A 57,671-nucleotide genomic window follows, 5' to 3' on the forward strand; every position below is an offset into this window, starting at 1 on the left:
TGTCCGAACAATTTCCCCTTTGGATGGAATACGCATCTCTGTGATTTTCAGCTTTTCTCTCCCGGCCAGGGCCACCGTATCCCGCAGGCGCAGCGTTCCGCTGTATAACCGTAGATAGACACGCCGCTGGCCGCAATCGGTGTACTCAACCTTGAAAACGCTGCCGCATAGGGCGGCGCCCCCCTGTTCCCCAATCGGTTGGAACAGCCCTGTCACCGCATCCATCAACGGTTGAATGCCAAGGCCATTTTTGGCGCTGCCATGATAGACTGGGAACAGGGAGGCGTCTTGAACCCGCTGCTGTTCCTCCCGCGCAAGTTTTTCCCGGCTGATTGGTTCTCCTGCGATATACTTTTCCAATAATTCATCGTTATTTTCGATGACCGCATCCCATGCTTCTATGTCGGTATTTTCCTCCAGGACTATTTCCGGGGACAGCGACACCGTCTGCTTGATGATAATATCGGCGGAGAGCTTATCCCGAACAGACTGATATACGCTCTCCAAATCAATGCCAACCTGGTCGATCTTGTTGATAAAGATAATGGTGGGGATGTTCAATTTCCGTAGGGCATGGAACAGAACACGGGTCTGGGCCTGCACGCCATCTTTAGCGGAGATCACCAAGATGGCCCCATCTAAAACAGCCAAAGAGCGGTACACCTCCGCCAAAAAATCCATGTGGCCGGGCGTATCCACAATGTTAACTTTACATCTGTGCCACTGGAAGGAAGTGACTGCCGCTTGAATGGTAATCCCACGCTGCCGCTCCAAAAACATGGTGTCCGTCCTCGTTGTCCCTTTTTCGACGCTCCCCGGTTCTGAAATGGCTCCGCTGGCATATAGCAGGCTCTCCGTCAAGGTCGTCTTTCCAGCGTCTACATGGGCAAGAATTCCAATATTGATTATTTTCATGTGATTGTCCTCCCTTTACAGCCCCAAAGGGCATAAAAATCCCCAGCAGTAAAATACTTTTACCACTGGGGATCATGACTTCGGATACATAGAAACGCATTCAGCTAACATGAGCCGTTATCCGTCACGATATTTGATAAAAAGGCAAAAGCATTCTTAAATTGGGTACAAAAACCAAGCCCCTGCAAGGGGCAATTATTTTTGTGCCCATTATCAAATTTTATTTAAGAATACCTTGCCGCATGTTGAATAGACTCCTCAAATCAGGATGACAGCAGTATAGCATAGCACACTCTAAAATGCAAGAAGTTTTTACCCGCTGTCCCAAATAAATCAGGAGGGCATTCACCGGGACACCCTCCGATTTGGGGCCTCATGCGCAAATAATTTCTGTGTCCACGATTTCCGCCGCACACGCCCGAATATTGTTAGTCCCTCTGCAACTCATACCACAGACCGTTGCCCTCGTCAAAGATGTACTTTTCCATGAAATTACCTCCATTTTTTGTGATTATCGTGCGCCTACCCTTATTTTTGACCTTGCACCCCATTTCTGCTCCTTTTCGACCTGTTCCTGCTGGTAAGCTGCCTCCAGTATCCTGTCCGCCTGTTCCGGGCCAATGGCCCGTCTGACCCGCTCATAGTCCCTGACTTGCCCTTTCAAGCCGTCCCTCTCGGCACAAACCTCATAAATCCTGGCTGACAGGGAGCCGTTCTTACTGACCTCACGATCATAGGCGCTCTGCAACCGCTCAAACTTGCTCTTGAGGTCGAAGTAGGCCCGGTAGACGGAGCGCAGCACCTTGACGATCTTCTCCCAAAGGGGCTTGGCCTTTTTCTCCCGGTAGGACTTGGCCGATTCCAGCGGCCCCGCCTCCGGCAGCGTCCGCTCCGGGTCGTCGGAGAAGTCCGCCGCCAGTTTCTCCATGCCCTTGAGCAAGGGCGCTACATCGTCCAGCTTAGCCCTGGCCTGGGCCGCTTTCTTCTCAGCTGATGCTGCCTCCTTATTCTTTTTGTCGGCCTCAACCTGGGCCAGCGCCGACACCTCTTGAAGCTGTGCAAGCCGTTCCTGCTCACGCTCCGTCTTGAACTGCGTAACAGTCAAATGTTCTTCGGAACTACCACGTTCCCCACGCTCTACATCGTCATAGCCAGCGGAGCGCATATGCTCAAAGAAATCATCTTGCAGGACACTGTACGACTTTCGTAGAACGGGTTTGCCCTTAGCTGTGCGTAACGGCTCCCCGGTAGTTTCGTCCAGAATGGGCTTGGACGCCCACTTCTTGCTCATGCTCACCTGCATGATCGTTTCCTTGACCTTGCCCACCAGGGACTTGTCCTTGCACCGCTTTGTCCAGCGTATCTCCTTCTCCACTACCGGGATATAAACCACATGGAGGTGGTAGTGGTACACGTCCTCCCCCAGCGCCTCGGACATGGCCCGGTTGCGCTCGTCAGCGTGCATGACCGCCGACAAAATATACTGCTCTCCGCCCACGATTTTGATTGCGGCTTTATAGGCTTCGGTGTAAAATTGTTTTGCGAAGTCATACCCGCCGTGATTGTAGAAGTAAGCGGAGTTTACATCAAAGACCAACTCACCGTATCGAAAGGCATCCTCCTTGATGCCACGGGTGGAGATCACGCCGTCGGCCTCCATTTGAGCAAACATCTCCCGATACCCGGCAGACGGGGTTTTGAAATGGACATTGAGCGGCGTCCGCTCCAGTACAATGTCCTGATTGACATAGGAATCCTTCTCACGCTCGTTGTGCTGCTGGGTGTTACCGATCTTGGTTTCGGTCAGCCTCATATTTCTTGCGTTGGTACGGTCAATACCGTCGCCTCTCGCCATAGGCAAAAATCCTCCTGTTTCAGATGTTGGGTTGTTGAAAGAGGACGGGGGTTCGGGGGAGGCACTTCCTGCAGGAAGTGTAATAACCCACTATGACACTTTCATCCCTTCGGTCTGCAAAGTGTCGTGGGCTCTCCGAGGGGGTGTGGGGGCTTTGCCCCCGGCAACTGCGGTTGCCTCCCCCAGCAGGGCCGCCCTTTGAAAAGGGCACCCTGCACCCCGCCTAAACTTTGCTGCTCCCCGTGACAGCCGTGACGACCGTGACGATGTTTCAGACACCGCCGCCACTCTCAAAAAAGCCGTCACAGCCGTCACGGTCGTCACGCCTGGGACGGTTCCAGCGTCAGGCTGATACTTCTCCCGGCGTGGCTCCTGCTGTTCTCATAGCGGATGTGGTAGTCTATCAGCAGCTTCCCGGCCCGGACGTTTAGCCGCATCGCCAGGGCGTTGGGCTTCATGTCGGTCTGGAGCGCCGCTACCAGCTCGGTGGCCGTACCACCCCAGGTCGGCTTCTCCGCCGTCACAAGGGCGGCTATGGCCTCCAGCACCGGGTCGGGCGGCTCTGTCCATGCCTCCGTTTCCGTACGCTCCAGCGTCCATATCAGCCGTTCCTTGTCCCTGGTAAGATAGAATCGCTGGTCTTGCTGGTCACGCCCGGCCACGTCCAGAACGGCGCTGCCGTCTGTCCGCTTCTCCTTTTGAAGAAGAAAGGCCCCGTCCGCCGCTCCCAGCAGACCGTTGGTGCCGGAGATCATATCGAATTTGTCATCTGCCTGTTGCTTTCGAGTGTGGTGTACCAGCAGGAGGCAGACGCCGCAATCATCGGCAAGGCGTTTCAGCTTACCCACCACCTCGTAATCGTTGGCGTAGCTGTACTTATCCCCACCAGCCTCCCGGATTTTCTGGAGGGTGTCAATGATAATCAGCTTGGTGTTCGGGTGTTCCCGGACGAACTTCTTTAGCTGTTCCTCCAGGCCAACGCCAAGCTGTTTGGCGTAGACCGCAAAGAGCAGATTGTCGGTGCCCTCTGTGCCGAACATTCGGTATAGCCGCCCCTGCAAGCGGCGGTGGTCGTCCTCCAACGCCAGATAGAGGACAGTCCCCTTGTGGACAGGGTAGCCCCACAGGGGGAGGCCCATGCTGACATGGTAGGCAAGCTGGGCCATCAGGAACGACTTGCCCACCTTGGGCGCTCCCGCAAAGAGGTACGTCCCAGGGTAGAGCAGACCGTCTATTACGGGCGGTCTGCTCTGGTAGATGTTCTGGTAAAGGTCGTTCATGGAAACTGTGTGGAGGTAGGCTGGGTCGTTCATGCGCCGCATATCCCGGAGCATTTCCTCTAAATCTTTCTCTTGGGGGTTGTTTTCAGCCGTTTCCTCTGCTATACTTTGGGTAGTTGTTTGAGAATTGGGCTGTTCCCCGTCTGCGCCAACAGACGGAACCGGGACAGTCCTTTTCGTTTCTCTGGAATCCATCAATCTATCAATCCTCCTTCATGCCGCCCAGCGTCACTGAGATAAGGTCAATGGTGGCGAGAAGTTCATCCCCCACGTCGCCCCCGGCCTCAATGCGCCGCAGTTCCCCCAGGACGGCGGCGAGTTGGTCACGCAGGGCCTTGTAGACCCTGGGATTGCCCTGCACCACCACGGCCCGGTCTAAGAGCCGCCGGGTGATGTAGTCCTGCTTCGTCAGGCCAGAGAGCCGCACAGCGGCGTCAATCTGCTTGTTTTCCTCCGGGGATACCCGGAAGGCCACGGTCTTGTTCCTCCAGCGGTTGTGAGTGTCCAAATTCTTAGCTGACATTACGCTCCCATCCTTTCAAAGTCCAATTTGTCTGCCATTTCCGTCTGCTTGGACGGAAACAGGTGGGCATAGCGATAGGTGATCTCGATACTCTCATGCCCCACACGGTCAGCAATCGCCACAGCGGAGAAGCCCATGTCAATCAGAAGTGAGATGTGCGAATGCCGGAGGTCGTGGATTCTGATACGCTTGACCCCTGCCGACTTCGCCCCTCTGTCCATCTCATGGTGGAGATAGCTTTTCGTGATGGTGAAAATGCGCTCCTTCTTCTTGATACCGTAGAGCATCCCCAGGTAATCCTTCATCTCGTCACAGAGGAAGTTGGGCATTTTAATGGTGCGGTTGCTTTTCTTCGTCTTTGGCGTGGTAATGACGTCCTTGCCGTGGAGCCGCTGATAGGACTTGCTGATTTTCACCGTCCCGGCCTCAAAGTCAAAGTCTGCCGGGGTCAGGGCCAGCAGTTCCCCCTCCCGAATACCACACCAGTAGAGCATTTCAAAGGCGTAGTAGGAAACGGGCTTGTCCATCATGGCATCTGCAAACTTCTGGTACTCCGCTTTCGTCCAGAACAGCATTTCCTTCCGTTCCTCTGACCCCATGTTCCCAGCCTTGGCGGCGGGATTGGAGCGCAGCTCATAGAAGCGGACAGCGTGATTGAAGATGGCGCTAAGCTGGTTGTGCAGGGTTTTGAGGTAGGTAGCCGAGTAGGGCTTGCGCTTCTCGTCCCGGTAGGCCAGCAACTCGTTCTGCCATGCGATCACGTCCTTGGTGGTGATCTCGCTAATCTTCCGCTTGCCAAAGTAGGGCAGAATTTTCTTCTGGATGATGTTCTCCTTGGTCAGCCAGGTGTTCTCCTTGAGCCGGGGTTTCATATCCTTGGTGTAAAGCTCGGTAAAGGCTTCAAAGGTCATATCCAGGTCGCCGGAGGTCTGCATCTGGAAACTGCGCTCCCACTCCTGGGCCTCCCGTTTGGTGGCAAAGCCACGCTTGCACTTCTGTTTGCGCTCCCCCGTCCAGTCCTGATACCGCACCATGACGTACCATGTTCCTCTTGCTTCGTCCTTAAAGACTGGCATTTAGTTCCCTTCCTTTCTGGCCCCGTAGAGCCGTTCGTTGAAATACTGGCGGTTGACCCGCCCTGCGATGGTGATGAAGCCCTTGTCCTTCAATTCTTCGTTGAGCTGCCGGATGAGTTTATAGGCGTAGGGCTTCGATACACCCAGCTCGTCCGCAACTTCTTCCGCCCGGATGAATCTGTTCTCCATATGGATTCCTCCTTTCTTTTGATTTAACGCTATTTGCTTAACGTAGTCCTATTATACTAACTCTATTCCGTTATGTCAAGACCTTCCAACGAGAAAATATAAACAAATTTATTTATTTTTCTCTTGACTGGTCTAAACATATCTGTTATACTTCAAGTGTCCCCATTACATAGATTGGAGTTGGCAGTTATGGCGATTGGTGAACGTATTCGTTTCTTCCGCAACATGAAGGGCATCACACAGAAGTATCTTGGCATGGTGGTGGGTTTCCCGGAACGCTCCGCCGATGTGCGTATGGCACAGTATGAAACCGGGAGCCGCACCCCCAAGGCCGACCTGACAAAGACCCTGGCTGACTTCTTTGATATTTCCCCTGATGCCCTGACCGTCCCTGACATAGATACCGACATCGGCCTGATGCACACCCTCTTTGCTTTGGAGGATATTCGGGGGCTGACTATTGGGGAGATTGACGGCGAGGTTTGTCTGCGTCTGGACAAATCCAAAGGCAAGACCTATGCCAATATGCTTGATATGCTGTCCGCCTGGGCGGAGCAGGCCAAGAAGCTGGAGGCCGGGGAGATCACCAGGGAGGACTATGACCGCTGGCGGTACAACTACCCCAAGTACGACACCACCCTGCGGTGGGCAAAAGTTCCCTCACAGGAATTGAGTGATTTCCTGGTGGATGCACTCAAAGATAGCCCCGATACTGATGAATAGACAGCAAAAGCCCTTACCGACGTTGCCATCGGTAAGGGCTTTCTAATATGGTTGTCCTCACTTATAAGCCGCAAAAGAACATTCTTTACCCGCAATCCACTGGGGATACAGAATGATACGGCCTATGGGGAGCGTTATCAAATCGTTATCAAAAGAGAGATATAAAACCGCAAAATCGTTGTGCCGCAACGGGTTCGGAGTTTCAAAAACTCACTCCCACTCGATTGTTGCGGGGGGCTTGGAGGTGATGTCATAGACTATGCGGTTGATGCCAGGGACCTCGTTGACAATGCGGGTGGATATCTTATCCAGCACGTCATAGGGGATACGGGCCCAGTCGGCAGTCATGAAGTCGCTGGTGGTGACAGCACGGAGGGCCAGCGTGTAGTCGTAGGTGCGGCCGTCTCCCATTACACCCACCGAGCGGGTATTGGTGAGCACGGCGAAATACTGGTTGATGTTCTTATCCTCACCGGCGGCGGCGATTTCCTCCCGATAAATGGCGTCAGCATCCCGGAGTGTATCCAGCTTTTCCTTAGTCAGATCTCCGATGACTCGGATGGCCAGACCCGGACCTGGGAAGGGCTGGCGCATGACCAGATACTCGGGCAGGCCCAGCTCCCGGCCCAGCTGCCGTACTTCATCCTTAAAGAGGAGTCGCAGTGGCTCGATGATTTCCTTGAAGTCCACGTAGTCAGGCAGGCCACCCACATTGTGGTGGCTCTTGATGACAGCGGCATCACCGGCGCCGGACTCGATGACGTCAGGGTAGATGGTACCCTGGACCAGGTAGTCCACACGACCGATCTTCTTGGCCTCCTCCTCAAAGACCCGGATAAACTCCTCGCCTATGATCTTCCGTTTGTGCTCCGGCTCAGACACACCGGCCAGTTTCAACAGGAACCGGCTCTCAGCATCCACCCGGACAAAGTTGATGTCCCACTTGGAGAAAGCCGCCTCAACCTCATCGCCCTCATTTTTACGCATGAGGCCGTGGTCCACGAAGACGCAGGTAAGCTGATTGCCCACTGCCTCGGCCAGCAGAGCAGCAACCACGGAGGAGTCCACGCCGCCAGAGAGGGCCAGGAGCACCTTGCCGTCCCCCACCTTCTCCCGGATGGCCCGGATGGCGGTATTCTTGTAGTCCCCCATGGACCAGTCGCCCACCGCACCACAGACCTCATAGAGGAAGTTGCGGATCATGTCGGTGCCGTGCTGGGTGTGGTTGACCTCAGGGTGGTACTGGACGCCGTAGAAGCCCCGGGCCTCATCGGCGATGGCTACGTTGGGACAGTTGTCAGAGTGGGCTACCAGAGTGAAGCCCTCGGGCACCTTCTCCATATAGTCGCCGTGGCTCATCCAGGACACACCCTCGGCGGGCAGCCCCTTGAAGAGCTTGCATGCGGCGTCATAATAAGTCTCGGTCTTGCCGTACTCCCGGGCGGTATCCTCCTGGGCAGCGGTGACACGGCCTCCCAGGGTATGGGCCATGAGCTGACAGCCATAGCAGATGCCCAGCACGGGCACACCCAATTCAAAAATAGCCGGGTCCACGTGGGGTGCCTTCTCATCATAGACGCTGTTGGGGCCACCGGTGAAGATGAAGCCGATAGGCTCCATGGCCTTCAGGGCCTCCAGGGAGGTGGTGTAGGGCTTGACCTCGCAATACACGCCGCACTCACGGACACGCCGGGCGATGAGCTGATTGTACTGGCCGCCAAAATCCAAAACGATGACAGTCTGGTGGGACATCATCCAGCCTTCTTTCTCTGTATGGTATGGTGCCCTCGCTCCGGAGGGCGGTGTTTTTATACTCTAGAATAGCACACTCCGCAGGAGAGCACAACCCCCAAAGCCCCTCTCCCCTGCCCAAAAACACCCGGCTCACCCCATGTATTTTGCAGCAAAAAGACAGCCGTCCCAAAGCCCCGGGACGGCTGTCGAAAGGAGTAGGTTCTCTCTTATTTAAATCTGTGTGATATCAATGGGGCGCAGGTCGGCGCTGCGGCCATGCTCACGGACGGTGAGGATGGCGTGGGCAGTGTCGATGGCGGTGACACAGGCCACGGAGTGCTCCACGGCGGCCCGGCGGATCTTGAAGCCGTCGGTGTCGTGCTTGCGCCCCTTGGTGGGAGTGTTGATGATGAGGTCCACGGAGCCGGAGGCGATCATGTCCAGGATGTTGGGGTGGGCCTGGGAGACACGGGCCACCTTCCGGGCGGGAACGCCGGCAGCGTTGAGGGCGTTGCAGGTGCCAGAGGTGGCCAGGATCTCGATGCCCATATCCTCCAGACCACGGGCAATGCCGATCATCTCGCCCTTGTCCTCATCCTTTACGGTGATGATGACCCGGCCGCCCTTCTTGGGTACCTTCATGTTGGCGCCCTTGAAGGCCTTCAGCAGGGCCTGGGGGAAGGACTCGGCCAGACCCAGGCACTCGCCGGTGGATTTCATCTCGGGCCCGAGGCCGGTGTCCACATCGGTGAGCTTCTCGAAGGAGAAGACGGGCATCTTGACGGCGTAATAGTCGGCCTCGGGATAGATGCCGGTGCCGTAGCCCAGGTCCTTGAGCTTCTGCCCCAGCATGACCTTGGTGGCCAGGTCGATGATGGGCACGCCGGTCACCTTGGAAATATAGGGGATGGTGCGGGAGGACCGGGGGTTGACCTCGATGACATAAACCTGGTCATTGTAGAGGATGAACTGGATGTTGATGAGGCCGATGACCCCCAGGGCCTTGGCCAGATCATAGGTGTACTTGAGGATGGTCTCCTTGTGCTTCTCCTCAATGTGGAGGGGCGGGTACACCGAGATGGAGTCGCCGGAGTGGACGCCGGCCCGCTCCACGTGCTCCATAATACCAGGAATGAGGATGTCCTCCCCGTCGAAGACACCGTCCACCTCCACCTCACGGCCCATGAGGTACTTGTCCACCAGGATAGGGTGCTCCTGGACCGTCTGATTGATGATGCGCATGAACTCCACAATGTTGCGGTCGTTGTAGGCGATCTCCATGCCCTGGCCGCCCAGCACATAGGAGGGCCGCACCAGCACAGGATAGCCCACCTCGTTGGCGGCGGCCAGGGCCTCCTCGGTGGTGAATACGGTCTTGCCGGCTGCACGGGGAATGCCGCACTGCTGCAAGATCTCGTCGAACCGCTCCCGGTCCTCGGCGGCGTCCACGCCGTCGGAGGAAGTGCCCAGGATGGGCACCCCCATTTCGGTGAGGGCTTTGGCCAGCTTGATAGCGGTCTGGCCGCCGAACTGGACCACGGCGCCCCAGGGCTTCTCCAGCTCCACCACGTTCTGGACGTCCTCGGGGGTCAGGGGCTCGAAGTAGAGCTTGTCGGCCACGTCAAAGTCGGTGGAGACGGTCTCCGGGTTATTGTTGATGATGATGGTCTCGTAGCCCAGGCGCTTGAAGGCCCAGACGGAGTGGACCGAGCAGTAGTCGAACTCAATACCCTGGCCGATGCGGATGGGGCCGGAGCCCAGCACCAGCACCTTCTTCTTCTCCGGGTCGGCGGTATAGGCGTGGGCGGGGGCGGCAGACAGGCTCTCGCATACCGGTGCGTCTCCCCACTCATGGGGCTGGGCGGCCTCGTTCTCCTCGTCATAGGTGGAGTAATAATAGGGGGTCTGGGCCTCGAACTCGGCGGCGCAGGTGTCCACCATCTTGAAGGCGGGGACGATGCCCATAGACTCCCGGAGGGCCTTGATCTCGGGCGCGGTCTTGCCAGAGAGAGCGGCGATCCAGGCGTCGGAGAAGCCCATCTCCTTGGCCTGACGAAGGGTGTGTTCGTCCAGGTGGCCGCGGTCCAGCTTGTCCTCCATGTCCACGATGTTCTTGAACCGGTCCAGGAACCAGATATCCATCTTGGTGATCTTGTTGATCTTCTCAGGGGAGAAGCCGCGGCGCAGGGCCTCGGCCACCACAAAGAGCCGCTGGTCGTCCACGTTGACCAGGCGCTCCTCGATCTCCTCGGTGTAAAGATCTTCCAGGCCATCCATGCGCAGGGACTTCACCGGCAGCTCCAGAGAGCGGATGGCCTTCATGAGGGCGCCCTCAAAGGAGTTGCCGATGGCCATGACCTCGCCGGTGGCCTTCATCTGGGTGCCCAGGGTGCGGCTGGCGGTGGTAAACTTGTCGAAGGGCAGCCGGGGCAGCTTCAGCACGCAGTAGTCCAGAGTGGGCTCAAAGCAGGCGGTGGTCTTTCCAGTGACAGCGTTGGGAATCTCGTCCAGGGTGTAGCCCAGGGCCACCTTGGCGGCCACTTTGGCGATGGGGTAGCCGGTAGCCTTGGAGGCCAGGGCGGAGGAGCGGCTCACACGGGGGTTGACCTCGATGACGGCATACTCATAGCTGTCGGGGTTCAGGGCCAGCTGGACGTTGCAGCCGCCCTCGATTTTCAGGGCGGAGATGATATCCAGGGAGGCGGTACGGAGCATCTGGTACTCCTTGTTGGCCAGAGTCTGGGTCGGGGCCACCACGATGGAGTCGCCGGTGTGGACGCCCACGGGGTCGATGTTCTCCATGGAGCAGATCTGGATCACGTTGCCGGCGGAGTCCCGCATGACCTCGAACTCGATCTCCTTCCAGCCGGCGATGGAGCGCTCGATAAGGACCTGGCCCACACGGGACATGTGGATGCCCCGGTCGGCGATCTCCCGTAGGGAGGGCTCATCATAGGCGATGCCACCGCCGGTGCCACCCAAGGTATAGGCTGGCCGGACGATGACAGGATAGCCGATGGAGTTGGCGAAGTTCACGGCGTCCTCCACGCTCTCCACCACGTCGGAGGTCACACAGGGCTGGCCGATTTCCTCCATGGCATCCTTGAAGCCCTGCCGATCCTCCGCCTTGCGGATGGACTCAGGGCTGGTACCCAGGAGCTTTACGTTGTACTCGGCCAGAATGCCCTGCTCGTGGAGGTTCATAGCCAGGTTGAGGCCGGTCTGGCCGCCCAGAGTGGGCAGAATGGAGTCGGGACGCTCCTTCTGGATGACCTGGGTCACCGAAGCGATGTTCAGGGGCTCAATATAGACGTGGTCGGCAATGTCCTTGTCGGTCATGATGGTGGCGGGGTTGGAGTTGACCAGCACCACCTCCACGCCCTCTTCCTTCAGGGCGCGGCAGGCCTGAGTGCCGGCGTAGTCAAACTCGGCGGCCTGTCCGATGACGATGGGGCCGGAACCCAGCACCAGCACTTTTTTGATATTCGGATTCTTGGGCATTACCAGGCGCCTCCTTCCATCCGGCGAACGAACCGGTCAAAGAGATATTCGGTGTCCTTGGGCCCGGGACTGGCCTCGGGGTGGAACTGCACGGTATAGACGTTGCCGTTGGTGTAGCGCAGGCCCTCCACGCTGCCCTCGTTGACGTTGACATGGGAGACCTGGGCCACCTCGGACTTGACGCTCTCGGCGGTGACCACATAGCCGTGGTTCTGGCTGGTGATGAACACCCGGCCGGCGTCCAGATCCTTTACCGGGTGGTTGGCGCCCCGGTGACCGAAGCGCATCTTCCGGGTCTCGGCGCCGGTGGCCAGAGCCATGAGCTGGTGGCCTAGGCAGACGGCAAAGATAGGAACACCAGAGGCGTAGAGCTCCTTGATCTCGGCGATGATGGCCACGTTATCGGCGGGGTCTCCTGGGCCGTTGGAGAGCATCACGCCGTCAAACTTCCCGTTGAGGATCTCCATGGCAGTGGTGTGAGCGGGGAACACGGTGACCTCGCAGCCCCGTTCTTGGAGGCAGCGGATCATGTTCTCCTTGACACCGAAGTCCAGCAGGGCCACCCGCAGCTTCTGCCGAGGGATGGAGGGATAGACCTGGACCTCCTCCCTGCTCACCCGCTCCACGGTGCCCTGGACACGGTAGGCCCGGATGGACTCCAGCAGGTCCTGGACAGAAAAATGCTCCGCACAGGTGATCATACCGTTCATGGTACCCTGACTGCGGAGTATACGGGTGATGGCACGGGTGTCCACGCCCTGGATGCCCGTAATGCCATGTTCTTTTAAATAATCGTCCAAATCGCCCTCACAGCGGAAATTGCTGCCCCGCCGGGACAGGTGCCGTACCACGAAGGCCTCGCCCCAAGGGCGGGAGGACTCGTTGTCTTCCGAATTGACACCGTAATTGCCAATGAGAGGATAGGACATCACGATGCCCTGTCCGGCATAGGAGGGATCGGTGAGGATTTCCTGATAGCCCACCATGGAGGTGTTAAACACCATCTCGCAGATCCGGTCCGCCGTGGCGCCGATACTTTCGCCTGCAAAGGTCATGCCGTTTTCCAGGATCAAGGTCGCCTTCATCTATCACAGCCCGCCTTTCTCTTCCAGTTTATCCGTTCGATTTTAACCTAAATCTAAGTCCTTGACAACTGGATTTTCTTACAGAAATGCAAAAACGTGTTTTTGGACAAAAGAGATCGATATTCAAACCTTTTCAACAGTCATTCCGCATGATATGCTAAAAAATATGTAGTTTTCCAAATTATTTTTCTGTTGTATTTTGAGATGGAATCAGATCGATGACCACCACTTCCGGCGGGTTGAAGATGCGGGGTACACGGGTGGACTCCCGGGCAAGGCCCCGGCTGACGATGAGGGTGCTCTCCCCCAGCTCATACCGTCCACCGGCGAAGGCAGGGAAAAAGCCCTGGTTAGGAGCCAGGAGCCCGTTGAGGAGAAAGGGAATGCGCCACTGTCCCCCATGGGCATGGCCAGCCAGGATGAGGTCGAAACCCTGCCCCTCATAAGCGCTGGTCCGCTCAGGGCGGTGGGTGAGCAAGAGGGAGAAGCCCTCCCCCGCCCCATGGGCAGCCTGTGCAAGCTGTGCCTGCCAGATGTCCGTCCCCACCGCCGGGTCGTCAATGCCACAGATGTGGATGGGCTGGCCGTGAAAAACCACGGTGCAGCACTCCCCTTCCAGCACTGTGACACCTCTATCCGCGATGCGGGCCTTCATCTCCTCCGCCCGGCCGCTCCAGAACTCGTGGTTGCCGGTGACATAGAAGGTGGGATAGGCCCGGCCTAAGGTCTCGACGACGGTCCAGGCGTTCTCCTCCGGCAAGGCCGGGTCGTCGTCTAGAATGTCCCCGCCCAGCAGCACCAGGTCGGGGTGCTGTTCCTCCACTACATCCAGCAGCTCCCGCTGGCCCTCGCCGTAGTCGCAGGAGTGGAGGTCCGTGAGCAGTACCATCCGGACGGTCTGGGAGACCTTGGTGGTCTCTACCGTGTAGTGCCGCAGGGTGAGGCGGGTATTCAGAGCGGCGGCTGCCGCCGCGATGGCCGCCGCTGCCGGAAGCAGGATGCGCAGATTCTTTTTCTTCATAGAAGCCTCCCAATGGATTTCATCCCTATTTTAACACAGACGCCCTTCTCTCGGAAGTCCCCGGCATAAATCTCCAGATGATATGCCATACTGATAGGAAGAATCGCAGTTTGAAGGGAGTTCTCTCTATGGTCATCGGCGTGGTGCGCACCGTCATCCTCTATCTGCTTATCATTTTAGGCATCCGGCTCATGGGCAAGCGTCAGGTGGGAGAGCTGGAGCCCTCGGAGCTGGTGTTGGACCTCATCATCGCCGACCTGGCCGCCGTGCCCATGCAGGACTTCGGCATTCCCCTTCTGGCCGGTGTGCTTCCCATCCTCACCCTGCTCTGCGTTACCATGATTCTGTCTGTGCTCACCATGCGCAGTGTCCGGTTCCGGGCGGTACTCTGCGGCCGGCCCAGCGTCATCGTCAAAGACGGTAAGGTGGACCAACAAGAGATGCGCCGCAACCGTTTTACCGTGGACGAGCTCCACGAGGAGCTCCGTGCTCAGGGCATCACCGACCTCAACACCGTCAAATACGCCATCCTGGAGACCAGCGGTCGGGTGTCCGTCCTGCCCAAAGCCGCCGAACAGCCGGTGACCGCCGGGCAGATGGGTCTCTTCCCTCAGGAACATGGCCTTCCGGTGGTGCTCATCAACGACGGCCGGCTCATGGATCGGGCCCTAAAAGCCCAGGGACTAGACCGGGTCTGGCTGGAACAGCGGCTGGCTGAGCACGGTGTGTGCTCACCCGACCAGGTCTTTCTCCTGACGGTGGACGAGGCGGGCAATGTCTGCTTCGTGGCCAGAGAGGCGGTGTGAGATGCGGCGACTCTGGCTGTCCCTGGCCCTGTTGGTATTGATTTTCGCCGCCACCGTGGGCAACTCCCTCTATCTCAAGCACCTCACCGGGACCATCACCGATCTGTTGGAAAAGGCCCAGGACCAGGCCATGGAGGAATGTTGGGAGGAGGCGGACGCACTGACCCACGACGCCCTCCGACACTGGCAGGACCGGGAGCTCTACCTCTATACCACCCTACGCCACGCCGATACCGACGAGGTCTACACCAGTTTCCGGGAGGTGGAGGGCTTTCTACACACCCAGGAACCCCAGGAGTACGCCGCCTCCAATGCCCGTCTCATCGCCCGGCTAGAGCTGGTGGCCTCCATGGAACAGTTCAGCCTACAAAACCTGCTTTGAGCCCATAAGTCAGGCCTCTGCTGTTTCCTCTTGAAGTCTCCGCTTTGGCTCTCCCACTCTTGTCACCTTATGGTGAAGGGAGTATAATCTAGGTGGCTCGGGTTCGTCCCGATACAAGTAAAAGGAAAAGAGGAGATCAAATGGAACAGCGCCACACCATCCTGCGCCGCACCGTCGCCGGCGCCATGACAGCTGTCATGCTGGTGGGCTGCGCAGGCATCCCCGCCTTTGCAGCCGAAGAGAATACCTTCACCCTCGGCATCTATTCCACCACCGACATGCATGGAAAGTGCTTTGACCTCAACCCCATCGACGGGAAAGAGATCAAAAACAGCTACCTGAAGGTAGCCACCGCCATGAAGGAGGAGCGGGAGGCCATGGACGGCACCATCCTCATCGACAACGGCGACATCATTCAGGGCAGCTCCATCATCAGCTACAACATGAACATGGAGGGCGGCGTGGACAACCCCATGGCCATCTGCCTGCGGTATATCGGCTATGACGCTTTCGTCCCTGGCAACCATGAGTTCAACTTCGACATGGAGACCCAGCAGATCTTCTATGACATGCTGGCAGACACCACTGACAAGTATCCCGGTACCCCTGTGAGCGCTCTGTGCGCCAACTACATCAACGTAGAGACCCAGGAGTCCAACCTTACCCCCTACAAGGTGATGACCTTCGATGTGGGCGGCAAGGAGTTCAAGGTGGGTATTCTCGGCTTTGAGAACGTCAACGTCCCCAACTGGGACCTGCCCACCCACTATGAGGGCTCCGACTTCGTCCATGCCGACAACACCGAACGGACCTATGCCTACGAGTGGGTGAACTACTGGCAAAAGGCCCTTCGCGAGGACGAGGGCTGCGACTTCGTTATCGTCTCCTGCCACTCCGGTGAGGACAGCGGCACTGTGGGTGCCGGCGACGGCGACACCGTCGAGACCGGAGAGACCGACTTCTCCCCCGAGAACCAGGTCCGCCACCTGGTGGAGAATACCACCGGCATTGACATGGTCATCGCCGGCCACAACCACACCGTGGGCGTCACCGAGATGAAGAATGCCGACGGCCAGACTGTGCCCTGTGTCAACGGCGGCACCTCCACCCTGACCAAGACCGTGGTCAACATCGCCGCCGACGGCACCTTCACCATCGGCGAGAGCCAGAACCTGGACCTGACTACCTACGAGAACGACGCCGGCCTCAAGGAGCTCATGCAGCCCTACTACGACCGGACCCTGCCCTTCATCTCTGAGCAGATCGGCACTCTCTCCGGTGATTGGGACGACGAGACGGATCTCTTCCATGTCCAGAGCGACACCATGAATCTGGTCCATGAGGCACAGCTGTGGGCCACCGGTGCCCAGCTGTCCCTGGCCTCTCCCGTGGCCAATAAGGATTTCTGCATCGGCCAGCTCCTGGGCGACGCCGAGACCGCTCCCATCAGCCTGAAGGACTGCTACTCCTTCTACAAGTACGACAACAACCTCATCTACATGATCCGGATGACTGGCAAGCAGATCAAGGACTGGCTGGAGGACTGCACCGAGGACTTCACCGTGGAGGCCGACGGCACCATTACTGGTGGCGGCTTCGGCACTGACCAGCTCTACGGCATGGACTACGACATCTACATGGGCAATCCCGAGGGCAGCCGCGTGGTCAATCTGACCTATCAGGGGCAGCCTGTCACCGACGACCAGACCTTCACCGTGGCCCTCAACTCCTACCGGCTGTCCGCCAACGCCGCCGGCGATGAATTTGGCTGGTACGCCACCACCGGCATCACCATGGGCACCGACGCTGTGCTGTGGGACGGCTCCGTGTCTGAGCAGTTCGGTTCCATCGGTGGCTCCGTCACCCTGGTCATCGCCGAGTATATCAAGGCCATGACCGCCGAGGGCAAGGACATCACCCCGCCCGAGGCCAAGAGCCACTGGACCCTCAACGCCGGCGCCAGCGACAGCACCGAACCCGCTTCCGACACCATCACCCGTCAGGCTTTTGTAGAGAAGCTCTATGCTGACATCGTGGGCGATGCCTCTGTGGAGGTCTCCCCTGCCTCTTTCACCGACGTGACCGACAGCTTCGCTGTGGATTGGGCCGCTGACCAGGGCGTCATCTCCGGCGACGGCACCGGCAAGTTCCTGCCCGATCAGGCCATCACCCGTGAGCAGGCCGCCGTCATGCTCATGAACGCCGCCACAGCTCTGGAGAAGGGCCCCACCGGCACATGGGCTGTCAAGATCCCCTACGCCGATGCCGACACCATCTCCGATTGGGCTGTGGACGGCGTCATGTGGAACGTCATTGCCCAGTACATCGCCGTGGGCGAGGACAGTCTCTTTAACCCTCAGGGCACCGTCACCGCTGCTGAGGCCGACGCCATGATCGCCGCCCTCACCACCGCTGGGGCATAAGTTTTTCCCCATTCCTTACCACACAGCAAAAAGCTGGCTCGGACAAACGTCCGAGCCAGCTTTTTTTGTTCTCTTCCCTCGAAAAACCGTCGTTTGTCCGAGGATTTTGACACCGTATGTTATCCGGTGTAGGACATCATTCTCCACTCTTCTGCTTCCTATCTTTCCCATTCTCCCAACACTCCCATTTCTCCCTCTCTCCCCGTCATCCCCTCTCACCCTCGCCCAGCCAATCACTGCCCCGCTATCATGCCGCAAATAGCTCGTTTCCGGCTTTTGATACGGTTTTTAGGGCAGATTTGGTGCTGGTTTGGGGAAAATTCTGAGGGTGCTGTGGCAGTACAGGGGCAATATTGGGGGTGAGTTTGGGGCCGGTTTTGGGGTAAAAAAAGAAGAGTGCATTGGATTTTTTCCAATGCACTCTTTCATTTTCCCAAGGTCAAAATTAACGGACAAACCGCCATTTTTCAGGGGATTGTATCATTTTTATTTGCTATCGATAAGTTTGCTCAACTCTTCCATAAAGGTACCGATGTCCTTGAACTGACGGTAAACCGAAGCGAAGCGCACATAAGCAACCTCGTCCACATCCTTGAGCTTCTCCATCACCAACTCGCCAATCACCGAAGAATGGACTTCCCGCTCCATATCATTTTGGAGGGTCTGCTCGATCTCCACCGCGATCTTTTCCAGCTTGGACATGGGGACCGAACGCTTCTCACAGGCCTTGAGCATGCTCCCCAGCAGTTTGTCCTTGTCGAAAGTCTGACGGCTGCCGTCCTTTTTGATCACAACCAGTGGCAGGCTTTCCATGGTCTCATAGGTGGTGAAACGCTTATGGCACTCCAGACATTCCCGCCTGCGTCGAATGCTGGTGCCCTCGTCCGAGGGCCGTGAATCCACGACTTTACTCTCCAGATTGCCGCAGAACGGGCACTTCATGGGTACCGCCTCCTTCTTAGTCCTGCCGGTCCAAAATTGCTCTTGCACGCATTATACCACAGGACCCAGTGAGATGGTATATTTTTTTGAAAAAGATGGGGACATAACATGTAAAAATACCCTCAACCGGAAAAAGCATGTATAGTCTGGCGCAGGATGCGCCATACTAGGCTCAGAACGGCGCGGGTCAGCCGTAAAGGAATGACCTGCGCGCACAGGAAAAGAGGTGATCACACCATGAAGGACGACCAGAAGCCCGCCCGCACCGAGCCCCAGGCCCGCAAGGAGGAGCAGCCCGCTCAGAGCCGTAAGAAGGAGCAGAAGAAGTCTGATCAGACCCGCTCCTGAGCAGACATAACAGGTTCGAGACGCCGGAGAGGACTCTCTTCGGCGTCTCTTTCTTTGTCCTCCGCTCTGTCACAGGCATGGTACATCCGGCATAGGCTGGGCTGGAGGTCATGAGCATGATGAATTTTTCTCCCCGCAAGTCCATGGACGCTGCTGAGTATGCGGCGTCTCTTCGGGCCAGTCAGGGGTATTGCAATGAGACTGCGGAACCTCAGGCCGATAGCGTGCGCTGCTGCCGTTACAGCCGTCCATCCGTCTGTCCCCCTTCCCCCTGGCCCAACTGCTGCCCACCGGTCCCAGAATGCCGTTGCTGCTGCCCCGGCCCTCAGGGTCCTACCGGCCCCACAGGCCCCACCGGTCCTACCGGCCCCACGGGTCCCACGGGTCCCACCGGTCCTACCGGCGCTACAGGTCCTTCCGGTGGCCCTACTGGTCCCACGGGCCCCACCGGTCCTACCGGCCCCACCGGCCCTACTGGTCCCACCGGCCCTACTGGTCCCACCGGGCCCACAGGTCCCACCGGGCCTACTGGCCCCACGGGTCCTACTGGCCCCACAGGTCCCACCGGTCCCACCGGTCCCACCGGTCCCACTGGTCCTACTGGTCCCACCGGTCCTACTGGCCCCACTGGTCCCACCGGTCCTACCGGTCCAACCGGTCCTACCGGTCCTACCGGTCCAACCGGTCCTACCGGTCCAACCGGTCCTACTGGTCCCACCGGGCCTACTGGCTCCATTGAGTCTGCCGCTGCGGTAAGCACGCTGGCCAGCAGTGCCACACTATCCGATGTAATCAACCAGTTCAATAGCCTGATCCAGTCTCTGCAAAGCGCCGGTATCCTTGGGAAGAGCTGATCACGGCATATTCACATAGGAAAGGGGGCGTATCGCCGATGGCGATACGCCTCCTTTTTCTACATGAACACTCAGTCCTTAGCCGCACGGTTAATGGCGGAGAGAATGCCTTTCAAAGGTGCTAGGTTGATGTTGTGGCTCATGCCCACACCGAACCAGTCTTTCCCATCCTGGTCCTGAAGGTGGATATAGGCCACAGCCTGGGAGTCGGAGCCCTGCTTGATGGCGTGCTCCTTGTAGTCCACAAAGGTAAAGCGATCCATCTTCTGGCCGTGGATGGCGTTGAAGAAGGCATCGATGGGACCGTTGCCGGAGCCCTGGACCTGGAAGGTGGTATCGGTATGCCGGAGGGTACCGGCAAAGGTGACATGGGAGTGGCCCTCCTCGTCGGTGAACTCTGCAAAGGAGTGGCGCACCAGCTCGTAGGGCTTGGTGGCATCGATGTAATTCTCCTTAAAGAGCTCGAAAATGCGTTCCGGTTTGAGCTCGGTACCCACACGGTCGGTCTCCACCTGGACGATATGGCCAAACTCGGGGTGCATGGCTTTGGGCAGATCGAAGCCAAAGACATGCTGCATGACGAAGGCGGCCCCTCCCTTGCCAGACTGGGAGTTGATCCGGATGATGGGCTCGTACTCCCGGCCTACGTCGGCCGGATCGATGGGCAGATAGGGGATCTCCCACTTGTCGCTGTGGCTCTCCTCCATATACTGTGTTCCCTTGTTGATCGCGTCCTGGTGGGAACCCGAGAAAGCAGTGAATACCAGCTCACCAGCGTAGGGCTGCCGCTCCCCTACCTTCATCTTGGTGCAGCGCTCATACATCTCCCTGATTTTATTGATGTTGGAGAAGTCCAGCTTGGGGTCTACGCCCTGGATATACATGTTCATAGCCAGGGTGACCATGTCTACATTGCCGGTGCGTTCGCCATTGCCGAAGAGAGTAGCCTCAATGCGCTCGGCGCCGGCCAGCATGCCCATCTCAGCGGTGGCCACGCCCTCGCCCCGGTCGTTGTGAGGGTGGAGGGAGATGATGGCGCAGTCACGGCTGGGCAGCTTGGAGATAAAGTACTCGATCTCGTCAGCGAAGTAGTTGGGCATACAGTTCTCCACAGTGGTGGGAAGGTTCAGAATGACCTTGTTCTCCGGGGTAGCGTGGAGGTGCTCCAGCACGGCCTGGCAAATCTCAACGGCATAGTCCATCTCTGTACCCATAAAGGACTCTGGAGAGTACTGGTAACGCAGGTTCATGCCCTGCTCCAGCATAGGCTTGCTCATCTCATAGATGAGGTCGGCAGCATCGGTGGCGATCTTGGTAATACCGTCCATGTCCATATGGAAGACCACCTTCCGCTGGAGCGTAGAGGTGGAGTTGTAGAAGTGGAGAATTACATTCTTGGCGCCCTGGATGGCCTCAAAGGTCTTCTTGATGAGGTGCGGCCGAGCTTGGACCAGCACCTGGATGGTCACATCGTCAGGGATATGGCCGCCGTCGATCAGCTCCCGGCAGATCTCATATTCCGTCTCAGAGGCAGATGGAAAGCCGATCTCAATCTCCTTGACACCAATATCTACCAAGGTATGGAAGTACTCCAGCTTCTCCTCCAGATTCATGGGGTCCACCAAAGCCTGATTGCCATCCCGCAGATCCACTGAGCACCAGATAGGAGGATGGGTGATTTCCTTATCGGGCCAAGCACGATGCTCCATTTTCAGCGGTACAAAAGGAATATACTTGTTCTTGGGATCTTTGATCATGTCCGTCTTCCTCCTTATGATTCCAATGGTCTGGTGTGCGGGGACGCATGCCGGACAAAATGAAAAACGCCCCCGACCTCAACGGTCAGGGGCGTATAACTCATACGCGGTACCACCCTGATTCGACCGCCGGTCACCCGTACGGTCCTCGTCGGCCTCCAGCAAGGCCCTGGCCGGTAACGCGGCCACGCGGCTCCCCCTACTGTGCCACCGGCAGTTCAGGAAAGCAGCTCAGGGATCAGTATCCACCTGCATGCACCGTACCGGTTCACACCATCCACCGGCTCTCTGAGCGGGCAATGCAGGTCTTCTTCCCCTCATTGCTTTTATGAGCTACATTGTAGAAGATTCCAGCCCGGTTGTCAAGTACAAAAAATTCATATTTTTTCTCTTTCTTTTTGGGGTAACATACGCTATAGTGTGACCATAAAGGTTCGGCCCGTCGACACCTGTCCGACTGGATCTAATTGATATGATTGGAGTGATGATTTTTGGATTACAATGATTTTTACCAGAATGAGCGCCGGCAGGAGCAGAACATGTTCGCTGGATCCCTGTCGACCTACACTGCAAAGACCTTTCTCTGGATGTTCTTTGGCCTGCTGATCACCTTTGGCGTAGCTGTGGGCGGCTATGTCAGTGGCCTCACCATCTATGCCTTCTTCAGTATTCCCGCCTTCCACATTATTGTCCTGGTGGCGGAACTTGCGGTGGTTCTTGTGCTCAGCGCCCGTATCCACCGCCTCTCAGTGCCAGGTGCCACCTTTCTGTTCTTTGCATACGCCGCGCTGACCGGTGTGGTCTTCTCCACCTATTTCCTGATCTTTGACGTGGCCAGTCTGGTGCTCGTCTTTGCAGTCACCGCCCTCTACTTCGGGGCTCTGGCCCTGTACGGCTACTTTACCAAAAGCGATCTCACTCGCCTGCGTCCCATCTTGGTTGGGGGACTCATTTTTCTCGTTCTCTTCGGCCTGCTCTCCCTCTTCCTCCCCTTCTTCTCTGGCTTGGAGCGGATCTACTGCCTCATTGGCATTGCCATCTTCCTGGGCCTCACCGCCTATGACACTCAGCAGATCAAGGCCAATTACTACGCATTCGGCCATGATGCCCAACTGGCTCAGAAAGCTTCCATCTATTCCGCGCTTCAGCTCTATCTGGACTTCATCAACCTCTTCCTCTACCTCCTCCGCTTTATGGGAAAGAACAAGCGTTGAGTCCACAGGGGACGGCCATTTGGCCGTCCCCAAATTTTTTCTGAAATTCGAAAAAATATGCTTGACTTTCATCGCAAACCTGATATAATAACATTCGTGCTCACGAGAGAGCAAAACAAAAAAAGCAAGAGCACAAAGCAAAATAGCGGGATTGTGTAAGGGTAGCACGACAGACTCTGACTCTGTTTGTGAGGGTTCGAATCCTTCTCCCGCTGCCAAAAAAGAGCAAGCGTATTACGCTTGCTCTTTTTATTTTCTTTGTTTTCATGTAGACAATAAGAAACGCGGACCCGTTTTCACGGGTCCGCGTTTTCTTTTGAGAGAGAGGAGGAGGTTTTGAATTGTGATCTCTTGATCACATTCTTATTCTACCACCTCCCACCTCGGCAGGAATGGACAGATTTTAAATAGCTTGTAAATAAAATATGAACAGCCGCGCTCACATCATCAGCTCAAAAATATCCTCTTGGACCGAACGAAAGTTTCCCCCGTCCAGCCATCGCTGGACCTGCTCCAGCAAGGCGGGCTGAATCTCCGGGTAAGTCAACTTCTCCGGAATCGCCTCCATCAGACGCCATTCTGCCATCTCGCTCCCCGACGGGATCTCCGCAGTCTCCCACACGTCGGCAAAGAAGAGGGCGCCGAAGGAGGGGTCCTCTCCCTCCTGAAACACGCCGTAGGCAGCCACAGGCTCCATCTGGCACTCGGTGACGCCGGTCTCCTCCCGGAGCTCCCTGGCTGCGGTCTCGTGGATATTCTCCCCGGGCTCCCGGTGACCGCCAGGCAGCTCCCAGGTCTGCCGCTCCCTGTGGCGGCACAGAAGCCACCGCTCTCCCACCTTGGCGCAGACCACCGCATACTTCAAGTCACTATCCAGAGCCTGGTCATAAAATTTGATCTTCATTGCGCAGCTCCTTAGTTCAGGAAATCCTTCAGCTTCTTGCTTCTGCTGGGATGGCGCAGCTTTCGCAGCGCCTTGGCTTCGATCTGACGGATGCGCTCGCGGGTAACGTTAAACTCTTTACCCACCTCTTCCAGAGTGCGGGTACGGCCATCCTCCAGGCCGAAGCGCAGCTTGAGAACCTTCTCCTCCCTGGGGGTAAGGGTGTCCAGCACGTCGATGAGCTGCTCCTTGAGCAGGGTATAGCTGGCGGCCTCGGAGGGTTCAGAGGCGTCCTCGTCGGGGATGAAGTCGCCCAGATGGGAGTCCTCCTCCTCGCCGATGGGGGTCTCCAGACTCACAGGCTCCTGAGCGATCTTCAGGATCTCCCGGACCTTGTCCACCGGCATATTCATCTCCTCAGAGATCTCTTCGGGGCTGGGATCATGGCCCAGCTCCTGGAGCAGCTGACGGGAGACCCGGATGACCTTGTTGATGGTCTCCACCATGTGGACAGGGATACGGATGGTGCGGGCCTGGTCGGCGATGGCGCGGGTGATGGCCTGACGGATCCACCAGGTGGCGTAGGTGGAGAACTTATAGCCCTTGGTGTAGTCGAACTTCTCCACGGCCTTGATAAGGCCCAGATTACCCTCCTGAATGAGATCCAAGAAGAGCATGCCCCGGCCCACATAGCGCTTGGCGATGGAGACCACCAGACGAAGGTTTGCCTCAGCCAGCCGCTGCTTGGCGGCTTCGCCACGCTTGATGGCCCGCTTAAGCTCCTTCTCTTCCTCCGGGGTGAGGACGATCTCCTCCCCTTTCTTCTTAGCGTTCTCGATCTCTGCCATGCGCTCCTTGGCGGCATCGCCGGCACCCATGTCCTGGGCCAAACGCACCTCCTCGTCAGGGGTCAACAGGTTTACCTTGCCGATCTCTTTGAGGTACATACGCACCGGGTCATCAATTCCGAAGGAATCCACCAGGGTATTGGGGTCCACGATCTCCTCTTCGGGAATATCCTCGATCTCCTCCAGGCTGGGGACCTCATCCACCAGCTCAGGCAGATAGTCCTCCCCGGCAGTGTCGATCCCCATGTTCTCCATGGCGTCATAAATCTTATCCAGCTGCTCGCTCTCCAGATCCATCTCTTCCAGGACGTCCATGAGCTCGCTGGAGGACAGCTTGCCCTTCTTCTTGCCCTTATCCAGCAGTTCCGCCAGCTTTTCGGCACCCTGAACGCCCTCTACAACCTTCATCAGCTCCGCCTTGCCGGCCTCGATCTTCTCTCCGCTGGTGACCTGCGATGTCTTCTTGGGAAGCTCAGCAGGCATATCCAGTATTCTCTTTCCACTCATGGACTCATCCTCCATATGCTTTTTTCTCAAGCAGCTTTTTCTGCATGGCCAGCAGTTCCTCGAACTCCCCCGCCAGCCTGCGTTTTTCCGCTTCTGTCTCTATAATCTCTATGTAATCCCTCATGGCGCGTGCGCCGTTCTGGAGAGATTCCGGTTGGGTCAGCACACCGCTCAGGTGGCTCATCTCGGCGGGCTCCAGCTCGCCGGCCAATGCGGCCAGACTGACGGTAAGGCCATTGATCCAGCGCTCCCGCAGCAGTCCGAATACCTTGCCCAGCAGCGGCGCGGAGAAGTGTTCCGGCTCCAAGGCAGCCGCGCTGCCGAAGAGCTCCGGGTCCAGGATCACTAGCCGCAGGACCCCCTCCTCCGCCCGGGCGGAGCGGATGTTGTCATAGCGGAGGGCCCGCTCCTTGGGCTGGAGCTGGACTGCCGGCGTCAGGTCCCGGCGCTCCTGCTGCTTTTTCGCCTTCCAGCTCAGACGGGAGCGCTCCCGCTTGACCTCCTGGGCCACCACCTCAGCGGTGACCCCGGCCATCTCGGCGCACCGGGTGCCGTAGATCTCCCGCTCCGCCGGACTGGGCAGCTGGGCCAGAATGGGGACGGCCTCCTTCAGGAACTCCACCCGCTGGGCGTCGTCGGTGAGGTCGTACTTCCCTTTCACCTGGTCGATGCGGTATTCGATGTGGTTCTCGCTCTGGTCCAGGAGCTTGGCGAAGGCCTCAGGGCCGTATTTGCCGATAAACTCGTCGGGGTCCTTGGCTCCCTTCATCCGCAGCACCCGCACCTTCATCCCCGTCTTCTCCAGCAATCCGATGGCCCGCTGGGCTGCCGAGACGCCGGCGCCGTCGCCGTCGTAGGCGATGACCACCTCTTTGGTGTACCGGGAGAGGAGCTGGGCGTGGTCCGGCGTCAGGGCGGTACCCAGAGAGGCCACGGCGCAGTCGAAGCCGGCCTGGTGGAGGGACAGGGTGTCCATATATCCTTCGGTGAGGATAATCCGGCCCAAACGGGTCTTTTTAGCGATGTTCAGGGCAAAGAGGTTGCGGCCCTTGTTGAAGACCGGGGTGTCCGGCGAGTTGAGGTACTTGGGGGTGGAGTCATCCAGCACCCGTCCTCCAAAGCCGATCACATCCCCTCTCAAGTCGATGATGGGGAACATGACCCGGTTTCGGAACCGGTCATAGACCCGGCCCTCCTTGCTGCGGACCACCAGTCCGGCCTCCAGCAGATCACTCTTCTCATAGCCCTTGGCGGCCATAGCGGTGATGAGCTTGTCCCACCCCTCCGGCGCCATCCCCAGACCGAACCGGGTCACCGTCGCCTTGGAGAGCTTCCGCTTGCCGAAGAGGTAAGCCACACCGGCCTGTCCGGCGGGGCTGTGGAGGACGCTGTGGAAGTACCGGGCAGCCTCCTTATTGAGGGCCAGAAGCCGTTCCCGCTTTTTGCGGAAGCTCCCGTCCCCCCTCTCCTCTGGTACCTGCAACCCCGCCCGCTTGGCCAGGAAACGCACGGCGTCCGGATAGGAGAGGTTCTCGATCTCCATGATGAAGTTGATGACGCCGCCGCCCTTGCCACAGCCGAAGCACTTGTACATCTGCCGCTCCGGCACCACGTGGAAGGACGGGGTGCGCTCGCTGTGGAAGGGACAGCAACCCCAGAGGCTGCCCCCCTTCCGTGTCAGGGGAACGTAGTCGGCCACCACGTCCGCGATGTCGCACCGCGCCATCAATTCATCGATGAATTGTGCCGGGATGGCCATTTTTCTCCCCCTTTCAGCCTATTTTTACCGCCATACAGCGGATTCATACCGTTCAGACCTCACTTGACCCCCCAGGACATGGGGATGAAAGCCGCAGAGTACTTCTCAACCGCGTAGTTGTCGGTCATACCGGCGATGTAGTCGCACACCGCCCGCTCCACGCTCTCCCGCTCCCGGATGTCCTGGAACTCCGGGGGAAGCATGTCCGGATCGCGGCAGTAGTATTCAAAGAGCCGCATGAGCATGCCCTGGGCCTTGGACTCCTCCCCCTTGGCCACCGGATTGCGGTAGACGTGCTCGAACATGAATTCCCGCAAGTTATTCATGGCCTCCCGGCAGGCGTCCGACTGCCGCAGAGCGCCAGTGTCAGCACTCTCCCGGATGATGTCGGTGGTGAGGGTGTCGATGCGCTCGGAGTAGGTAAAGCCCAGCACGTTGGAGATCTCCAGCGGGATATCCATGGGGTATATGATGCCACCCCGTGTAGCGTCATCGATGTCGGCGTTGATGTAGGCGATCTTGTCCGCCAGCCGCAGCAGTTGCCCCTCCAGCGTCTCGGCCCGATCTGGACCGGTGTGGCACAGAATGCCCCGCCGCACCTCATAGGTGAGGTTCAGACCGTCCCCGTCATTTTCCAGGCGGTCCACCGCCCGCAGAGACTGGACATTGTGCTCAAAGCCGCCAGGCATGATCTCGTTGAGTACCCGCTCTCCGGCGTGGCCGAAGGGGGTGTGGCCCAAGTCGTGGCCGTAGGCGGCCGCCTCGGTCAGGTCCTCGTTGAGCTGAAGCCCCCGGGCCAGGGTGCGGGCAATGCGGACCACCTCGATGGTGTGGGTCATGCGGGTGCGGTAGTGGTCGCCCTCCGGGTGGAGAAAGACCTGGGTCTTGTGCATCAGCCGCCGAAAGGCCTTGGAGTGGACGATGCGGTCGATGTCCCGCTGAAAGCAGGTCCGCACTGGACAGGGCTCCACCGGCCGGGCCCGGCCCCTGGAATCGGCCGCCAGACAGGCATAGGGCGAAAGGAACCGCCGTTCCTGAGCCTCCCGCCGCTCTCGTTCCGTCAAGGCGTCTCACCTCCCTAAAAAAGGTCTGTGGTGTTATACGCTGTGGGTAGGGAAAAATCCTGCCTGTCCGGAAAAAATTCATAGATTATTCATCATCGGCCCTTGCCAGTGAGCGAAGCCTCAGTCTCTCTCCTTAGCAGGGACCAGAGGCGCTGCACGAAAATCCTGTCCGGTGACGGCAGGTGTCACCGCTCCGGCGGTGAGCTCCACCACCCGGTCGATGAAGGCCTCCTCCCCGCCCTCGGGTAGAAAGACGGTGAGGCCCACGTCGGCGGCGTAGTCGGTCTCCCCCAGGAGGCCGCCGGCTCCTTCCGCCTCCAACTTGACCCGCTCCAGGAGATGGTAGGGGAAGCGCAGCTCCAGCCGGGACCACTGGCGGACCACCGAGATGCCGGCGGCGTCCAGGGCGTCCTTGGCGCTCTGGGTGTAGGCCCGGACCAGCCCCCCGGCCCCCAGTAATATGCCGCCGAAGTACCGGGTCACCACGCAGACCACATCCACCACGCCCTCCCGCTGGAAGACGTTGAGCATGGGCTGGCCCGCCGTGCCCTGGGGCTCCCCATCGTCGGAGTAGCGCTCGGTGCCGTCCCTGAGCCGGTAGCACCAGCAGTTGTGGCGGGCGTCATAGTGCTTCTTTTTGGTCTCCTCGATCCGGGCCCTTGCTTCCGCCTCGTTCTCCACGTGCCACACATAGCCGATGAAGCGGGAGCGTTTTTCCACCAGTTCGGTCTCGGAGGCCGCTGTGGGGATATGGTATTCTGTCATGGTCATGGCCGGTCCTCATTTCTGTCAGTTGTCTGTCAGGTACTGGCTCAACTGGCCCAGGAGCTTGGGGGTGCACACCGCCGTGACCAGAATGGTCTCGCCGTACTCCACCGACTCCACCTTGGCCTCTTTATATAAGGTGTCCAGCAGTCCGCCCTTGTCGTAGGGCAGGGACAGGGTAACACGGTGGGCGCCGCTGTCCAACCGGTCGCCGATCATGCTCCTCAGCCGGTCCAGTCCCTCCCCCGTCTTGGCGGAGACGGTGACGATATCCTCCCCGTGGGGCAGGATGTCGCCGCTATACCGGTCGCACTTATTGAATACATCGATTCGGGGCGTCTCCGACGCGCCCAGCTCATAGATGAGAGACTCCACCACCGCCGCCTGTTCTCGCCACTCCGGGTTGGAGGAGTCGATAACGTGGAGGAGCAGATCGGCGAAGGAGAGCTCCTCCAGAGTGGCCTTGAATGCCTCCACCAGATGGTGGGGCAGCTTGGAGATGAAACCCACTGTGTCCGAGATGAGCACCGTGCAGGTGTCCGAGATCTCCAGGGTGCGGGTGGTGGTGTCCAGGGTGTCGAAAAGCCGGTTATTGGCTGGAATATCCGAGCCGGTGAGGGTGTTGAGCAGGGTGGATTTTCCGGCGTTGGTATAGCCCACGATGGCCACCACCGGCACCTCGTTCTTCTCCCGGCGGGTGCGCTGGGTGGCGCGGACCCGCCGCACCTGCTCGAGCTCCTCCCGCAGCTTCTGGATTTTTCGGCGGATGTGCCGCCGGTCGGTTTCCAGCTGGGTCTCACCAGGACCTCTGGTGCCGATGGCGCCCTCCTGGCGCTCCAGATGGGTCCACATGCCCAGCAGCCGGGGCAGCAGATACTGGTATTGGGCTAGCTCCACCTGGAGCCTGCCCTCCTTGGTCCGGGCCCGCTGGGCAAAGATGTCCAGAATCAGGGCGGAGCGATCCAGTACCCCCACGCCCAGCTCGTCGGAGAGCACCCGCTGCTGGGATGGCGAGAGGGCGTTATCAAAGATGACCATGGTGGCGCCCGTCCCCTGGACCAGCTCCTTCACCTCGGCCACCTTGCCCTCACCGATGAAGGTACGGGGGTCGGGGGTGTCCTTGTTCTGGAGGACGGTGCCCACACACACCCCTCCCGCCGTCTCCAGCAGGGCGGCGAGCTCCTCCATGGAGGACTCGCTGGCGTTCTCCTCCCTGCTCAGGCAGCCCGCGTTGAGCCCCACCAGGACGGCCCGATCGATTTTTTCTTCGGTATGGTCAGTCATAGTACCTCCGGGACTGTGTCCCTCATTTCTTTCGGTAGGCCTCCACGATCTTACCGATATACATCCTGTGGTAATCCTTCTCAGGATACCACTTTTCATCGGTCTCGGGGTCCAGGAAGTGGGTAGGATCTATATCCTGCCAGTACACCTTCCGGCACACCAGCACCAGCTCCGCCTCAGCGAAGTAGGGGACGCCGCCTTCCCCGGTGCAGACCGTAAAGCCACATTCCTTTACCTTGTCCACCTCGCGACCGCTTTTAGAACCACAGAAGGCCAGCGCCTTCCGGTACTCCGGTCCAAAAAAGGAGAGGGTAAAATAATCGCTTCCCTCCACAAATTCATAGGTGTACCGCTGGGGACGGATGTAGCAGGTGGCCACGTCGCTGCCCCACAGCACCCCCAGGCCGCCCCAGCTGGCGGTCATGGTGTTGCAGTGCTCCGCCGTCCCCGCGGTGATGAGCATCCACTGCTCTCCAATGAGGGAGAATACATTCTGGTCCAGGCTCTTCACATCGCATTTTTCCAACATGTCTGCGCCCTCCTACTTCTTGTTCTTGTGTAAAGCAGTATATGCGAAAAGACCCGCGCCGAAACCGACGCGGGCCTCTTGAGTATCGTGCTTACTTCTTGTCCAGACCGAACTTCTTGTTGAAGCGGCTCACGCGACCGCCGGTGTCCACCATCTTCTGCTTGCCGGTGAAAAAGGGGTGACACTTGGAGCAAACTTCCACGCGGATGTCCTTTTTGGTAGAACCGGTCTCGATCACATTACCACAGGCACACTTAATGGTGGTCTGCTGATAATTGGGATGAATACCTTCCTTCATTGCTGTTTCACCTCTTTCTCGTTCTGGATGAGACGGCGCAGCAAACCTCCACGCCTTACAAACGCTAGAATATAATAGCACAGGTAATAAGAGAATGCAAGTATTTTTTTCTTATTTTGTCGCAAACTCTCTCCCCTCCCGCTGTCAGAGCTCCACCGCCTTGTCCAGCCGGAAGAACCACAGTACCTTCCGGACCACCTTCCGGCCGGTGACCTCCTCCAGGGCGCGGCTGTACGCCGCCAGCTGGGACCGGTAGGACTCCGCCCGGCCCTGAAGTTCGTCCTCTTTGATCCGGTCGGTCTTGAAGTCCACCACCGTAATGCCCTCCAGGGTCTCGAACCAACAGTCCACCACACCCTGGAGGAGGACCTGCTCCCCCTCCCCCGCCTGGGGATAGTAGTCCTGGGCGGGCACCAGGATGGAGAACTTAAACTCCCGCTGGAGGGTGTCCGAGACCAGGAGCTCCCGGCCCAGGGGGGAGGAAAAGAGGGCGGCAATGCGGGCCGGGTCGGCGGCCTCCCCCTGCTGGGGGGTAATGATCTGCTTCTGGACCAGCCGCTGGATCTCGGCCGCCGCCCCCCGCTTGGTGGTGGACTTGTCGAAGTCGATAAACTGCATCACCAGGTGGAGGGCAGTGCCCTTCTGGGCCGCCGTCAGCCCCAGCTCCTCCGCCGCGAAGCGGGGACGGGGGAACTGGATGGGCCGGGGCGGCTGGGGGGCGGCCTCCGCCGCCTCCTGGTCCAGGTCCCGGCCCTTGAGCTGGGTAGCGGTGAGCTTGGAGGGGATGAGGGTGTCGTCCTGGTGGGGATACCGCCAGCGAAGCCACCGGGCCAGCCCCTCCAGATCCAGCTGGGCGGTCTCCGGCGTCCCTCCCTGCTCTGCCGGTCTGCAGAGGGGAGGCGCCGCGCCCAGGTCGCTGCCGTCCACCCACCGGATGTCCCACGCCGGGCCGCAGTCGGAAGTGGTGAGGGGTACGTCCCGCTCCATGGCCCGCCGGAGGGCCCCGGCGTCCGGCCGGGCCAGCACCGGCAGCAGCACCCACTGGGCCGCCGACTGGGTACACAGCAGGGCCTGTGGGTCCACGGGACAGGCGGCGTCCTCGGCCAGCTTGCGCAGGTCCTTGGCCCCGCCGGTGAGGGCGCAGGTGAGGACCAGCTTCTCCTTGGCCCGGGTCATGGCCACATAGAGGAGCCGCAGCTCCTCCGCCATCATCTCCCGCTCCAGCTGGGCGGCCACCGCCTGCCGGGCCAGGGTGGTGTATTCCACCATCCGCTCCGGGTCCAGGCCCTTAGGCCCTACCCCCAGTTTGGGATGGAAAAGCATGGGCTTCTGCATATCCTCCCGGTTGAGCCGTCGGGCCAGGCCGCACAGGAAGACCACCGGGAACTCCAGGCCCTTGGAGCGGTGGATGCTCAGGATGCGCACACCGCTGCCCTCCCCCGCCGGGCTGGGGGCGGACAGCCGTCCGCCGGCGTCCATCACCCGGTCCAGGTAGGAGAGGAAGCCGTAAAGGCCCTTGTGGCCGGCGGACTCGAACTGCCGGGCGCACTCTGCCAGGGCCAGCAAGTTCCCACGCCGGGTCTCCCCGTCCCCCATGGCGCTGAGGATGCCCAGCATGCCGAAGCGGTCATAGATCTCCCACAGGAGCTGGTGGCAGCTCATGTCGCAGGAGAGGTCCCGCAGCCGGTCCAGCTCCTCCAGGAACTCCTTCACGTCGGCGCCGCCGTCGTCCAGCAGGGCGCCGTAGAAGTCAGTGTCGGGGGCGGCGGAGCGGATCTGAGAGAGCCGGTCCGCCGAAAAGCCCCACACCGGGGACCGGAGCACCGAGATGAGGGGCACGTCCTGCCGGGGGTTGTCCACGATGCGCAGGCAGGAGAGGGCCACCGACACCTCGGTGGAGGCCAGGAAGTCCTCCCCGCCCTCGGCCTCCCAGGCCAGACCCTGCTCCCCCAGGGCCCGGGCGTAGTGGCGCAGGACGGTGTTGGGGGAGCGCAGCAGGATCACCACGTCCCCCGGCTCCAGGGGGCGGGTGCCCCCCTCCCCGTCGGCCACCCGGAAGCCGCCGTCCAGCAGCCCCCGGATGCGCCGGGCGGCAAAGCGGGCCTCCAGCAGGTCCCGGGGCGCCTTCTCCCCCTCGCCCTCCGGCTCCACGCCGGAGAGGTCCAGGGCGTCCAGCTCCACGGCGTAGTCCTCGGGCCGGCCGGGGAATTCCGCTCCGGGATAAAGGGCCTCGTCGGCGGCGTAGTCCATCTCTCCAAAGGGCACGGACATGATGTTGCAAAAGAGAAAGTTGGCCCCCTCCAGCACCTGGGGACGGGAACGGAAGTTCCGGGTCAGCAGGATACGGCGGTTTTCCCCCTCCGAAGCCTCTTCCCGTGGCTTGAAGGTGCGGTACTTGCCCAGGAAGATGGTGGGGTCGGCCAGCCGGAAGCGGTAGATGGACTGCTTTACGTCGCCCACCATAAAAAGCCGCCTGCCTCCCCTGGAGATGGCGTCGAAAATGGCGTTCTGGGCCTCGTTGGTGTCCTGGTACTCGTCCACCATGACCTCCATGTACCGGCTGCCCACCAGCTGGGCCAGCTCCGTGGGGGAGCCGTCGCTCTCCCGCAGGAGCCGGATGGCCAGATGCTCCAGGTCGGAGAAGTCCAGCAGCCGACGGCGGCGCTTGAGGGCGGTATAGGCGGTTGAAAAATCCTCCACCAGAGCAAAAAGCCCCCGCACCGCCGGCGCCACCGCCCGAAGGTCCTCCAAAAGCTGCCCGCTGCTGTCGGCAAAGCGCTCCGCCAGCTTGCCCAGCCGCTTCTTGCAGGCCTCCCGGATAGTCTTGATCCGCTCCTGGACGGCGGGGTCCTCACAGCCCCGCACCGCCCCCAGCCGGGGGAAGGAAACGGCGGCCTTCTCCGCCGCCCGGTCCCAGCCCTGGCCCAGAGTGGTCTCAAAAGCCTCCAGATCTGCCAGGGTCTCGGCCAGACTGGGGGCATAGCCCCGGCTGAGCTTCTCATCCCCCTGGCAAAGGGCCAGGGCCTCCCCCATCCGGGTCCTCCAGTAGCCCACCTGCTCCCTGGCCTGGCTCAGCAGCAGGCGGCCCCAGACGGTCTCCCCCGCATCGGTGACATCCTCCAGGTCAAAGGCCCGGCCCTGAGCCTCCAGCCAGGCGTGGGGATCGGGGTGGCTCTGCACCTTGCTGTAAATGTCCAGGGCGATCTCCACCAGACGGCTGTCATCCCGTCCGGCGGACATGGTGTCCAGCAGACAGGCAAAGTCGCTCCCGGGCTGGATGGCATCGTACCGCTCCTCCAGAACCTGGTCCATAGCCTGGAGCATCAGCACCCCCGCCTCGCTCTCGTCGCACAGCCGCAGGTCGGCCTCCAAGTCCAGCAGGTGGCCGTGCTCCCGCAGGAGCTGGGCGCAGAAGGCATGGATGGTGGAGATCTGGGTCTTGTAGAGCAGCATGGCCTGCCGCCGCAGGTGGCGGTCTCCCGGCGTCTCCGCCAGCCGGACTGACAGCTCCTGGGCGATACGCCCCCGCAGCTCCGCCGCCGCCGCCTTGGTGTAGGTAATGACCAGGAAGCGGTCGATATCCGCCCCTTCCTCCTGGACCCGACTCAGCAGCCGCTCCACCAGCACCCGAGTCTTGCCTGAGCCGGCGGCGGCGGCCACCAGCAGCCCGCCGCCCCGGTCCTCCACCACCGCCCGCTGTTCCTCGGTCAGCGGAAAGCCCATGGCTTATCCCCCTTTCTCATCTGGTCATGCATCTCCGTCTTCCTCATCGGCCACCGAGGACCAGAAGGTCTCGCTGTCAATGGTTGGCAAGTATCTTCGCCTGTCAGATCCCCGCCCGTCCTCGAAGTGGCAGGCGGAGGCATAGTCACAGTAGAGGCAGGCGTTCTTCTCCAGTCCCCGCCAATAGGGGTCGGCGTCGATGATGCCGGAAGCCAGCTCCCCGGCGATCTCGGCCAGGATATGCTGAGTATGCTTTTTCAACTTGCCCAGCCTCTCCGCCGTCACCAGCGCCTCTCCGGTGATAGTGCCTGTACGGCTAGATACCTTTACAGGCAGAAAACGGGGACCGCCCTCGTTCATGACCTCCATGGCCTCCAGCACCTCGGGGTCGTCCAGGAGGAGACCGTGGCGCCGCAGCTCGGCATCGGTCTGCTTCTTCCGCTCCGCCTCCGTCATGCCTCGGCTACCCTTGGCCACCGCCGCCCGGGCAGGCAGGTAGAGGACACCGGCCGGTGTAATAGCATAGTTGTAAAGTGATCCCCCTTTCTCCTCCAGGGTGAAGAGATAGAGGAGCATCTGGAGGCCCAGGCCGTTCCACACCTCGGTGAGGTCGAAGGATTTGCGGCCCGTCTTGTAGTCCACCACTCGCAGGTAGAGCCGCCCGTCGTGAACCCAGCCGTCCACCCGGTCCACGAAGCCGGAGACGCTGACGGTGACTCCGTCCATCGTCAGCTCCACCGGGGGCAGGTCCCCCCGGTCACCGAAGCCCAGCTCAAAGGAGATGGGCTCAAAACTGGAGACAGAGAGCTCGTCCAGCACGTTCTCTACCACCTGAGTTACCGGTCGGATGAGCCGGTTGAAAAGGTAGACGAACCGCGGAGTCTTGTTCTCCAGCCCTCCCAGTTCCTGGGCAATATAGGTCTCCATGACGGACTTGATCCGCTTTCGGACCACTGCCCTGTCCCAGGTCCACCCCCCGTTGCTGTCCTCCACCTTCCAGGCAGTGTCCTTGAGGATATGCTCCAGCACATAGTGGACGAAGGTGCCATACTCCGGCGCCTGGAAGCCCGCGGTCTGCCGGGGCTTGGCCTTCAGTCCGAACTGCATGAAGTAGGAGAAGTGGCAGGATCGGTACTTATCCATTCGGGAGGCCGACATGGGCACCTTCCGGCCGTAGAGCCGGGCCACGGAGTCCGGGCAGAGCCGTCCCCGCTCCAGGCCCGCCCCCCGCTCCAGCCGCCGGGCCAGGGGCGCCAACTCCTCCTGGTCCCGGAGCAGGCCCAGGACCTCCGGGTGCTCCCCCGCCAGCTCCAGGGCGGGCCGGGGTGCCGCCAGGCGGAATTCATCCCCCAGAGCCTGTTCTCGAATTGGGAGGACGTCCGGAAAGAGCCGCCTCAGCCGTTCCCACAGGAAGGACGGCCGCCGCTCCTCCCCCTGGGGTCCCAGGACGGCCCAGCTTATTGTCAGATGGCGGTCGGGCCGGGCACAGGCGGCGTAGACAATGGTCATTTCCCGGTCCAGCTTATCGGTGAGCTGCGGGGAGAGCTCCAGGCCCATGGAGGCAAGCAGGCTGCGGTCATCGTCGGTGAAGAGCCCCGGTGCCGGCGCCACCTGGGGCAGCGCGCCGTCATCGGCTCCCAGGAAGAAAAGAACCGAGCATTGCCGGTCACCCTGACGGGCGGCGTCTCCTGCCGTCACCCGGTCTAGGGAGACAGGAATGGCGCCTACATCGTACTGGGAAAGCACCAGCTTGAGCAGCTGAGCAAACTCCTCCAGTCCCAGAGGTGCCTGGCCCAGGATGGCGGCGCACTGCTCCAGGCCGCCGCAGAGGATCTCCCACAGCTGGCCGTACTCCTCCGCCCGCTTGAGCTCGCCCCGCGCTCGAAGCACCTGGGCCCGCTCTTCCAGCCGCTGGGGCAGCCGGATCTGCTCCAGAAATTGATACAGGGCCACGGCCTGCCCCGCACCGGTCTCGTCGGTGTTGCGCCGGAGCATTTCCAGCGGCACGGTAATCTGCCGCCGCACCTCATTCAGGCGGTCCAGCAGGGCCTGGTCCTCCTCTGTCATGGGGAAGCCATACCCCCGGGGGTGCATATCCCAGGCAGCCGATGCCGTCCATCGGTTCCCCTTTAGGTCCCATTTCAGCACGTAGTTCTCCAGCAGGTCACAGTCCGACCGGGCAACACCGGTGAGCCCCGTTTTCAGGTAGCGGAATATGTCACCGCTGTCGTAATCCCCCGCCACCACATCCAGGGCCCCCGTGACCACAGCAAAGACCGGCTTTTGGAGGATGTCGGTCATGCTGTCCAGGAAAACCGGTATGCCATATCGCCCAAAAACCTCCTCGATGAGCGGGGCATAGGCATCAAAGCCCCGGGCCACCACGCCGATCTCCCGGTAGCGGAGCCCCTCCTCCCGGATCAGGTGCAGGATCTCGGCGGCCGTCCACTCCACCTCGGACCGGGGGGTGGCCGCCGTGAACAGCCGGACCCCCTCCGCCGGGCCCTCCCACGGCTGCGCTATCTCGTAGAACAAGTATTTCTCAATATAAGAAAGTTCTTTTGCTTTACAGTTATTCTCCCCGTGGAAGGTCTCGATTTCCACCTCCACATGGTCGGCCCTGGCCGCCCGGCTCAGCTGTGCGATGGTCCGTCGGGCTGGAGCAAAAATGCCGGTCTGCCCTTCCTCTTCCGGCGTGCAGGTGAGGACCACCGTAACCTCTCTGGCCTGTTTCCACAGCTGGCGCAGCACCTGAATCTGTTGGGGTGTAAAGTCTGTAAAGCCATCTACGTAGACAGAGATTCCATGGGCCCAGCCGCTCTCCGCCAGGCCCTCGGCCAGGCGGGTGAGCCGGTCCCGAGGGTCGGCGGCCACCCGAGCCGTTAGCGCGTCGTAGGCGCCGAAGATGAGGCCCAGATCCCGGAGCTTCTCCCCCTCCTGTCCCTCCAGCTCCTCCCCCGCCTTGGTCAGATCTTCCGGGGAGACACAGTACTGCTTGCACTCATCCAGAGTGGCCAGCAGGCCGGTGAGGAAGGCCGGCTTCTGGGAGGGCCGGGCGTAGACCGTGAGGGCGCTGGAGACCGCCTTCCGAGCGGCGCACATGAGGAGTACCCGACCTCCCGGGTCCAGGGCGGGTGCCGCCAGTCCCCCGGACCGGGCCAGCACCCGGCTAGTTAGGCGGGTAAAGGAGAGAACCTCAGCGTAGAGGGAGACCTGATTACCCGCCACGGCGCATAGCCGCCGCTCCGTCTCATGGGAGGCCTGCTCAGGTACAATGAGCAGTTGCCGCCTCCCTCCTCCAGCGGCGATCCGCTTCAAAACTTCGGCTGTCTTTCCTGTCCCGGCCCGTCCCAGCAGGAGCTTGAGCACGGCGATCCCTCCTTTGTGTGTGAGGAAAAAAGGCCCGCGCCGACGGCGCGGGCCTTTTCTGGTCGTTACTGGGGATTGACGGTATAGTTGGGAGCCTCTCTGGTGATATAGATATCATGGGGATGGCTCTCCTTGAGGCCAGCGCTGGTGATCTGAATGAACTGGCCCTTGGTGCGCAGATCCTCGATGGTGCCGCAGCCGCAGTAGCCCATACCGGCCCGCAGGCCCCCCATCATCTGGTAGATGGTCTCGCCCAGGCCTCCCTTGTAAGGAACACGGCCTTCTACGCCCTCGGGCACCAGCTTCTTGTTGTTCTCCTGGAAGTAACGGTCCTTGGATCCCTTGGCCATAGCGCCCAGGGAGCCCATGCCGCGGTACACCTTGAACTGCCGTCCCTGGTAGACCTCGGTGTCCCCGGGGGACTCCTCGCAGCCCGCCAGCAGGGAGCCCAGCATGACTACGTTGCCGCCGGCGGCGATGGCCTTGACAATGTCTCCGGAGTACTTGATGCCGCCATCGGCGATGATGGGAATGCCATACTCAGCGGCGACGCAGGCGGCGTCATAGACAGCGGTGATCTGGGGCACGCCGATGCCGGCCACCACGCGGGTGGTGCAGATGGAGCCGGGACCGATGCCGATCTTCACGCAGTCGGCGCCGGCCTCAATGAGGGCCCGGGTGCCTTCGGCGGTGGCCACATTGCCGGCGATGAGCTGCACGTCGGGATAGAGGGCCTTGATGCGCTTGACGCACTCCAGGATGTTGTGGGAATGGCCGTGGGCGGAGTCCAGGCACAGCACGTCGGCGCCGGCCTCCACCAGAGCGGCCACACGGTCCATCACGTCTGAAGTGACGCCGATGGCGGCGCCCACCAGCAGCCGGCCCTTTTCGTCACGGGCGGAGTTGGGATAGACCTCGGCCTTTTCGATGTCCTTGATGGTGATGAGACCCTTGAGATGGAACTCGTCGTCCACGATGGGCAGCTTCTCAATCTTATGCTTGCGGAGGATCTGCTTGGCCTCCTCTAGGGTGGTGCCCTCCTTGGCGGTGACCAGGTGGTCCTTGGTCATCACGTTGTCGATGAGCTGGTCCATGTCCTCTTCGAACTTCATATCACGGTTGGTAATGATGCCGATGAGCTTGCCGTGGTCACAGATGGGGACACCGGAGATGCGGTACTTGGCCATGAGCTCGTCGGCCTCGGCCAGGGTGTGGCCGGGGGCCAGCCAGAAGGGGTTGGTGATGACGCCGTTCTCGCTGCGCTTCACCATGTCCACCTGCTCGGCCTGCTGGCCGATGGACATGTTCTTATGGATGATGCCGATGCCGCCCTCACGGGCGATAGCGATGGCCATCCGGTACTCGGTGACGGTATCCATGGCGGCACTCATCACGGGGATATTCAGGCGGATCTTCTTGGTGAGCTGGGTGTGCAGATCGATGTCAGCGGGCAGGACGTTGCTCTCGGCGGGGATCAGCAGCACGTCGTCAAAAGTCAGGCCCTGCCGCACGAACTTGCTGGCGGCATCCGTATTGAACATGGACTCCACTCCTTCATTTTATTTCATCGTATCCGACGCGGGAAAACATATTTGATATATTCTATGCCCCAAGGTGGGGGTTGTCAAGAGGGGACAGGGTCAAAGCCGCATCGAATCTGGGCTTTCCCTCCACACCGTCTCCCTGGACATAAAAGGTATCGTCTTGACGGCCCACGGACAGGCGAATGGTCTCCCCCGCCCTGCACTCCTTCAGGTAGCCGATATGGACCTGGGAGACAAACTGTCCCCGACCAACCTCCTCCAGCCCGATGGCATCACAGGCGTAGTCGGCGTAGTGGACATTATTGACGTGGCCGTTCACATCGCAGTCGCTGTACCAGAGCCGCCGCTCTCCCGCCGATTCCAGAGGAACCGGCATGCGGAGCTTGGGCAGCAACCGGCTTTTGCAGCGGTCGCCGCCAGAGGTTCCGTCAAACTCCGGAAGATCGGATACCCGTCGCAGCTTCCGGGTCTCTACATCGGCCAGGACCCACAGACTGATCCCTTCTCCAATGGTTTTACCGTCCCGGAAGATATCAAAATCCCGGTACATGGAGGCGCCATGGCCACTCCCCCGGTGCCAAGTCTGAACCGTGAGCTTGTCATCCCAAAAGACAGGTGTGTCCAGACGATACCAGATCCGGGCAAGCATCCAGAAGACGTTGTAGCTTCGAAGCATCTCCTCCCGGGAAACATGGAGCTCCACGGCTGCGCCGGTAGCGGCCTCCTGAAGAAAGTCCATCATAGAGGAGGGGCGGCACTGGTTAAAAGGATCGACATCCCGTGCCCCGACCTGAAACGAGGCCTCATGATACATGAGTTACCCCTCCTTTCCCTTGATGAGAAGGGTATTTTTACAGCACAGATCCTCTAGATCATCAGCAGTGGCAGCGGGGATGCGCAGCGCCCGGCCGCAGTGGCCGCAGATAAGGTCCACAGAGCTGAAGTTCACCTGGAGCCTCCACTCCTTGGAGCCGCAGGTGCAGGAGATCCCGCCCCGCTGGGCGATATCCCGCAGTTCGGAGAGGATCTCATGCATGATGATCTCGTCCAGGAAGGTTCCCTTCTCTCCGGAGGCGGCCTCCAGCTTGTCCACCGCCTCCTCCAGGCGCTCCATGGCGGCAAAGACTGGTCCCTCTTCTCCCACATAGCAGCAGTCCAGCCCGGAGGCAGCGCAGGCAAAGGCCAGAGCCTTCTCGTGGAGGAAGGCATGGGTGGAGCAGGTCACGGTGTGCTCCTTCTCACAGAAAAGACAGGGCACCGTCAGCTTGACCCGGTCTCCCACGATCTCCGTTTTGAGCGCCGACTTACCGCAGGGGCAGGGAATCTTCCCGGGCGCCGCAGCCAGAGAGAAGACCGTCTTTTCCGCCACCACAGCCTGATGGCAGGCCGGGCAGAGGTAGGCGATGGTGCGCTTGGCTTCTTCTACCATATCGATCAAACTCCATCAAGTGAAAAATATATTTTTATTATATCGCATCTTCCCACATTTGACCAGCAGTTCCCCCGACAAAATGCGTCCTGATATTTTGCGGAAATCTGTTCAAACTAATTCCGTTCAAATACGCTGTGTGCGGATGGGAGGAAGCCTAATGACCGTAAAAAAGCTGGGCCGTCAGACTGTGGCCTTTGCCAATCCACCCACCATTGCCGGGTATGCCAGCGTGGTGGGCAAAAAGGAGGGTGATGGCCCCTTGGCCACTTTCTTCGACCTCATCAATCAGGATGACAGTTTTGGAGAATCCAGCTGGGAGAAGGCGGAGAGCGCCATGCAGCGGCTGGCCCTCCAGAGCGCCCTGGACAAGGCGGGGCAGGCTCCCTCTTCCTTGGATATGCTCTTTGCCGGCGACCTGCTTAACCAGTGTATCGCCTCCTCCTTTGCCGTTCGTGGCCAGGATGTGCCCTTCCTCGGGCTTTACGGCGCCTGCTCCACCATGGCGGAGGGTCTGGTCATGGCATCTATGACCCTGGATGGCGGATTCGGCACCTGGGCGGCAGCGGTGGCCTCCTCCCACTTCTGTTCCGCCGAGCGGCAGTACCGCACCCCCCTTGAATACGGAGGTCAGCGCACCCCCACCGCACAGTGGACGGTAACAGGTGCCGGCGCCACTGTCCTTTCTCGGGAAGGGAACGGCCCCTACGTCACCCACGCCACCATCGGCAAGGTTGTGGACAAGGGTATCAAGGACGCCAACAACATGGGGGCGGCTATGGCCCCCGCCGCGTACAGCACCCTCACCGCCCACTTTTCCGAAACCGGGCGCAAGCCCTCCTACTATGACCTCATCGTCACCGGCGATCTGGGAGAGCTGGGCAAGTCCATCGTGCTGGACCTCTTCCGCGCCGACGGCGTGGAACTGAGCAACTATGACGACTGCGGTGTGATGATCTTCGATCTCCCCGCCCAGGACGTCCACTGCGGCGGGTCCGGCTGCGGGTGCTCCGCCGTGGTGCTCAATGGATACCTGCTCCGCGGCATGGCCGAGGGCCGCTGGAAAAACATCCTCTTCTGCGGCACCGGCGCCCTTCTCTCCCCCATTTCCTCTCTCCAGGGAGAGAGCATCCCCGGCATCTGTCACGCTGTGGCCATCTCCACGGAGAAAGGAGTATAAAAATGGATGGATTTCTCCCTTATCTGCGGGCCTTCCTCTGCGGAGGGACCTTTTGTCTTATCGGCCAGATCCTCATTGACCGGACCAAGCTGACCCCTGCCAAGATCCTGGTGCTCTATGTGGTCTCCGGGGTGGTGCTGGGCGGCCTGGGCATCTACCAGCACATCGTCGACTTTGGCGGCGCCGGCGCCACCGTTCCCCTCACCGGCTTTGGTTATCTGCTCTCCAAGGGCGTAAAGGAGGCCGTGGCCGAGGACGGCCTGCTGGGCGCCTTCACCGGCGGCGTTACGGCGGCCGCCGGTGGCATCGCTGCCGCCATCTTCTTCGGCTGCATCGTGGCCCTCCTCTTTAAACCAAAACCCAAGGGATGAAAAAGGTCCGGCGTACATGCTGTACGCCGGACCTTTTTCCCATTTAACAGATGAACATGGCATCTCCGAAGGAGAAGAACCGATATTTCTCCCGGACCGCCTCCTCATAGGCTGCCAGGATGTGCTCCCGCCCGGCCAAGGCCGAAACCAGCATCACTAAGGTGGACTCCGGCAGGTGGAAGTTGGTGATGAGGGCGTCCAGCACCTTGAACCGGTAGCCGGGGTAGATGTAGATATTGGTCCACCCGGCGGACTCCTTCAGGGTGCCGTCCTCGGCGGCCCAGGACTCGATGGTCCGGCAGGAGGTGGTCCCCACACAGATCACCCGTCCCCCCTTCCGGCGGGTCTCATTGATGGTCTCCGCCGTCTCTTTGGAGATCATGCAGTACTCCGAGTGCATCTCATGGTCGGTGATCTCCTCCTCCTTCACGGGCCGGAAGGTACCCAGGCCCACATGGAGGGTCACATAGGCCAGGGAGACGCCCATGGCCTGGATCTGCTCCAGAAGCTCCTTGGTGAAGTGGAGCCCGGCGGTGGGAGCTGCCGCCGATCCCACCTCCCTGGAGTACACCGTCTGATAGCGCTCCGGGTCCTGGAGCTCCGCCTTGATGTAGGGCGGCAGAGGCATCTTGCCCAGCTGCTCCAGCAGCTCCAGGAAAATGCCGTCATAGTGAAAACGGACCAGCCGGTTGCCGCCCTCCAGGGTCTCGGTGACCTCAGCGGTGAGCAGACCGTCGCCAAAGGAGAGTTTTGTTCCAGGCTTCATCTTCTTGCCCGGCCGGGCCAGGCACTCCCAGGTCTTGTCCCCCTTGTCGTTGAGGAGCAGCACCTCCGCCGCACCGCCGCCGGGCTCCCGGTGGCCCAGCAGTCGGGCGGGCAGCACCCGGGAGTCGTTGAGCACCAGGCAATCGCCGGGGCGCAGCAGGCTGGGCAGGTCATAGAAGTGCATATGCTTCACTGCGCCGGTATTCTTGTCCAGCACCATCAGCCGGGACCCGTCCCGACGGTCCAGAGGGGTCTGGGCGATGAGCTCCTGGGGCAGGTCATAGTAAAAATCCGATGTCTTCAAATCAAGTTCCCGCTTTCCTTGTCATTTGTCAACCCACCGTAACGTCGGTGAAGTAGAAGGTCAGAATATCGATGTAGTCCATCCCCCGCAGTGCCATAGCCCGGGCGCCCTGCTGGCTCATGCCCACGTTGTGGCCGTAGCCGGAACCGGTAAAGGTGACGCTGGTTCCGGACGAGGTCGTGGAGGAGGCGCTCCCCAGAAGCCCCGTGCCGGAAGCCGTGGCCACATAGGGAGTCCCGGAGATGGTGCTCACGGTGCCGTCACCGCCCACCGCGTACGCCCCGCTGACGGAGCTCAGGATGTCGGAGGTGCCGTTCACATAATAGGTGTTGCTGACGCTGCCGCCGCCAACCGTAAAGCGGTTGGAGCGCAAACCAAACCAGATCCGCAGGGTCTCCGGCCCGAAGGACCACTTCTTTCCGTTGGCATCCACGAAGGTGATGGTTTTGGGATTCCCCGTCTCGCTGAGCTCCGCCACGTAGGCGTCCACGATGGCGCCGCAGTTGTAGCCCTTGCTCTGAAGCTTGGAGGCGATCTCCGACTTAGAGACGGTGACCGTCCAGTTGTACTGGGAGATGCTGTCGGCCAGGTCGGCCTCATAGGGGTCGATGACCCCCTTGAGGTGGGGCAGGTTGGCGGTGGAGTTCCAGATGTTCCGCACGTCCTCGGTGGCGCCGCCGTCGCTGGCCGAGTAGTAGGTGATGGCCGGCTGGCCCTGGTAGCGCACGTACTCCCCCGCCGTCTCCTCCACGGCCTGGTCGGTGCGGTCATTGGCCAGATTCAGCCCCTGGTACATCTGGCAGTGGGTGTTGTTGCACACGTCAAAGCCGCTGCTGGCGTGGCTGACGGTATTGGTGACAGCGTAGGTCCGGGCGCACACCGCCTGGGCCTTCAAGGCCTCCAGTGGCCAGCTGTTGCTCATCTCATAGGGGAGGACGCCCTTAATGTAGTCTTCCAGGTTCACGATATTGATGACGGTGAGATTCCCACCGCTTCGGCGGTACTGGAATCCGCCGTAATAGCGGTAGCCCTTGAACCAGGTGACCGTCTTGACACTATTGTCCAGTCCGGGCTGGATACCCAGACTGTACCCCTGTCCCCCATCAAACTGAAAAATAGGCTTTCCGGTCTTGGTGACCACCACCGTGACAGCGTAGCCGCTGGTGCCTACCACCGCGGCGGTGGACAGGCCAAGTGCAGTCTGGGCCGAGAGGGCTTCCTCCTTGGTGGTGTAGGCGCCCACCCTCACATAGTATGTCCCCTCGATCCAGGCGGGAAACCCATTGGACACCGTCGATGCGGCGGCCTGGGCTTCCTCAAAGCTGGTATAGGTCGTGGGGAGTTGGAGGTGAAAACAGCCCACCGTCACCGAACCGGTGCCATCCACATAGTTTCCGCCGGAGAGAGTGACGTTCTGGGTCTTGACCACGGAGATCTGTGTCTCTGTAGAGCTTCCCAGCTGGTGGAAGGTCAGATTGTCGTCATACCAGCCGAAGCGGTAACCGCTCCCCACGCTGTTTTCCAGGTTGGCACCCGGCAGCGCGGTACTTCCGTAAAAGAGGCCCACACGCAGGGTCTCCTTGGTATCAGAACCGGCAGCGAAGGTCACACACCCGAGACAGAGGGCGGCAGCCAGGAGGACTGCTACAAATCGAATCAAACTTTTGCCCATGAGGAAGCTCCATTTCTGCGAATTAGCGGTTTACATTGAAAAAGAATTGTGCTACACTATCGAAAATACCCTCCACGCCCCTCCCCCCAAAAAGGGTCTGGGCATCTTTTTGTATGCCCCGGAACGCGTGGATACAGGAGACATTATAGTACAAAACCCGACAGCATTGCAACCGCCGTTTTTCCGGCGGACAGGCAAGTTGGGAGCCTCTCCCGGATAGAATACGGGTGAGCGCACAATAAATGGAGGTCTTCGGCATGGAAAAATACAAGGTTGGTGTAATCGGCGGCACTGGCATGGTTGGCCAGCGTTTTGTGACTTTGATGGAGAACCATCCCTGGTTTGAACTGGCGGTCATCGCGGCCAGTCCCCGTTCCGCCGGCAAGACCTATGAGGAGGCCGTGGGGGGCCGCTGGGCCATGGACACCCCCATCCCCCAGCAGGCCAAAAACATGGTGGTCATGAACGCCGAGGCCGACGTGGAGAAGATCGCCTCCATGGTGGACTTCGTCTTCTCCGCCGTTGACATGAAAAAAGAGGAGATCCGCGCTCTGGAGGAATCCTACGCCCGCCACGAGTGCCCGGTGATCTCCAACAATTCTGCCCACCGCTGGACGGAGGATGTGCCCATGGTCATCCCTGAGGTGAACCCGGAGCATATCAAGGTGATCGAGGCACAGCGAAAGCGACTGGGGATGAAGCGCGGGCTCATCGCGGTCAAGTCCAACTGCTCCATCCAGAGCTATGTGCCCGCCCTCCATCCCCTGCGCGGCTTCGGCCTGGAGCGGATCCTGGTGTGCACCTACCAGGCCATCTCCGGCGCCGGGAAGACGTTCGAGTCCTGGCCCGATATGGTGGACAACGTGATCCCCTATATCAGCGGCGAGGAGGAGAAATCCGAGCAGGAGCCTATGAAGGTCTGGGGCCGGGTGGAAAATGGCGTCATCGTCAACGCCGTCAAGCCGGCCATCACCGCCCAGTGTCTCCGTGTCCCCGTGTCCAACGGGCATACTGCCGCCGTCTTCGTGGATTTTGAAAAGGTGCCCCCGATGGATGAGATGAAGGCCATCTGGGCGGAATACCGTGGCCGTGCTCAGGAGCTCAAGCTCCCCTCTGCTCCCGAGCAGTTCCTCCACTATTTTGAGGAGTCCGATCGTCCCCAGGCCAGACTTGACCGCGGCCTGGGCAATGGAATGACCATCTCCATTGGACGCCTCCGCCCGGATACCCAGTACGATTATAAGTTTGTGTGTCTGTCCCACAACACCCTCCGGGGCGCAGCAGGCGGCGCGGTAGAGCTTGCCGAACTGCTGTGCGCTGAGGGCTACATCGTTAAGGCGTAAGAGACCATAGAGATAGATCTAACTTTGCGCCTCCGTGGACAGCACACCTGTCTAATCAGGAGGTAATTGAATATGAGAGAGCCCATTTTCACCGGTGCCTGCCCCGCCATCGTCACGCCCTTCGACCAGAGCGGCGCCATCAACTACGACCGCTTCGCCCAGCTCATCGATGAGCAGATCGCCGCCGGCGTGGACGCCATCTGCGCCGTGGGCACCACTGGTGAGTGTTCCACCCTCACCCTGCGGGAGCACATCGCCGCCGTCAACTTCTGTGTCAAGCATGTGAACCACCGGGTGAAGGTCATCGCCGGCGCCGGCAGCAACGACACCTCCGCCGCCGTGTACCTCTCCCAGCACGCCGAGGACTCCGGCGCCGATGCCCTCCTCCACGTTACCCCCTACTACAACAAGTGCTCTCAGGAGGGCCTCATCCGCCACTATGAGTACATCGCCGACCGGACCGAGCTGCCCATTATCCTCTACAATGTGCCCTCCCGGACCGGCGTTTCCTTCACCGCTGAGACCTACAAGGTTCTCTCCCAGAACCCCAAGATCAACGGCGTGAAGGAGGCCAGCGGCAACCTGAACCTCATCACCCACACACGCTACCTCTGTGGCGATGACTTTTTCATCTGGTCCGGCAACGACGACCAGGTGGTCCCCATGATGTCCCTGGGTGCCAAGGGCGTCATCTCCGTGGTGGCCAACATCGACCCCAAGCTCATGGTAGACATCACCCATCGTTGTCTGGAGGGCCGCTTTGAGGAGGCTGCCCGGCTCCAGCTGGAGCATATGGACCTGATCGACGCCCTCTTCTGTGAGGTCAACCCCATCCCTGTCAAGGCCGCCCTCAACCTCATGGGCAAGGACGTGGGCGGGCTGCGCCTCCCCCTGTGCGACATCTCCCCCGCCAACCTGGAGGTCCTCCGGGCCGCCATGGAGCGGACTGGTCTGCTCCCGGCCTCCGGCGCCGGTCAGTAAAACCAACACCAGACGGCCGTGCTGCTCCACGGCCGTCTGTCTTTTTACGAAACGATAAAAAGGAGGAACCATCATGCTGGACCTGATCCTCTCCGGCTGCAACGGGCGGATGGGCCGGGTGCTGGAGGCTCTGTGCGCCGACCAGCCCGATCTCCACATCGCCGCCGGCTTCGACATTCTTGGCACCGCTGACCGGGATTTCCCCGTCTTCTCCTCCCCCGCCGAGTGCACCGTCCCCGCCCAGGTGGCGGTGGACTTCTCCCACCCGGCCACCCTCACTGGCCTTCTGGGCTACTGCGTCAAGCGGCAGCTGCCCGTGGTCCTAGCCACCACCGGCTACTCTGAGGACCAGCTTCTGGAGATTGAGTCAGCGGCCCGGAGCATTCCCGTCTTCCGCTCGGCCAATTTCTCCCTGGGCATCAATGTGCTCTCCAAGCTGGCCCGTCAGGCCGCCCAGATGTTGGGCGAAGACTTTGACATCGAGATCGTAGAGCGCCACCACAACAAAAAGGTGGACGCCCCCAGCGGCACAGCTCTCCTGCTGGCCGACGCCCTGTCCGAGACTCTGCCTTATGAGCCGGAATACGTGTGGGACCGCCACACCGTCCGGAAGCCCAGGGACCGCCGGGAGATCGGCATCTCCTCTGTCCGAGGCGGCACCATCGCCGGCGACCACGAGATCCTCTTCGCCGGCCGGGACGAGCTCATCGAGCTGCGCCACTCCGCCCAGTCCCGGGAGGTCTTCGCCTCCGGCGCTCTGAAGGCCGCCCGATTCCTGGCCCAATGCCAGGCACCCGGTCTCTATAACATGGACGACCTTCTGGACTGGCTCCAGACACCGGTGGAAATTTAACAGCTAACAATAAAAAACGGTCTCCGGTATGGCTACCGGAGACCGTTTTTTATTGTTCGAATTTGGACTTGTCCGCACCCTCCGACGACGGCAGGAGCGGATTCCCGTCGCCGTCAATTCCCTTCTCCCGGAGCCGGTGGTTCACCCACTCCCGGACCAGGGCATAGAGCACGGCAAAGGTGGGTACGCCTAGGAGCATCCCGGGGAAGCCGAAGAGCCCGCCGCACACCACGATAGACACCAGCACCCAGATAGCAGAGAGACCGGTACTGTCGCCCAGGATCTTGGGCCCCAAGATGTTGCCGTCGAACTGCTGAAGGGCCAGCACCAGTACGGCGAACCGCAGCGCCGCCCAGGGGTCCACAATGATGAGGATCATGATACAGGGCACGGCACCGATGATGGGTCCGAAGAAGGGGATCACATTGGTGACACCGATGATAACGGCAATGAGGATGTTATAGGGGATCTGGAGGATCAGATTAAGGACAAAGCAGAGCACGCCAATGATGGCGGAGTCGATGATCTTGCCATTGATAAAGCCCACGAAAATGCGGTTGGCCTGGCCGCACACCCCCAGGAACCAGGTTGCTTTTTTCTTGGGGATAGTGGCATAGATGAGCTTTTTGAGCTGGGGGACCAGCCGGTTTTTGCCGGAGAGCATGTAGATGGAGGAGATCAGCGCGGTCAGAGCAGAGATTACACCGCTGCCCAAAGCCACACCCAGGTTCCAGATCTGAGGCAGTGAGGAGCTCACCTTCGAAATGGCCAGATCGGTCAGGGACTGGACGAAGTTCTGATAGGTGGTCAGCATCTCGTTGATGCCCTCCCCCTCCAGGTTGAAACGGGTGATGATATCCTGTACCAAAGCGTCCAGGCCACGCATATAGCTGGACATGTTGTTGACCAGCTCCACCGCACTACTCCACACCTGGGGCAGGATGAGGTTGAGCAGGATCGCCAGGAAAGCGGCAGCCAGAACGTAAACTGTAACGATGGCCAGGGCACGCCCGTGCCTGTGCTTGTGGTAGACCTTCTCCTCAAAAAAAGTGGTGGGCGTATTGAGCAGATAGGCGATGGCAAAGCCGATGATAAAGGGTGAGAGTACCCCCGTCACCATCGAGATCTTGGCCCTCACCTCATCAAAGCGGTAGAGTACAAAGTAGAACAGGATGCCGATGAGCACGATGATCAGGTTTGAGATTGTCCTCGTGTCCAGCGGCCATGGTTTTTTCTGCACGGCCTTCAGATCTCCCCTCGTATATGGTCACTCTTATTGTACCATGCTCTTATTTCGATGTCTAACCATTCTTCCTTAAGAAAATCAAAAGATTCTAAAAAGGCGGGCACCAAATCGGCACCCGCCTTTTTGCTCAGGCCAGCACGGCCCGATGGAAGACCTTTTTACCCTTCTTGATGGTGGTGCCCTCCCCTTCCAGAGCGGCGGCTACCACTACGGCGGCGGTGTCGGTCACCTTCTCGCCGTTGAGCTCCACACCGCCCTGCTGGATGAGGCGCCGGGCCTCGCCCTTAGAGGGGGTGAGGCCGCACTTCACCATCAGGTCCACCACGGTGATCTGCCCCTCGGTGAGGTCGCCGGCGGAGAGCTCGGTGGTGGGCATGTTGCTCTTGTCGCCGCCGGTGGAGAACAGAGCCCGGGCAGCGTCCTGAGCCTTCTGAGCCTCCTCCTCGGAGTGGACCAGCTTGGTGAGCTCGAAGGCCAGGATCTCCTTGGCCCGGTTGAGCTGGGCGCCCTCCCAGTGGTCCATCTCGTCGATCTGCTCCAGGGGCAGCTCGGTGAGCATCCGCAGACACTTGAGCACGTCGGCGTCGTCCACATTCCGCCAGTACTGGTAGAAGTCGTAGGGAGAGGTCTTTTCCGGATCCAGCCACACGGCGCCGGCCTGGGTCTTACCCATCTTCTTGCCCTCACTGGTGAGCAGCAGCGTGATGGTCATGGCGTAGGCGTCCTTGCCCAGCTTCCGGCGAATGAGCTCGGTGCCACCCAGCATGTTGGACCACTGGTCGTCGCCGCCGCACTGGAGGTTGCAGCCCACGGTCTGGAACATGTGGTAGAAGTCGTAGGACTGCATGATCATGTAGTTGAACTCCAGGAAGGAGAGCCCCTTCTCCATACGCTGCTTGTAGCACTCGGCCCGCAGCATGTTGTTTACGCTGAAGCAGGCACCTACTTCGCGGAGCACATCCACGTAGTTGAGCTTCAGTAGCCAGTCGGCGTTGTTAAGCATGAGGGCCTTACCGTCGGAGAAATCAATGAATTTGCTCATCTGCTTCTTGAAGCAGTCGCAGTTGTGCTGGATGGTTTCCACCGTCATCATGGTCCGCATATCACTACGGCCAGAGGGGTCGCCCACCATGCCGGTGCCACCACCGATGAGGGCGATGGGGCGGTTACCCGCCTTCTGCATCCGGCGCATAAGCATCAGTGCCATGAAGTGACCCACATGGAGGGAGTCGGCGGTGGGGTCGAAGCCAATGTAGAAGGTGGCCTTGCCGTTGTTGATGAGGTCCTTGATCTCTTCCTCGTCGGTGACCTGGGCAACCAGCCCTCTGGCCTTCAGTTCGTCGTAAATGGTCATTTTTCCTGCATCCTTTCTTCCCAGGCCAGCCTGACGGCCCAGGCCTGATAATTTAAAAACATATGTTCAGCGGCCCACTCCGCCGGAACCCACCGGAGCACGTGGTCGTGCTCGACGGGGGGTTGCACCTGCGGACCCAGGACCGCCCGGTAACAGCGGCCCATCACATGGAGATAGCGCCGGTCGCTGGTGGCAAACAGATATTCCTCGCCGGTACAGAGGGGGCCGTCCAGCTCGATCTCCCGGCCCAGCTCCTCCAGGCACTCCCGGCGGAGACAGACCTCCGGGGTCTCTCCCGCCTCCATGCCGCCCCCCGGAAGGAAAAGTCCCCGTTCCGGCCCGCCGGCCGCCGGAGCCTCCACCAGGGCGGCGTTTCCAGCGTCGTCCAGGATTACCGCATAGGCACCGGCCCGGTCCCGGTAGACCACCCCGGGCTCCCTTCGTCCAAAGCTTCTGTGCTCCATACCGCGCCCCTACTTCTTTTCCCGTTTAGTCAGGCATTTGGGGCAGCGCTCCGCATCCCTGGGGTATTTGGCGTGGCAGATTGGGCATTCATACTCGGTGGTCCACTCCTGGACCTTCTCTGAGAAGAACTCTACCTTCCCGCAGGAAGGACAGCCGAAAATCTCCAGTTCCAGTGCACCTTCCCAGAAATGAGAGTCAAAAAACATCGTTTCCTGTCCCAGTTGGAAGTCCCGCGTACCCAGACAGACCATTTCAGTCCCGCAGCGCAGGCATGTGAGCGACCATTCCATGTGTCTTTTCCTCTCTTTCTAGTGTACGATAAAAAACGCCCCCTGTCCTTTTGGGACAGAGGGCGTGGATACGCGGTACCACCTCTGGTTCGCCCCTCCCTCACGGAAAAGGGCCTCACGCCGTGCCATCACACGGCCGCGCGATAACGGGCGCTCCCGACACGCCCTACTGCTTGCGGTTCAGGCGGCCGCTCCGAGGGGTATTCGTCCTCAGGCCCTCTCCCCCTTCCACCAAACCGGGGGTTCTCTGCGCAGGGTATCCGAAGATTACTTTTCCTCATCTTTGCGTTGTATACAACGGGCATTCTAGCACAGCCCGCCTGCATTGTCAATCAAAATGTTTTACCTTTGCCTCCGGACAGGCCGTCTGAGCCAGGAACTCGAAGCGGAGCCGGTCCTCCTCGCTCTGAAAGGCAGACCTGGGCAGCAGTAGGTAGCCCTCCTCCCCCCGAAAAAGGTAATAGAACTCCTTCCCCCGCCAGAGCTCCTTCAGGTCCCAATCCAGCAGCACCGCCGTCTGTTCATCCTGCCGGGACAGATCCTCCCGGTTGAAGAGAAAGGACACCTGCCGTCCCAGCGCCGGATTTTTGTCATAGAGCCGCCCCGGCTGGATGACATACAGCCACAGGCCGTAGAAGGCCACCATAACAGAGAAGACCACCAAGAGGGTGCAAAGGAAGCTCATCCGCTCCATTAAAGTCTCCATGACCACAGCAGCCGCCAGAGCGATGAGGATGACCAGCACCTGGACCCAACTTACCAGATGGCTTTTGCGCAGATAATAGCGCACTGCCCGGACATATTCCGCCCGACCGAGGGAGAAGGTGACCTGCACCTCCTCCGTTCCCTTATCCTGTCTCATGTAAGCCTCCGCTTGTAGGTCTCGGCGCTCTCCAGCAGCTCCCCGGCACCTGCCAGCATAGCGGGTGTGATATGGGCGCCGCCGGTGAGCCGGGCCAGTTCCTCCCGGCGGCGGCCAGCCTCCAGCCGCTCCACCGCCGTGTAGGTCCGCCCGTCCCGCTCCCCTTTCTCCACCGAGAAGTGGGTATCCGCCATGGCGGCGATCTGGGGCAGATGGGTAACACAGAGGACCTGCTTCCGCCGGGCCACCTGGGCCATCTTCTCCGCCACCTTCTGAGCTGCCCGGCCGCTGACGCCGGTGTCTACCTCGTCAAAGACCAGGGTGCTCACATCGTCGTTCTCCGCCAGCACATTTTTCAGCGCCAGCATGATGCGGGAGAGCTCACCGCCGGAGGCAATCTTGTGGATGGGCTTCAGATCCTCGCCCACGTTGGCCGACATGAGGAACTGCACCTCATCCATGCCCGTCTCATCCATGGCAAGCTCCCCGCCCTTGGGGGCGAAGTCCACCTGAAAGCGCACCTTTGGCATGTCCAGCTGCCGCAGCTCTTCCTGGATGAGCTTTTCCAGCGCCGCCGCCGCCTTCTTACGGGCCGCGGTGAGCTTGGCGCCCTCCTCCCGGGCCTTTTCCAGGGCAGCGGCCAGCTTCTTCTCCAACCGGGCCAGGGTCTCGCTGGAGTCCTCGATCTGCTCTAGCTCCGCTTTGCACCGGGCCAGGTAGTCCAGCATGTCCTCCACTGTGGCGCCGTACTTCTTCCGCAGCCGGTAGATCACGTCCAGACGACTCTCCAGGTCGTCCAGCTCCCCCGGCTCAAAGTCCAGGCTGTCCCGGAGGTCCCGGACCAGCTCGGCAGCGTCGTCCGCGGCGCAGCGCAGCTCGGTGAGGCGCTGGGCCAGGTCGGCGATCTGGTCACTGACCCCCTTGGCTCCAGAGAGAGACTGCTCCGCCGACATAATGAGGGCCACGGCCCCCTCGCTCTCCTCGTCTCCGGAGAGGGCCATGTGGGCGCCCTCCACGGCGTCGATGAGCTTACCCGCGTTGCGCAGCACCTTCCGCCGCTGGGTGAGCTCCTCCTCCTCTCCCGGCTTCAGGTCGGCCCGCTCCAGCTCGCCGATCTGAAAGGTCAGGCTGTCGATACGCCGGGCCTTCTCCGCCTCGTCCATCCGCAAAGCAGACATCTCCCGCCGCAGGGCGGACATGGCATCATAGGCCGCCTTGAAGGCAGCCCTGGAGCCCTCCAGCTCACCGAACCGGTCCAGGTAGTCCAGATGGCAGGCGGGGTCCAACAATTGCTGGCCGTCGTGCTGTCCGTGAATGTTCAGGAGCTGCCGTCCCAGCCCCCGAAGTTGGGACACCGTCAGTGGCCGGCCGTTGAGCCGGCAGACGTTCCGGCCATCGGACAGGATCTCCCTCTGGATCAGAATTTCCCCGTTCTCATCCGGCCCTATGCCGTTCTCGGTAAACCAGGGGAGCGCCGGCAGCCGGGTAAACTGGGCGCTCACCACTGCGGCTTTGGCGCCGGTCCGGATCAGTTCCCGGGAGGTCCGCTCCCCGATCACCGCCCCGATGGCGTCCACCACAATGGATTTGCCCGCGCCAGTCTCGCCGGTGAGTGCGTTAAAGCCCTGATCGAATCGGATGTCCGCCGCCTGGATCACCGCAATATTCTCAATATGAAGCAGCGAGAGCATCCTCTCCACCTCCCTGTCTTACTGGAGCATCTTGTGTATCTCGTCGCAGAAGGCCTCCGCCTTCTCGCTGTCACGCATGATGAGGATAGCGGTGTCGTCGCCTGCCAAGCTGCCCACCAGGTCGCTGATCTCCATGCCGTCGATGGCGGCACAGGCCGCAGAGGCTAGGCCGGGCATGGTCTTTAGAACCACGATGTTCTGGGCGCGGTCGAAAGAGGTAACGCCCTCCTTGAAAATGGTCCGCAGACGACCGGCAATGTTCATACTGGTCTTGCGGCCGGACACAGCGTATTTATAGGTCCCATAGCCGGTGAGCTCCTTGATGAGATGGAGTTCCTTGATGTCCCGGGAAATGGTTGCCTGGGTAGAGGTGAGCCCTCTGGCCTTGAGCTCGGAAAGCAGCTGGTCCTGGGTCTCCACGTCCACATCTTCAATAATCCGCAAGATCTCCGCCTGTCGCTTGGATTTCATTCCCCATCACGCCTTTCCTAATTTTTGATCGATGATCTCATAGAAGCTATGGTCAGTGAGCCGCACCAGCCGGGTCACACTCCGGGACCGGCGCACCTCCACGGTGTCCCCGCCGCAGAGCTTAAAGGCTCTCCCGCCATCCACAGACAGGTAAGCAGTTTTCCTTGACAGTTTTCCCATCCGAACGGACACCACCCGGTCCCGTCCCATGACCAAAGGTTTTGCCTGAAGAGAGTGGGCACAGATCGGTGTAACCAGGACATTCTCCGCTGTCGGCTCCACGATGGGCCCCCCCGCCGACATAGAGTAGGCGGTGGAGCCGGTGGGGGTGGCCAGGATGATGCCGTCCCCCGAAAACGAATAGATGGGCACACCGTCCCCCCGCAGGGTGAGGTCAATGACCCGGGCCACCGCTCCCTTGGTGATCACAGCATCGTTGAGGGCCACATCCCGTGAGAGGATGTCCCGCCCCCGACGCACCGTCACATCCAACATCATTCGGTGCTCAATGGAATACTTCCGCTCCGGCAGCCGGGTAAGCATATCCAATTCACCCTGTTCCAGCTCCGCCATAAAGCCCACACTGCCCAGATTAACCCCTAAAATAGGGATATTATGGGCGTTGGCATCCTTGGCAGCGTGGAGAATAGTACCGTCACCGCCAAAACAGATGAGTAAATCGGCGTTTTTGAGCTCCTCCTGCATGTTCCGATAATCCTGGCCCTTGGGGAGTTCCACGTGACTCCCCTGCTCCAGGGCAAACGGGAGACACAAGGCCGTCTCCGCTCCAGCGGTACGGAGGATATCCCGGGCCCGGAGGGCTGCCTTCAGGCCCCGGTCCCGGTAAGGGTTTGGACTGAGCACCACCTTCACGGATGCCGCCCCCCCTCCAGCTCGGCGTGGGACTGCTCCACCAGGGCGGCAAGGTCTCCGGTATACGCCGACCCTCTGCCCACCTTCAGATGGCCCAGATACTCGATGTTCCCCTCCGGTCCCCGAATTGGCGAAAAGGTTATGTCCTTTACAGTAAAATCAGCCTCGTCGGCGTGGATGAGGAAGTGCTCCAGCACCTCCAGATGGACCTTTGGGTCCCGGACCACACCCTTCTTGCCCACCTTTTCCTTCCCGGCCTCGAACTGGGGTTTTACCAGGCAGACCACCTGACCATTGGGGGCCAAAATGCCCCGCAGGGCCGGCAGGATGAGCCGCAGAGAGATAAAGGAAACGTCCACACTGGCCAGATCCAGCTCCTCAGGGATCTGCTCATGGGTGAGATAACGGGCATTGGTCCGCTCCAGCGGAACTACCCGCTCATCGGTGCGCAGCTTCCAGGCCAACTTGCCGTAGCCCGTATCCACGGCGTACACTTTGGCGGCGCCGTGCTGAAGCATACAGTCGGAAAAACCACCGGTGGAGGCGCCGATGTCAGCGCAGACCATACCGGCGAGGTCCAGTCCAAAGACATCCATGGCCTTGGCCAACTTCAGACCGCCCCGGCTTACATAGGGGATGGCCTGCCCCCGGACCTCGATGACGGCGTCCTCGGACACGGCGCTCCCAGCCTTGAGCACCTGCTGCCCGTCCACATAGACCCAGCCACCCATGATATCGGCCTGAGCCCGCTGGCGGCTCTCTGAAAGTCCCCGCTCATGTAAAAGGACATCCAAGCGCTTTTTACTCATGCTTCCATACCTCCATCGCCGCCCGGCAGAGGGATTCAACATCCAGCCCGCACAGGTGTCTGAGCTGGGCCACGGTGCCCTGGGGCACAAAGTCCCGTCCAGTGGTACACAGCCGCACCACCTTTAAAGGAACACCTGCCTCAGCCAGTCCGGCGCACAGTTTCTCTCCAATGGAGCCCATGGCGCTCACTTCCTCGGCCACCAGCAGGCGACCGGTCTTTGCCACAGAACGGCGCACCGGCTCCAAGTCCAGGGGACACAGTCGGTTCAACTTGATGATTTCCGGCTGACAGCCGGTCTCCTCCAACCGCTCCGCCACTGTCAGAATATCGGAATAGGTGGCCCCATATGTGACAAGTGTAATTCCTTGCCCATCCTTAGCCACCAAGGTGGGAGCTGTCCCGGCATCGCCGTGGTAACTTCCTTCCCCACCCCGGGGATAGCGCAGGGCCACCGGCCCCTTCACCTCCTGCAGCGCGTAGCGTAGCATGCTGCCAACCTCGGCAAAGCTGGAAGGCGCGTACAGGGTCATACCCGGCACCGTGGAGAGATAGGCCACATCATAAAGACCGTGGTGGGTCTCACCATCCTCCCCCACCAACCCGGCCCGATCTACGCCAAACACCACATGAAGCCCCAGCAGGGCCACATCATGAATGAGCATGTCATAGCCGCGCTGGAGAAAGGAGGAGTAGACCGCAAAGACGGGGATACAGCCCTGTTTGGCCATCCCCGCCGCCATGGCCACGGCGTGTCCTTCAGAGATGCCTACGTCAAAGAAGCGGTCTGGGAAGCGGTTCTCAAATTCCTTGAGGCCGGTGCCGTCCCTCATGGCCGCCGTGATGGCGCACACCCGCCGGTCCTTCTCTGCCAACTCGCAGAGTGTCGACCCAAAGGCACCGGAATAGGACGGTCCGGATGGGTGCAGGGGCGCACCGGTCTGGACGCAGAACTTGGAAACACCATGATAAGCATCCGGATTCTGCTCAGCAGGTGGATAGCCTTTCCCCTTTACAGTTCTGATGTGGAGCAGAACTGGGCCCGATGTGTCCTTGGCATAGCGGAGGAGCCGGGTCAGGCCCCGGACGTCGTGGCCGTCCACAGGTCCCAGATAGGTAAAGCCCATATCCTCAAACATGCTGCACGGGAGAAGGGTCTCCTTCACCGCCGTTTTTACTTTGTGGGTCACCCGGTAGAATGCCTTACCGCCTGGTAGGACCGACATCACCTTGCGGTAGCCTTTTTTAAAGCGCAGATATTGGGGCTTGAGCCGCTGATGGGCCAAATGCTGGGCTACGCCACCCACATTTTTGGTAATGGACATGCCGTTGTCATTAAGGATAACCAGCAGAGGCTCCCGGCTGAGCCCGGCGTTGGACAGGCCCTCGTAGGCCAGGCCGCCGGTAAGGGCTCCATCACCGATGAGGGCAATGACGTGATAGTCCTCCCCCAGCAGGGTCCGGGCCCGGGCCATACCCAGAGCCACCGACACTGAGTTGGAGGCGTGTCCG

General features: G+C 60.2%; 47 protein-coding genes, 1 tRNA gene and 2 other annotated features (1 of these 50 running past the window's edge). Of the genes, 12 read left to right on the plus strand and 36 right to left on the minus strand.

Annotated features, from left to right (window positions below):
* From ACTNBK_RS05525 to ACTNBK_RS05550, 6 genes are all read right to left on the minus strand, one after another.
* Positions 1-915: GTP-binding protein (locus ACTNBK_RS05525; protein ID WP_441144334.1), on the minus strand; the 915-nt coding region annotated here is incomplete at its 3' end.
* Between the two features lie 511 nt (positions 916-1,426).
* Positions 1,427-2,770, minus strand: a complete 1,344-nt coding sequence (locus tag ACTNBK_RS05530) for a plasmid recombination protein (protein ID WP_036376036.1) — start codon at positions 2,768-2,770, stop codon at positions 1,427-1,429.
* Positions 2,771-3,090: 320 nt separating this feature from the next.
* Positions 3,091-4,245, minus strand: coding sequence for a helicase RepA family protein (locus tag ACTNBK_RS05535; RefSeq protein WP_031583915.1), 1,155 nt, complete (start codon positions 4,243-4,245; stop codon positions 3,091-3,093).
* Between the two features lie 7 nt (positions 4,246-4,252).
* On the minus strand, positions 4,253-4,573 hold the full coding sequence (locus ACTNBK_RS05540) for a plasmid mobilization protein (protein ID WP_019541684.1): 321 nt from the start codon (positions 4,571-4,573) through the stop codon (positions 4,253-4,255).
* Positions 4,573-5,649, minus strand: coding sequence for a site-specific integrase (locus ACTNBK_RS05545; protein ID WP_019541685.1), 1,077 nt, complete (start codon positions 5,647-5,649; stop codon positions 4,573-4,575). Before ACTNBK_RS05545 ends, ACTNBK_RS05540 begins: the two co-directional genes overlap by 1 nt.
* Positions 5,650-5,838 carry a helix-turn-helix transcriptional regulator gene (locus ACTNBK_RS05550; RefSeq protein ID WP_016412724.1) on the minus strand — a complete coding sequence of 63 codons (189 nt, stop codon included), beginning with the start codon at positions 5,836-5,838 and terminating at the stop codon, positions 5,650-5,652.
* Between the two features lie 189 nt (positions 5,839-6,027).
* Here ACTNBK_RS05550 and ACTNBK_RS05555 point away from each other — a divergent pair, with 189 nt between their 5' ends.
* Complete coding sequence (locus tag ACTNBK_RS05555) at positions 6,028-6,561, plus strand: helix-turn-helix domain-containing protein (RefSeq protein ID WP_019541686.1); 534 nt, start codon at positions 6,028-6,030, stop codon at positions 6,559-6,561.
* 210 nt (positions 6,562-6,771) lie between these two features.
* Here ACTNBK_RS05555 and guaA read toward each other — a convergent pair whose 3' ends face one another.
* The 4 genes from guaA to ACTNBK_RS05575 all read right to left on the minus strand — a co-directional run bounded on the left by guaA (position 6,772) and on the right by ACTNBK_RS05575 (position 13,902).
* Positions 6,772-8,313: a glutamine-hydrolyzing GMP synthase gene (gene guaA / locus ACTNBK_RS05560; RefSeq protein ID WP_441144338.1), complete on the minus strand. Its 1,542-nt coding sequence runs from the start codon at positions 8,311-8,313 to the stop codon at positions 6,772-6,774.
* Between the two features lie 213 nt (positions 8,314-8,526).
* Positions 8,527-11,796, minus strand: coding sequence for a carbamoyl-phosphate synthase large subunit (gene carB / locus ACTNBK_RS05565; RefSeq protein WP_441144340.1), 3,270 nt, complete (start codon positions 11,794-11,796; stop codon positions 8,527-8,529).
* Positions 11,796-12,881: a carbamoyl phosphate synthase small subunit gene (locus ACTNBK_RS05570; protein WP_441144342.1), complete on the minus strand. Its 1,086-nt coding sequence runs from the start codon at positions 12,879-12,881 to the stop codon at positions 11,796-11,798. The genes carB and ACTNBK_RS05570 overlap by 1 nt, the downstream gene beginning before the upstream one ends.
* 181 nt (positions 12,882-13,062) lie before the next feature.
* A complete protein-coding gene (locus ACTNBK_RS05575; protein WP_441144344.1) occupies positions 13,063-13,902 on the minus strand; it encodes a metallophosphoesterase in 840 nt (279 codons plus the stop codon).
* Positions 13,903-14,012: 110 nt separating this feature from the next.
* Between ACTNBK_RS05575 and ACTNBK_RS05580 the strand changes: the two genes are divergently transcribed.
* From ACTNBK_RS05580 to ACTNBK_RS05590, 3 genes are all read left to right on the plus strand, one after another.
* Positions 14,013-14,708, plus strand: a complete 696-nt coding sequence (locus ACTNBK_RS05580; RefSeq protein ID WP_441144346.1) for a DUF421 domain-containing protein — start codon at positions 14,013-14,015, stop codon at positions 14,706-14,708.
* A 1-nt stretch (position 14,709) separates the two neighbouring features.
* Positions 14,710-15,090, plus strand: coding sequence for a DUF4363 family protein (locus ACTNBK_RS05585; protein WP_441144348.1), 381 nt, complete (start codon positions 14,710-14,712; stop codon positions 15,088-15,090).
* 140 nt (positions 15,091-15,230) lie between these two features.
* A complete protein-coding gene (locus ACTNBK_RS05590; RefSeq protein ID WP_441144350.1) occupies positions 15,231-17,513 on the plus strand; it encodes a 5'-nucleotidase C-terminal domain-containing protein in 2,283 nt (760 codons plus the stop codon).
* Positions 17,514-17,999: 486 nt separating this feature from the next.
* Here the strand turns inward: ACTNBK_RS05590 and nrdR are convergent, their stop codons facing one another.
* Positions 18,000-18,455: a transcriptional regulator NrdR gene (nrdR, locus tag ACTNBK_RS05595; RefSeq protein ID WP_441144352.1), complete on the minus strand. Its 456-nt coding sequence runs from the start codon at positions 18,453-18,455 to the stop codon at positions 18,000-18,002.
* A 649-nt stretch (positions 18,456-19,104) separates the two neighbouring features.
* Between nrdR and ACTNBK_RS05600 the strand changes: the two genes are divergently transcribed.
* The gene (locus ACTNBK_RS05600; RefSeq protein WP_441144354.1) at positions 19,105-19,542 is read left to right on the plus strand and encodes a hypothetical protein; all 438 of its coding nucleotides are present in this window, start codon (positions 19,105-19,107) and stop codon (positions 19,540-19,542) included.
* Positions 19,543-19,728: 186 nt separating this feature from the next.
* Here ACTNBK_RS05600 and leuA read toward each other — a convergent pair whose 3' ends face one another.
* Positions 19,729-21,414 (minus strand): 2-isopropylmalate synthase, encoded by a 1,686-nt coding sequence (gene leuA / locus ACTNBK_RS05605; RefSeq protein ID WP_441144355.1) that lies wholly within the window; start codon positions 21,412-21,414, stop codon positions 19,729-19,731.
* An 84-nt stretch (positions 21,415-21,498) separates the two neighbouring features.
* Positions 21,499-21,744 (minus strand) — a binding site (T-box leader).
* A gap of 161 nt (positions 21,745-21,905) precedes the next feature.
* On the opposite strand from leuA, the gene ACTNBK_RS05610 reads away from it, so the two are divergent.
* Both ACTNBK_RS05610 and ACTNBK_RS05615 read left to right on the plus strand, forming a co-directional pair.
* Positions 21,906-22,628, plus strand: coding sequence for a Bax inhibitor-1/YccA family protein (locus ACTNBK_RS05610; RefSeq protein ID WP_441144357.1), 723 nt, complete (start codon positions 21,906-21,908; stop codon positions 22,626-22,628).
* A 144-nt stretch (positions 22,629-22,772) separates the two neighbouring features.
* A tRNA-Gln gene (locus ACTNBK_RS05615) sits at positions 22,773-22,846 on the plus strand.
* Positions 22,847-23,067: 221 nt separating this feature from the next.
* Here the strand turns inward: ACTNBK_RS05615 and ACTNBK_RS05620 are convergent.
* The 13 genes from ACTNBK_RS05620 to ACTNBK_RS05680 form a co-directional block, all read right to left on the minus strand.
* Positions 23,068-23,532, minus strand: coding sequence for an NUDIX hydrolase (locus ACTNBK_RS05620; RefSeq protein WP_441144359.1), 465 nt, complete (start codon positions 23,530-23,532; stop codon positions 23,068-23,070).
* A gap of 11 nt (positions 23,533-23,543) precedes the next feature.
* Positions 23,544-24,767 carry an RNA polymerase sigma factor RpoD gene (gene rpoD, locus ACTNBK_RS05625; RefSeq protein WP_294514335.1) on the minus strand — a complete coding sequence of 408 codons (1,224 nt, stop codon included), beginning with the start codon at positions 24,765-24,767 and terminating at the stop codon, positions 23,544-23,546.
* A 103-nt stretch (positions 24,768-24,870) separates the two neighbouring features.
* Positions 24,871-26,625 (minus strand): DNA primase, encoded by a 1,755-nt coding sequence (gene dnaG, locus ACTNBK_RS05630; protein WP_441144361.1) that lies wholly within the window; start codon positions 26,623-26,625, stop codon positions 24,871-24,873.
* Between the two features lie 59 nt (positions 26,626-26,684).
* Positions 26,685-27,689 (minus strand): deoxyguanosinetriphosphate triphosphohydrolase, encoded by a 1,005-nt coding sequence (locus tag ACTNBK_RS05635; protein WP_441144363.1) that lies wholly within the window; start codon positions 27,687-27,689, stop codon positions 26,685-26,687.
* Between the two features lie 120 nt (positions 27,690-27,809).
* Positions 27,810-28,454: a YigZ family protein gene (locus tag ACTNBK_RS05640; RefSeq protein ID WP_441144442.1), complete on the minus strand. Its 645-nt coding sequence runs from the start codon at positions 28,452-28,454 to the stop codon at positions 27,810-27,812.
* Positions 28,455-28,478: 24 nt separating this feature from the next.
* Positions 28,479-29,738 carry a GTPase HflX gene (hflX, locus tag ACTNBK_RS05645; protein ID WP_441144365.1) on the minus strand — a complete coding sequence of 420 codons (1,260 nt, stop codon included), beginning with the start codon at positions 29,736-29,738 and terminating at the stop codon, positions 28,479-28,481.
* A 22-nt stretch (positions 29,739-29,760) separates the two neighbouring features.
* Complete coding sequence (locus tag ACTNBK_RS05650) at positions 29,761-30,267, minus strand: flavin reductase family protein (protein ID WP_441144367.1); 507 nt, start codon at positions 30,265-30,267, stop codon at positions 29,761-29,763.
* Between the two features lie 91 nt (positions 30,268-30,358).
* Positions 30,359-30,565: a 50S ribosomal protein L31 gene (rpmE, locus tag ACTNBK_RS05655; RefSeq protein ID WP_130849915.1), complete on the minus strand. Its 207-nt coding sequence runs from the start codon at positions 30,563-30,565 to the stop codon at positions 30,359-30,361.
* A 144-nt stretch (positions 30,566-30,709) separates the two neighbouring features.
* Positions 30,710-34,288, minus strand: a complete 3,579-nt coding sequence (gene addA / locus ACTNBK_RS05660; protein WP_441144369.1) for a helicase-exonuclease AddAB subunit AddA — start codon at positions 34,286-34,288, stop codon at positions 30,710-30,712.
* Positions 34,289-34,312: 24 nt separating this feature from the next.
* On the minus strand, positions 34,313-37,657 hold the full coding sequence (locus tag ACTNBK_RS05665; RefSeq protein WP_441144371.1) for a PD-(D/E)XK nuclease family protein: 3,345 nt from the start codon (positions 37,655-37,657) through the stop codon (positions 34,313-34,315).
* A gap of 65 nt (positions 37,658-37,722) precedes the next feature.
* Positions 37,723-39,198, minus strand: a complete 1,476-nt coding sequence (gene guaB / locus ACTNBK_RS05670) for an IMP dehydrogenase (protein ID WP_294514308.1) — start codon at positions 39,196-39,198, stop codon at positions 37,723-37,725.
* Positions 39,199-39,259: 61 nt separating this feature from the next.
* Entirely contained in the window at positions 39,260-40,015 is a 756-nt protein-coding gene (locus tag ACTNBK_RS05675) for an acyl-[acyl-carrier-protein] thioesterase (RefSeq protein ID WP_441144373.1), read from the minus strand.
* Between the two features lie 3 nt (positions 40,016-40,018).
* A complete protein-coding gene (locus ACTNBK_RS05680) occupies positions 40,019-40,630 on the minus strand; it encodes a hypothetical protein (protein ID WP_441144375.1) in 612 nt (203 codons plus the stop codon).
* A 160-nt stretch (positions 40,631-40,790) separates the two neighbouring features.
* Here ACTNBK_RS05680 and spoVAD point away from each other — a divergent pair, with 160 nt between their 5' ends.
* Positions 40,791-41,810, plus strand: a complete 1,020-nt coding sequence (spoVAD, locus tag ACTNBK_RS05685; protein ID WP_441144377.1) for a stage V sporulation protein AD — start codon at positions 40,791-40,793, stop codon at positions 41,808-41,810.
* A gap of 2 nt (positions 41,811-41,812) precedes the next feature.
* Positions 41,813-42,181 carry a stage V sporulation protein AE gene (spoVAE, locus tag ACTNBK_RS05690; protein ID WP_294514287.1) on the plus strand — a complete coding sequence of 123 codons (369 nt, stop codon included), beginning with the start codon at positions 41,813-41,815 and terminating at the stop codon, positions 42,179-42,181.
* 43 nt (positions 42,182-42,224) lie between these two features.
* On the opposite strand, the gene queA is transcribed toward spoVAE, so the two are convergent.
* Positions 42,225-43,250: a tRNA preQ1(34) S-adenosylmethionine ribosyltransferase-isomerase QueA gene (queA, locus tag ACTNBK_RS05695; RefSeq protein ID WP_441144379.1), complete on the minus strand. Its 1,026-nt coding sequence runs from the start codon at positions 43,248-43,250 to the stop codon at positions 42,225-42,227.
* A 28-nt stretch (positions 43,251-43,278) separates the two neighbouring features.
* Positions 43,279-44,922 carry a SpoIID/LytB domain-containing protein gene (locus ACTNBK_RS05700; protein WP_441144381.1) on the minus strand — a complete coding sequence of 548 codons (1,644 nt, stop codon included), beginning with the start codon at positions 44,920-44,922 and terminating at the stop codon, positions 43,279-43,281.
* Between the two features lie 257 nt (positions 44,923-45,179).
* On the opposite strand from ACTNBK_RS05700, the gene asd reads away from it, so the two are divergent.
* The 3 genes from asd (at position 45,180) to dapB (ending at position 48,099) form a co-directional block, all read left to right on the plus strand.
* Entirely contained in the window at positions 45,180-46,265 is a 1,086-nt protein-coding gene (gene asd / locus ACTNBK_RS05705) for an aspartate-semialdehyde dehydrogenase (RefSeq protein WP_441144383.1), read from the plus strand.
* A gap of 72 nt (positions 46,266-46,337) precedes the next feature.
* Entirely contained in the window at positions 46,338-47,246 is a 909-nt protein-coding gene (dapA, locus tag ACTNBK_RS05710; RefSeq protein ID WP_441144385.1) for a 4-hydroxy-tetrahydrodipicolinate synthase, read from the plus strand.
* Positions 47,247-47,319: 73 nt separating this feature from the next.
* Positions 47,320-48,099 carry a 4-hydroxy-tetrahydrodipicolinate reductase gene (gene dapB / locus ACTNBK_RS05715; RefSeq protein WP_441144387.1) on the plus strand — a complete coding sequence of 260 codons (780 nt, stop codon included), beginning with the start codon at positions 47,320-47,322 and terminating at the stop codon, positions 48,097-48,099.
* A gap of 49 nt (positions 48,100-48,148) precedes the next feature.
* Here the strand turns inward: dapB and ACTNBK_RS05720 are convergent, their stop codons facing one another.
* The 9 genes from ACTNBK_RS05720 to dxs form a co-directional block, all read right to left on the minus strand.
* On the minus strand, positions 48,149-49,339 hold the full coding sequence (locus ACTNBK_RS05720; protein WP_441144389.1) for an AI-2E family transporter: 1,191 nt from the start codon (positions 49,337-49,339) through the stop codon (positions 48,149-48,151).
* 133 nt (positions 49,340-49,472) lie between these two features.
* Entirely contained in the window at positions 49,473-50,699 is a 1,227-nt protein-coding gene (tyrS, locus tag ACTNBK_RS05725) for a tyrosine--tRNA ligase (protein WP_441144391.1), read from the minus strand.
* Positions 50,696-51,163, minus strand: coding sequence for an NUDIX domain-containing protein (locus ACTNBK_RS05730; RefSeq protein WP_441144392.1), 468 nt, complete (start codon positions 51,161-51,163; stop codon positions 50,696-50,698). The genes tyrS and ACTNBK_RS05730 overlap by 4 nt, the downstream gene beginning before the upstream one ends.
* Positions 51,164-51,509: 346 nt before the next feature.
* Positions 51,510-51,747, minus strand: a binding site (T-box leader).
* A gap of 35 nt (positions 51,748-51,782) precedes the next feature.
* Positions 51,783-52,316: a hypothetical protein gene (locus ACTNBK_RS05735; protein ID WP_441144394.1), complete on the minus strand. Its 534-nt coding sequence runs from the start codon at positions 52,314-52,316 to the stop codon at positions 51,783-51,785.
* Positions 52,313-54,007, minus strand: coding sequence for a DNA repair protein RecN (gene recN, locus ACTNBK_RS05740; protein WP_441144395.1), 1,695 nt, complete (start codon positions 54,005-54,007; stop codon positions 52,313-52,315). Before recN ends, ACTNBK_RS05735 begins: the two co-directional genes overlap by 4 nt.
* Positions 54,008-54,025: 18 nt before the next feature.
* Positions 54,026-54,478 carry an arginine repressor gene (locus ACTNBK_RS05745; protein ID WP_441144397.1) on the minus strand — a complete coding sequence of 151 codons (453 nt, stop codon included), beginning with the start codon at positions 54,476-54,478 and terminating at the stop codon, positions 54,026-54,028.
* A gap of 6 nt (positions 54,479-54,484) precedes the next feature.
* Positions 54,485-55,351: an NAD(+)/NADH kinase gene (locus ACTNBK_RS05750; RefSeq protein ID WP_441144399.1), complete on the minus strand. Its 867-nt coding sequence runs from the start codon at positions 55,349-55,351 to the stop codon at positions 54,485-54,487.
* A complete protein-coding gene (locus tag ACTNBK_RS05755; protein WP_441144401.1) occupies positions 55,348-56,160 on the minus strand; it encodes a TlyA family RNA methyltransferase in 813 nt (270 codons plus the stop codon). The genes ACTNBK_RS05750 and ACTNBK_RS05755 overlap by 4 nt, the downstream gene beginning before the upstream one ends.
* Positions 56,153-57,671, minus strand: the 3' portion of a protein-coding gene (dxs, locus tag ACTNBK_RS05760; RefSeq protein ID WP_441144403.1) for a 1-deoxy-D-xylulose-5-phosphate synthase. 329 nt of this gene lie beyond the right edge of the window; the window shows 1,519 of its 1,848 coding nt (coding positions 330-1,848); its start codon lies beyond the right edge, outside the window; its stop codon occupies positions 56,153-56,155. Before dxs ends, ACTNBK_RS05755 begins: the two co-directional genes overlap by 8 nt.

The organism is Intestinimonas sp. HCP28S3_D6, assembly GCF_052065695.1.
GTDB lineage: Bacteria > Bacillota > Clostridia > Oscillospirales > Oscillospiraceae > Intestinimonas.

Excerpts from the sequence above, each read along its gene's own strand:
- ACTNBK_RS05530 (WP_036376036.1), bottom strand. The coding sequence starts at position 2,770 with ATGGCGAGAGGCGACGGTATTGACCGTACCAACGCAAGAAATATGAGG.
- ACTNBK_RS05535 (WP_031583915.1), bottom strand. The coding sequence starts at position 4,245 with ATGGATTCCAGAGAAACGAAAAGGACTGTCCCGGTTCCGTCTGTTGGC.
- ACTNBK_RS05540 (WP_019541684.1), bottom strand. The coding sequence starts at position 4,573 with ATGTCAGCTAAGAATTTGGACACTCACAACCGCTGGAGGAACAAGACC.
- ACTNBK_RS05545 (WP_019541685.1), bottom strand. The coding sequence starts at position 5,649 with ATGCCAGTCTTTAAGGACGAAGCAAGAGGAACATGGTACGTCATGGTG.
- ACTNBK_RS05550 (WP_016412724.1), bottom strand. The coding sequence starts at position 5,838 with ATGGAGAACAGATTCATCCGGGCGGAAGAAGTTGCGGACGAGCTGGGT.
- ACTNBK_RS05555 (WP_019541686.1), top strand. The coding sequence starts at position 6,028 with ATGGCGATTGGTGAACGTATTCGTTTCTTCCGCAACATGAAGGGCATC.
- guaA (WP_441144338.1), bottom strand. The coding sequence starts at position 8,313 with ATGTCCCACCAGACTGTCATCGTTTTGGATTTTGGCGGCCAGTACAAT.
- carB (WP_441144340.1), bottom strand. The coding sequence starts at position 11,796 with ATGCCCAAGAATCCGAATATCAAAAAAGTGCTGGTGCTGGGTTCCGGC.
- ACTNBK_RS05570 (WP_441144342.1), bottom strand. The coding sequence starts at position 12,881 with ATGAAGGCGACCTTGATCCTGGAAAACGGCATGACCTTTGCAGGCGAA.
- ACTNBK_RS05575 (WP_441144344.1), bottom strand. The coding sequence starts at position 13,902 with ATGAAGAAAAAGAATCTGCGCATCCTGCTTCCGGCAGCGGCGGCCATC.
- ACTNBK_RS05585 (WP_441144348.1), top strand. The coding sequence starts at position 14,710 with ATGCGGCGACTCTGGCTGTCCCTGGCCCTGTTGGTATTGATTTTCGCC.
- ACTNBK_RS05590 (WP_441144350.1), top strand. The coding sequence starts at position 15,231 with ATGGAACAGCGCCACACCATCCTGCGCCGCACCGTCGCCGGCGCCATG.
- nrdR (WP_441144352.1), bottom strand. The coding sequence starts at position 18,455 with ATGAAGTGCCCGTTCTGCGGCAATCTGGAGAGTAAAGTCGTGGATTCA.
- ACTNBK_RS05600 (WP_441144354.1), top strand. The coding sequence starts at position 19,105 with ATGCCGTTGCTGCTGCCCCGGCCCTCAGGGTCCTACCGGCCCCACAGG.
- leuA (WP_441144355.1), bottom strand. The coding sequence starts at position 21,414 with ATGATCAAAGATCCCAAGAACAAGTATATTCCTTTTGTACCGCTGAAA.
- ACTNBK_RS05620 (WP_441144359.1), bottom strand. The coding sequence starts at position 23,532 with ATGAAGATCAAATTTTATGACCAGGCTCTGGATAGTGACTTGAAGTAT.
- rpoD (WP_294514335.1), bottom strand. The coding sequence starts at position 24,767 with ATGAAGGTTGTAGAGGGCGTTCAGGGTGCCGAAAAGCTGGCGGAACTG.
- dnaG (WP_441144361.1), bottom strand. The coding sequence starts at position 26,625 with ATGGCCATCCCGGCACAATTCATCGATGAATTGATGGCGCGGTGCGAC.
- ACTNBK_RS05640 (WP_441144442.1), bottom strand. The coding sequence starts at position 28,454 with ATGACAGAATACCATATCCCCACAGCGGCCTCCGAGACCGAACTGGTG.
- hflX (WP_441144365.1), bottom strand. The coding sequence starts at position 29,738 with ATGACTGACCATACCGAAGAAAAAATCGATCGGGCCGTCCTGGTGGGG.
- ACTNBK_RS05650 (WP_441144367.1), bottom strand. The coding sequence starts at position 30,267 with ATGTTGGAAAAATGCGATGTGAAGAGCCTGGACCAGAATGTATTCTCC.
- rpmE (WP_130849915.1), bottom strand. The coding sequence starts at position 30,565 with ATGAAGGAAGGTATTCATCCCAATTATCAGCAGACCACCATTAAGTGT.
- addA (WP_441144369.1), bottom strand. The coding sequence starts at position 34,288 with ATGGGCTTTCCGCTGACCGAGGAACAGCGGGCGGTGGTGGAGGACCGG.
- guaB (WP_294514308.1), bottom strand. The coding sequence starts at position 39,198 with ATGTTCAATACGGATGCCGCCAGCAAGTTCGTGCGGCAGGGCCTGACT.
- ACTNBK_RS05675 (WP_441144373.1), bottom strand. The coding sequence starts at position 40,015 with ATGTATCATGAGGCCTCGTTTCAGGTCGGGGCACGGGATGTCGATCCT.
- ACTNBK_RS05680 (WP_441144375.1), bottom strand. The coding sequence starts at position 40,630 with ATGGTAGAAGAAGCCAAGCGCACCATCGCCTACCTCTGCCCGGCCTGC.
- spoVAD (WP_441144377.1), top strand. The coding sequence starts at position 40,791 with ATGACCGTAAAAAAGCTGGGCCGTCAGACTGTGGCCTTTGCCAATCCA.
- spoVAE (WP_294514287.1), top strand. The coding sequence starts at position 41,813 with ATGGATGGATTTCTCCCTTATCTGCGGGCCTTCCTCTGCGGAGGGACC.
- ACTNBK_RS05700 (WP_441144381.1), bottom strand. The coding sequence starts at position 44,922 with ATGGGCAAAAGTTTGATTCGATTTGTAGCAGTCCTCCTGGCTGCCGCC.
- asd (WP_441144383.1), top strand. The coding sequence starts at position 45,180 with ATGGAAAAATACAAGGTTGGTGTAATCGGCGGCACTGGCATGGTTGGC.
- dapA (WP_441144385.1), top strand. The coding sequence starts at position 46,338 with ATGAGAGAGCCCATTTTCACCGGTGCCTGCCCCGCCATCGTCACGCCC.
- dapB (WP_441144387.1), top strand. The coding sequence starts at position 47,320 with ATGCTGGACCTGATCCTCTCCGGCTGCAACGGGCGGATGGGCCGGGTG.
- tyrS (WP_441144391.1), bottom strand. The coding sequence starts at position 50,699 with ATGACCATTTACGACGAACTGAAGGCCAGAGGGCTGGTTGCCCAGGTC.
- ACTNBK_RS05730 (WP_441144392.1), bottom strand. The coding sequence starts at position 51,163 with ATGGAGCACAGAAGCTTTGGACGAAGGGAGCCCGGGGTGGTCTACCGG.
- ACTNBK_RS05735 (WP_441144394.1), bottom strand. The coding sequence starts at position 52,316 with ATGAGACAGGATAAGGGAACGGAGGAGGTGCAGGTCACCTTCTCCCTC.
- recN (WP_441144395.1), bottom strand. The coding sequence starts at position 54,007 with ATGCTCTCGCTGCTTCATATTGAGAATATTGCGGTGATCCAGGCGGCG.
- ACTNBK_RS05745 (WP_441144397.1), bottom strand. The coding sequence starts at position 54,478 with ATGAAATCCAAGCGACAGGCGGAGATCTTGCGGATTATTGAAGATGTG.
- ACTNBK_RS05755 (WP_441144401.1), bottom strand. The coding sequence starts at position 56,160 with ATGAGTAAAAAGCGCTTGGATGTCCTTTTACATGAGCGGGGACTTTCA.